This window comes from Mesorhizobium sp. M8A.F.Ca.ET.202.01.1.1, assembly GCF_004791595.1.
In the GTDB taxonomy this organism is placed as follows: Bacteria; Pseudomonadota; Alphaproteobacteria; order Rhizobiales; family Rhizobiaceae; genus Mesorhizobium.
The window spans coordinates 113810-168807 of the sequence record NZ_SRUN01000012.1 but is presented as its reverse complement, the minus strand read 5'-3'; the positions used below and the strand labels follow the sequence as shown (position 1 = coordinate 168807).

The window sequence follows — 54998 nt, the reverse complement described above, 5'->3', positions numbered from 1 at the left end:
GTCGAACAGGCCATCCTTCAGGAAGGCATCGTCGATATGCACGCCGATCACTTCACCGGCGACGACGACGGCGCTCGTTGGCGATCCGTCGAGCGCCTTTGGGCGAAACACTTCCGTCACCCGGCATTCGAGCGCCGCGGGTGCCGCCGCCACGCGCGGCGGCCTGACGAGACGCGACGGCGCCATGGCGAGATCGGCATAGACGAACTCGTTGACCCCGCGCGGCGCGGCGACGGACGTGTAGTTCATCTTCTCCGCAAGGTCGCGGCTGACCAGATTGGCGACGAACTCGCCGGTTTCCTGCGCGAACGAGGCGCTGTCCTTCTCGCCCTCGGAGGAAAACCAGACGATGAAAGGCCGGGTCGAGACGGCGTTGAAGAAGGAGTATGGCGCGAGATTGACCTCGCCGGCCTTGTTCAGCGTCGATATCCAGCCAATCGGACGCGGCGCCACGATCGCCTTCGACGGATCATGCGGCAGGCCATGCCCCTTGGACGGCTCGTAGAACATTCAGCCCGCCCAAGGTCCGGTATAGTCCGCATAGAGTTTTGCCGGATCGGGCCGTGGCCGCTCCGGCGCCTGGCCCGCATAAGAGCCGATATGGATGAAACCAACGACGCGCTCCTGCGGCGCCAGTCCGAGGATCGCCCTGCCCTCCGGCACGTCGGAATACCAGTTGCTGATCATGTTGGTGCCGTAGCCAAGCGCATTGGCAGATATCATCAGATTCAGCGCCGCCATGCCTCCGGACAGGAACATCTCCCATTGCGGGATTTTCGGGTTCTCCCTGGGAATTGATACGACACCGATCACCAGCGGCGCGCGCGAGAACCGCGCCAGTTCCTGGTTGCGGCGGCCTTCTGTCAACGGTCCTTCACGTTGTTCAGCCAGCGCCGCCAGTTGTCTGCCGATCTCGATGCGGGCCTCGCCGCGATAGAGGATGAAGCGCCAGGGTTCGAGCCGTCCATGGTCGGGCACGCGTGTGGCGGCGGCAATCATCGTGGCGATATCGGCGTCGCTGGGCGCAGGCTCCTTGAGATCGGGAATCGGCGCTGAATTTCGGGTCAGCAGGAAGTCGATGATCGGCGACGCCATGGGCGCAAGTCTCCTGGACATTCTGTTTTGAGCTGAAGCGCACCATCGGGAATTCGGGCGGCTCGGGCAAAGGCGCGCTAGCGCCGGGCTGAAGAGTCACGGATCGGACTCTTAAGCCTTGAAATTGCCACCGCCATGGGCTTCAACGCAAGGCATGTTTGAGGGGCGACTGCGTCTTTTCCTGGTCCGGCTCTGCGCCGCGCTGTTCCTGCTGCCGGTCTCCATGGCTGTCGCGCAGGAAAAGGATGGCGTTGGCGACCTGAAACTTCCCGGAATTTCGAGCTATGCGACGCCGAAGAGCGGGACCCCGCTGGCGCTTGGCGGCGGTGGCGCCATCACCCTGTCGGCCCAGTTGACCGACAAGGGCACCGACATCACCCGCGGTCTCGTCTGGCGCGTCTTCAAGCCTGAAGCCGTCAACGGCAAATTGCCGATGGTCGCCTCCGCGCATGGCGGCAGCGCCGTCTTCCAGCTCGAACCCGGCAGCTATCTGGTCCACGCCTCTTATGGCCGCGCCGGCGCCACCAAGCGCATCACCGTCGGCAAGGAAGCCAAGCGAGAAAGCCTGGTGCTCGATGCCGGCGGCCTGAAGCTCGACGCGGTCCTGTCCGGAGGCGTGCGCATTCCGCCGAAAAAACTGCGCTTCTCGATCTATGAGGGCACCGCCGAGGCCAATGGCGACCGCGCACTGATCATCCCCGATGTCGAACCCAACAGCGTCGTGCGACTCAATGCCGGCATCTACCACGTCGTCTCGACCTACGGCGCGGTCAATGCCGTCATCCGCTCCGACATCCGCGTCGAGGCCGGCAAGCTGACCGAAGCCACCGTCGAGCATCACGCCGCCGAAATCACGATGAAGCTGGTGCGCGAAGCGGGTGGCGAAGCGATCGCCGACACATCCTGGTCACTGCTCAACGAATCCGGCGATCCGATCAAGGAAACCGTCGGCGCTTTCGCCTCGATGGTGCTCGCCGAAGGCGACTACACCATCATCGCCAAGAACCGCGACCGGATCTATCAGAAGGATTTCACGGTCGTGGGCGGGCAGAACCAGGAAATCGAGGTTCTCGCCACCGAAGCAGCGGCCATGGATCCGGAAGAAGGCGCGGACTGAAGCAATTCCAGCAAAGGTGCGAAGCGGTTTGGCGTCCGGAATTGCGTAAAAGCAAAGAGACGGCGCATTGGAGGCGATCTCGTTTTCGCCGGAGATACTCCTTTAGGCCGCCAGTTTCGTTCGAGCCGGCAGGAAAGGAATGCGCCGACGCGGCAGCTCTGGCGCCAAGTCGAACACGCCGCGATAAAGGCGATCGAGCAACGCTTTGCGGTCGCGCAACGGCTCCAGTTCGCTCCAGCTGAGCACATTGCCGACGCGCACCTCGATCGCCTTGCCGGACAACCGCGCGAATTCACGGATGAGCAGCGAGGTGCGCAAGGTCAGCGAGGCCTTGCCGACGAATTTGGCCACGCGCCCGTCGCGCTCGGCCATGTTCATCGGCCCGCTGACCAGATGGAAAAGCCTGCCGTTCTGCCCGGAGAAATGCATGGGGATGACCGATGCCTTGGCTTCCTGGACGAGACGGGCCGGAAACATCTTCCATGGCAGGTCGCGCGCCCGGCCAAAACCCTTTGGCGCGGTGGCGACGCCGCCGGCCGGAAACACCACGATGGTGACGCCTTCCTTGAGCAGCCGCACCGCTTCATGGCGCACCGCCATGTTGTTCTTCACCGCGTCCTTGGTCTCGGAAAAGTCGATTGGCAGCGAATAGGGCCCCATCTCGCGAATCCTGAGCAGATCCTTGTGGATCATCACTCGAAAAGGTCGCCCGAGTTGCTCTGCCAGTGACAGCACGGCGATGCCGTCGCCAATGCCGAAGGGATGGTTGGCAATGATCACCAGCGGCGTGTCGGGCAATTGCGCGGGCGGCCATTGGTCGGGCGTTCGCACGCCTACATCGATGAGGTCCAGCATGCGGCTGAACACACGCTCACCGGTCGGCACAACCTGATGGCGCCAGAATTCATAGAGCGCTGCGAACCGGTCGCGCCCCGAAAGGCCTTCCACCGAATGAATGAACCAGCGCGCCAGAGCCGGCTGGTGCGGGTTGGCATAGGAAAGCTCGGGAAATGGTCGTTCGCGCGATTTCAGCTTGAGCATAGCGTTCCGGTACAACATCGCCGTGACAGGGATATGAAAATGGCGGTGGATCGCTCCACCGCCATTCGATCGAAAACAGTCCGAATCAAGCAGCGCGCTTGCGTCGGCGATCAGGTGTGACCGCTTCTTCGGTCAGCCGTTCGATCGCTTTGGCAAGGCCAAGCGATTCCTGGTCGCGCGAACCGAGCCGGCGGATATTGACGGTCTGCTCCTCCGCCTCGCGCTTGCCGCAGACGAGGATGACCGGCACCTTGGCCAGGCTGTGCTCACGGACCTTGTAGTTGATCTTCTCGTTGCGCAGATCGGCTTCCGCCAACAGCCCGGCGGCTTTCAGCTTCGCCACGACCTCGTTCGCATAGCTGTCGGCGTCCGACGTGATGGTCGCCACCACCACCTGCAGCGGTGCGAACCACAGCGGGAAATGGCCGGAATAGTTCTCGATCAGGATGCCGAGGAACCGCTCCATCGAGCCGCAGATGGCGCGATGCACCATGACAGGCTGCTTCTTCTCGGAATCCGAGCCGATGTAGAAGGCGCCAAAACGCTCCGGCAGGTTGAAGTCGACCTGCGTCGTGCCGCATTGCCATTCGCGGCCGATCGCATCCTTCAGCACATATTCGAACTTCGGCCCGTAGAAGGCGCCCTCGCCCGGATTGATCGAGGTCTTGATCCGATTGCCGGAGCGCGTCCTGATCGTTTCCAGCACGCTGCCCATGATCGCCTCGGCATGATCCCATGCCTCGTCGGTGCCGACGCGCTTGTCCGGCCGCGTCGACAGCTTGACGCTGATTTCGTCGAAACCGAAATCGGCGTAGGTCGACAGGATCAGGTCGTTGATGCGCAAGCACTCGGAAGCCAGCTGTTCCTCGGTGCAGAAGATATGCGCATCGTCCTGCGTGAAGCCGCGCACGCGCATCAGCCCGTGCAGCGCGCCCGATGGCTCGTAGCGATGCACATTGCCGAATTCCGCAAGCTTTACGGGTAGATCTCGGTATGACTTCAACCCATGCTTGAAAATCTGCACGTGACCCGGGCAGTTCATCGGCTTCAGCGCGAAGACGCGGTCATCGTCGGTTTCATCGCCCGCGACCGTCACCTTGAACATGGCGTCGCGGTACCAGCCCCAGTGGCCCGACGTCTCCCACAGGCTCTTGTCGAGTACCTGCGGCGCATTGACCTCCTGATAGCCCTGCTCGTCGAGGCGTCGACGCATGTAGTTGACCAGGTTCTGGAACATCTTCCAGCCCTTGGCGTGCCAGAAAACCACGCCCGGCCCCTCTTCCTGAAAATGGAACAGGTCCATTTCGCGGCCAAGCTTGCGGTGGTCGCGCTTCTCGGCCTCCTCCAGCATCGTCTGGTAGCCTTCGAGCTGCGCCTGGTCGGCCCAGGCCGTGCCATAGATGCGTGTCAGCATCGGGTTGTTCGAATCGCCGCGCCAATAGGCGCCGGCCACCTTCATCAGCTTGAAGGCGTTGCCGATCTGGCCGGTCGAGGCCATGTGCGGACCACGGCAAAGGTCGAACCAGTCGCCCTGCGCATAGATCTTGAGATCCTGATCCTCGGGAATGGCGTCGATCAGTTCGAGCTTGTAGCGCTCGCCCTTGTCGGCAAAGACCTTTTTTGCCCTGTCGCGCGACCAGACCTCTTTGGTGAACGGCTTGTTGCGCGCGATGATCTCGCGCATCTTCTTCTCGATCACCGGGAAATCGTCCGGGGTGAACGGCTCGTTGCGGGCAAAGTCGTAATAGAATCCGTTCTCGATCACCGGCCCGATGGTCACCTGCGTGCCCGGCCACAATTCCTGCACGGCTTCTGCCAGCACATGCGCGGTGTCATGGCGGATGAGTTCCAGCGCACGCGGGTCTTCGCGGGTGATGATCTCGACCTTGCCGGATTTGCCCACGGGATCACTGAGGTCGCGCACGGTGCCGTCGATGGCATAGGCCACGGCCTTCTTGGCCAGCGACTTGGAGATCGACTCGGCCAAGCCCGCACCGGTCATCGCCGCGTCGTAGTCGCGGACGGAACCATCGGGAAATGTCAGGGAAACGGAATTCAGCATATGGTTCTCCTATCCAGTCCCGCAAACGAGCGCGGGTGGTTGAAATGCATGTCGCCCAAAAATGTATGGCGGTCCTGGATTACGACATGCACAAGATAAAGCCGGAAGCGCCAATCACATGGACAAACGGCAGCGCGCGGGTTTTAGAGGCAGTGCCGGGCCAGGTAAAGAGTGCTGACTGGCCCGGCCGTCAGGAAATGTCGGCAGAGATGTCGCAGACACGTCGCCCAGGCTTGCTCACATCCCCGCAATCGTCTGGAATTGTGGATATGGAAAACGCAACACCCAGCCGAACCGCCCTTGGCGTCGCCCGCATGAGGGCTCTGCATCAATTTTCACCGCAGGCAGGGTTGTTTCGCGATGCCTACGCGATCGCGATTCTGGGTGAAGCCGCTCCCGCGGCGCAGGAGCTTAAGCAGGAAGACGAGCGCCGCCTGCGCATGCGCCTGTTCGTAGCAGCGCGCGCCCGCTTCGCCGAGGACTGGCTGGCGGCGGCAGTGCGTCGCGGTGTCCGCCAACTCGTCGTACTTGGCGCCGGCCTCGATACGTTTTCGCTGCGCAATCCGTATCCGGACCTCAGCATGTTCGAAGTCGATCACCCGGCCACGCAAGCCTGGAAACGCAAATGCATTGCCGATAGCGGTCTTGCCGAGCCAGCCGCCACCAGATTCGTGCCGGTCGATTTCGAGCGGCAAAGCCTGTCTGCGGAACTGGCCGAGGCCGGTTTGCAGTCGACCGCGCCGGCCTTCTTCATCTGGCTGGGGGTCGTACCCTACCTGACGAAGGAAGCGATCTTCAACACATTGTCCTGGATCGCCGGTATCCCCGGCTCGGAGGTCGTGTTCGACTACAGCGAGCCGACCGAGAACCGCGATGCGGCGGGACAGGCGGCCCAGGCCTTCCATGCGGCGCGCGTCGCGTCTGTCGGGGAGCCTTGGATCAGCTTCTTTGTTCCGGCAGAGCTGGCGAAATCCCTGACTGAACTCGGCTTCGACGAGATCGAAGATCTCAAGAGCGGCGATATCGCCGCTCGCTTTTCCGGAGCACCGAAGGCAACGACGAGCAATTCCGGCGGCCACATCATCCGCGCCCGCCGAAGCGCTTAAGCAAATCCAGGAAAAGCGTGCAGCGGTTTTCCCGGGAGAAGCGCGTAGCGCTTCCCCTTGGGATTGCGTGGAAATCAAACTCATTTCATCAGCTGCGGCAGGTCCTTCAGGAACGCGGCCCGTGTCGCCAACCCCTTCGGCATGTCGGTCCGCTTCGCATCGACGACGAGCCGGGCGAACACGATCTGGCGGCCATCTTTCCGCGCCCAGCCGACAAACCAGCCGAGCGAGCGCTTGTCCTTGCCGCCCTCGCCGAGCCTGGTGCTGCCGGTCTTACCCTGAACGGCCCAATCGCCGGCCTTGAAGCTCGGTATGATGGCCCGTGTCATTTCATGCGCCTTGGCCGACACTGGCATCGTGCCGGCGAGCAGTTGCCGCAGGAAGGCGACCTGTTCGACCGGCGTGATCTCGAGCGAGGAGTTCACCCAGGAATGGGTCAGTCCGTCATCCTTGCCGGGTTTGCCGGAAACGTCGCCGTTGCCGTAGTTGAGCTTCGATACGTAGCCGGCAAATTTGTCGGCTCCAAGCCTGCGGGTGATCTCGCGTGAGAACCAGATGATGGAATCACGTTCCCAGATCGTCGGATCGACGGTTTTCTGGTCGCGCTTCACCGCCTTGAACTCAGGCTTGTAGTCCCATGCCGGAGTGTGTTGATCGGTGAGGATGCCTGCGTCGTAGCCGATCAGCGAAAGCGGCACCTTGAACGTCGATGCCGGGCTGAAGCGCTGGTCGCAGGTACCGTCCTGGTAAAGCGTCTTGCCGCTCTGGGCGTCGGCGATGAGCGTACAATGCACATCCGCGAGCGGCGCCGATTGAGCACGCATCGGAAATCCCAACAGCCAGGCAAGCAGGAACAGGATTCCGGCAAAGATGAAGGGAAGACGGTCGATGTTGCGCATGGGATGCTCGCTCCAGGAGGGGTTCGCGAGCGGGCTTAGCGAGGGCTCTTGTCTCGATTTTGTCTCAAATGCGCAGTTGTTGTGCAGGCGAGCGTTAACCCTACCGGATCGTAAACCGGCGCGGCAGGTGCCGCGTGAGCAGCGTCCTCATCCCTGCGCTTCGCCGCGCTTACGGCCGATCCCCCAGTACCGCCATGGCATGAACCAGGCGTAACGGGGCGCCAGGACCTCCGGCACGAGGTCGATGCCGTGCGTGCCGAATGGACCGCAGCGCAGCACGCGGAACAACCCCATCCAGCCACCGGCCCAAAGACCATGGCGGGCGATTGCCTCATGCGCATATTCCGAACAGGTCGGCAGATGCCGGCAGGAATTGCCGACAAAGCCGGACAGCGTCAGTTGGTAAAGCCGCACGAGCGAGGTGCCGAGCACGCGGCCGGGCGTCTTGCGCCAAGGGCCGGGCCAATTGCGGCCGCGCCTCGACGCTCCGGCTGTATGCGCATGCCCGTGCTGGTCGCCCACTGCGATCTCCGCGTTTCCAGCTGATAGATGTGCGCTTGCGCCGGAGAACGCAATCCCGCTCGCCCCGCCGTCACGGGCGGTAACGGCGAAATGGCTGCCGGTCGACCGGAGGTGCCCACCGGCCAGGGTGGGGCCACTCGTCGTGATGCCCTGCATCGCGTCTTTCGTCACGCCATTGAAACGTCGCGATCCGCATGACATCGCCAAGGATGTTCAGAAACTGGACCATGGCCGTGTCTCCTTTGACCGGATTAGACCGCTGCTGGCCTTCGCCTTCAAACGAGTATAATTTCCGCTTCGGATAATCCTGGGTTATGCGAAAATGAAGCGTGGACGCCTGCCCCTGACGGCATTGAGGAGCTTCGAGGCGGCCGGGCGGCATGTGAGCTTCAGCAAGGCCGCCGAGGAGCTTTTCGTCTCGCAGGCGGCGATCAGCCGGCAGATCCGCGAACTCGAAACCTTCCTGCGCCAACCGCTTTTCGAACGGCACCATCGCCGCGTCGAACTGACGGATGCGGGCCGCCGGCTGCTTGCTCAACTGGTCAGGAGTTTCGATGCGATTGACCGCCTGGTCGGCGATCTGGCCGCCAGCCCGGCCCAGTTCGTGGTTCGCGTCAGCGTCGAACCTTCGCTCGCAGCGGTGTGGCTGGTGCCGAGGCTCAACCGGTTCCGGCAGTTGCGGCCCGACATCGACGTTTCCCTCGAAGTCGACCCAAGGCTGATCGAGTTCCGCAGCGACCAGCCCGAACTTGCCTTGCGTTTCAGCTCACGCTCGACGTCATGGCCCCGTAGCGAGGCCGAACGGCTGGCTTCAACAGTCGATTCGCCGGTTCTGTCGCCGGCGCTGCTTTCATCGGGCCCAACCCTCGAGAAGCCGGCCGATCTTGCTCGCTTCACGCTTTTGCACGAGGAAAACCGCCAGGGTTGGGCGCGCTGGTTCGAGGCGGCGGGCGTGCCTGCCGATGCGGTGCCCGCGCGCGGGCCGATGCTTGCGGACGCCTCGCTCTCGAAGCAGGCCGCGCTGCTTGGACATGGGGTGGCGCTGGGCGATATCCTGCAGATTGGCGAAGAATTGGCGACCGGGGCACTGGTCAAGCCGTTCGACATCGATGTCGCGTCCGGCGCTTATTGGCTGGTGGCCAGGAGTTTGCACGATCTCTCCGAACCGGCCGCGGCCTTCGCCGAATGGCTGAGGGGCGAGTTTGCCGACAGCAGGAAGGCGGTGAAAGCGCCGGACTGAGACGCTGCCTGGCAAGAATCCGCTACTTTGCTTTGTATTTTTCGAGACGTTTATCGAGGTCGTTGACGTTCACGGGAGGATGTAACGCCGCTGGGTCGTCTGCCGGGTTGAACGTGACGACGATGTCGCGCCACAAATCATAGTGGGCCGCGTAGGATGCCAACCCGGAAAACGGCGCGCAACGCGTGATTGCCCGAATGGCGGCTTCGGCTACCTTATCCCGTGGCGGTGTCACGGGGCCGACGATTTTTGGCGGGCCGGCGAGCGATCCGTCCTTGTTCAAGCTGATCCGAACGCGTGCAATGCTTGTGGTATTGGCAGGCATGCTCCAACAGGCTTGGATAGCCTTCTGAAGATAGTCGCCGATATCGCGCTGGAGCGCTGGTTCCGCCCCGCACGAGCCGCCGCTCGACACAAGTGAAGCCGCAAGAATGCCGGCGAACATGAGGTTATTGCATGAATAACCGGCTGTGCCCTGGCTGGATCTGCCCGCCGCCGTAAGGCCAAAGCCCACGCTCAGGCCGCTTCGTCGGCGCGCTTCTTTTCGATCTGGCCGATGGCGTCGACCACGGCGTCGAAGGTTAGCATGGTGGACGCATGGCGCGCCTTGTAGTCGCGCACCGGCTCCAAATAGCCGAGGTCGGCGAAGCGGCCTTCCGGCGGCGCGCCGTTCTCCTTCAGCATCTTCAGCATGGTTTCGCGCACCGCCCGCAATTCCTCGGCGCTGGCGCCGACGACATGTTGCGCCATGATCGAGGACGATGCCTGGCCGAGCGCGCAGGCCTTCACGTCGTGGGCGAAGTCGGTAACCACGCCGTCCTCCATCTTGAGGTCGACGGTAACGGTCGAACCGCACAGCTTGGAATGCGCCTTCGCGGTCGCGTCTGGATGATCGAGCCGGCCGATGCGGGCGATGTTTCCGGCAAAACCGAGAATTTTCGCGTTGTAGACGTCGTTGATCATTATTTTCCAATCCGTCGCCGCCAAGCGAACAGCGATTGCCGTTGTTGCGTCTTTCATTCGCTCGGCACGACCATATATAATGCTGGCAGTCCGGTATCGACAAGGCGGCGAACGCCACCGTCCTTGCCGGGAAGTTCACGCCGCTTACGGGGCTGGAAACGGGGCGAGTTTCCGACACCGAAAGGTCGTGGTCCGTTCAACTCGTTCCTCCTGAGAGAGGAACTACGGGAGACGCCTTTTATGGATGCCGTCATCAAGAAGCTCATGCCCCAGTCCGCCTACATGGAAAAGCCGGTCACCGACCGCCCGAGCGAAGCCGAAGTCGAGGCTGCCGTGCACACCTTGCTACGTTGGACCGGCGACAATCCGGATCGCGAGGGTTTGATCGACACCCCCAAGCGCGTGGCCAAGGCCTACCGTGAAATGTTCGGCGGCTACGACATGTGCCCGGCGGACGAGCTCGGCCGCACCTTCGAGGAGGTCGCCGGCTACGATGACCTGGTCATCGTCAAGGACATCCAGTTCCATTCGCATTGCGAGCATCACATGGTGCCGATCATCGGCAAGGCGCATGTCGGCTATCTGCCCGACGGCAAGGTGGTCGGCCTGTCGAAGATCGCCCGCGTCGTCGATATCTTCGCCCATCGCCTGCAGACGCAGGAAGCGTTGACCGCGCAGATTGCCGGTGTCATCCAGGACGTACTCAACCCGCGCGGCGTCGCCGTCATGATCGAGGCCGAGCACATGTGCATGGCCATGCGCGGCATCCGCAAGCAGGGCTCAACCACGCTGACCTCAACCTTCACCGGCGTCTTCAAGGATACGCCTGAAGAGCAGGTTCGTTTTGTCACCATGGTGCGCGGCGGCGGGGCGTGAGCCCCTTGCCGACGTCACGGTCAACAGGAAAATAGACCTGATATGTCGGCACTGGAATTCCCGAAAGCTCCGTCAGACAAGAAGACCCTGGAAGAAGGCGCGGTGTTCTCGCCGCGCTTCGACGCCAACGGCCTGGTCACCGTCGTCGTCAGCGATGCCGCCGACGGCATGCTGCTGATGGTCGCGCATATGAATGCGCAAGCGCTGGCACTGACGCTGGAGACAGGCATCGCCCACTACTGGTCGCGCTCGCGCAACACGCTCTGGAAGAAGGGCGAAACCTCTGGCAATTTCCAGCATGTCGTCGAGATGCTCACGGATTGTGACCAGGATGCGTTGTGGTTGCGCGTGAAAGTGTTGGGCCACGACGCAACTTGTCACACTGGCCGACGTTCATGCTTTTATCGGACGGTGGGGCTGATCGACGGCAAGGGGACGCTTGCCGACGACGGCAGCAAGCCGCTGTTCGATGCGGAAAACACGTATCGGAAGCCATTAGCTTGAACCTTCTGCCTCACATCAACCACACAGATTCATCATTTCGATACGGCCCATCCGTATATTAGCTTTGGGACAAGGGAGATCATGATGCTCGAATGGGCGTCATTGCGTAGCAGACCAGACGTCAGGGAGGCCAACGGCCTGTCCTCGACCGGCGGCGCATCCGAAACAAAATCCCCCAAGAAAACAGGTATTTCGCTGGCGCTCGGCGGCGGTTGCGCCAGAGGCTGGGCGCATATCGGCGTGCTGCGCGCGCTCGATGAAGCCGGCATCGAAGTTTCGATGATTGCCGGTACCTCGATCGGTGCTCTGGTCGGCGGCTGTTATCTTGCCGGCAAACTGGATGAGCTGGAAGAGTTCGCCCGCAGCCTCACCAGAAGGCGCATCTTCGGCCTGCTCGATCTCAACCTGCGCGGCAGCGGCCTCTTCGGCGGTATGAAACTGGACGCGCGCCTGCGCGAGCACGTGGCCGGTATCCGCTTCGACGATCTGCCAAAGCCGTTTGTCTGCGTCGCATCGGAAATCCGCACCGGCCACGAGATCTGGCTGTCGAGCGGTTCGCTGATCACGGCCATGCGCGCATCCTACGCACTGCCCGGCGTGTTCGAGCCGGTCGATTGCAACGGTCGTGTGCTGGTCGACGGCGCGCTGGTCAATCCGGTGCCCGTTTCGGTCTGCCGCGCCTACGAGCAGCCGCTCGTCGTGGCGGTCAACCTGCACTACGACCTGTTCGGCCGCGCCGCCGTGATCAAGCACAGTGCCGGCGAACTGGTTATCGAAAAGGACGCCCCAAGGCCCGGCCAGGTCAACGCCCAGCACCAATCGCACCAGACGCGTCTGGGCATCACCGGCGTGATGGTCGAAGCCTTCAACATCATCCAGGACCGCATTTCGCGCGCCAGGCTTGCCGGGGATCCGCCCGACATGTCGCTGCAGCCCAAGCTCAGCCATATCGGCCTGACCGAATTCCACCGGGCCGACGAAGCGATCCAGCTCGGTTACCAGGCGACGATGGCGCAGATCGGCGAACTGACGCGGCTGCAGACGGTTCTCGCCTAGATCATCTAACTCTATTCGCTTGCGCACAAACTGATTGCAAAATGCAATTGGTCATGGTGATCTGCGCCAATTGAAGCGGAGGTGCCGATGGCCAGGATTGTCTATTCCATGCTGACGTCGTTGGACGGCTACATCGCCCGATCGGACGAGGACATCGGCTTGCCGGTACCCGAAGCGGAGCTGCACCAGCATTTCAACGACATGATGAGACAGGCCTCCACAGTACTCGCGGGACGGCACATGTACGAGATCATGCGCTTCTGGGACAGCCCTGAGCGTGAGACCGGCGCCACCGAGGTCGAGCGGGATTTTGCCCGCGCATGGCGGGAGACGCCGAAGATCGTATTCTCGACCACGCTTCAGCAAGTGGGGCTCAATGCCCGGCTGGTGGATGGCGATGCCGAGAACACGGTAAAGTCTCTCAAGGCACGGGCCGATGGCCTCGTCATCCTCGGCGGCGCCGATCTTGCGGCCTCTCTGGCACGAGCCGGTCTCATAGATGAATACCGGCTCTACATGCATCCTGTGGTGCTGGGTGGCGGCAAGCCATACTTCCAATCCGGCCTGTCGCTGACGCTGAAACCGCTCGGCACGGAAAGTCTTACCCAGGGCGTGACGTTGCTGCGTTATGCACCGGCCAGCTGAACTGCCCGGTTTCCGCCGCGCGGCTACGCCCGCGCAGCATCGATGATGCGAAACTGCACCGTACGATTGCCGTTCCAGTGATTGCCCGACAGCGAGCCGGCGACATGCACGGTCTTGCCTCGGTTCTTGAACAGGAATTCGCCAAGCACGGTGTCGACGGCGCGAAAGGCGATCGCCTGGATGCGGCCGCCGCTCTCCGACTGCAAATCAGCCCGAATATGGTTGGTGCCGACCGGCCTGATATCGACCAGCCGATGGCGCGGCAGCACGAAAACCGGCGCGACATGCCCGGCGCCGAAGGGGCCTGCCTTTTCCAGCGCGTCGAGCAGGCCGAGCGTCGCGCCTTCCGCGGCAAGCGCGCCGTCGATCGCCAGGCTTTCCTCATCCTGCAACCGGAAAACGTCGGCAGCCGCGCGCTCCTCGAAGAAGGCCCTGAGTTCGCCCAGCCTTGCGCGCTCGACGGTGATGCCGGCGGCCATGCCATGGCCGCCGCCCTTGACGATGAGCCCGGCAATGGCCGCCTCGCGTACCAGCCGGCCAAGATCGAAACCCGACACCGAACGGCCCGAACCGGTACCGATGCCCACAGCGTTGAAGGCGATGGCGAAAGCCGGCCGCCGCGCATGATCCTTCAATCGCGAGGCCAGCAGGCCGACAATGCCGGGATGCCAGTTGTTGCTGGCGGTGACGACGATCGCCGGGCCGCTGCCGCCCGCCAGCTCGGCATCGGCCTCGGCGCGCGCGGCGGCAAGCATCTCCTGCTCCATCAGCTGCCGCTCCTGGTTCAGCCGGTCGAGCGTCTCGGCGATGGTCTGCGCCTCGACCGGATCGTCCGTTGCAAGCAGCCGGCTGCCGAGCGCCGCATCGCCGATGCGTCCGCCCGCATTGATGCGCGGGCCGATCAGATAGGCGAGATGGAAGGTGCTGATCGGCTCGCCGATGCGCGACACCCGCGCAAGGGCAGCCATCCCTTCATTCTTCTGCTGCCGCGCCATTTGCAGGCCCTTGACGACGAAGGCGCGATTGACGCCGGTGAGCGGCACCACGTCGCAGACGGTCGCAAGCGCCACGAGATCGAGCAGGGAAAGCAGGTCCGGCGGCGCGGCGTCGGTCATCGCGCGCAGCACCTTCGCAGTCTGCACCAGAGCGAGAAAGACCACGCCGGCGGCACAGAGATGGCCCTGCCCGGAAAGGTCGTCGTCGCGATTGGGATTGACGACGGCATGCGCCGCCGGTAGCGCGCCGCCAACCTGGTGGTGGTCCAGCACCACGACATCGGCGCCCGCCTCCTTGGCTGCCTCGACGGAAGCGGCGCTGTTGGTGCCGCAATCGACGGTGACGATCAGCGTCGCGCCGCGCGAGACCAGTTCGCGCATGGCATCGGGATTGGGACCGTAGCCTTCGAAAATACGATCCGGGATATAGATTTCCGACGGCACCGAGAAATGCGCGAGAAACCGCTTCAGCAAGGCCGACGAGGCCGCGCCATCGACGTCGTAGTCACCGAAGATCGCTATTTTTTCCCGGGCCACGACGGCGGCGGCGATGCGGATGGCGGCCTTGTCCATGTCGGTCAATGAGGCCGGGTTCGGCAACAGGTCGCGGATCGTAGGGTCGAGAAACCGCTCGGTCTCATCGGCGGTCACGCCGCGTCCGGCAAGAACGCGCGCGACGATGTCCGGCACGCCATGGCCTTGCGCGATGGCGAGCGCGATCATGTCCTGCCGTTCGGACAGCCGGTGCTCCCAGGAGAGACCCGTAGCCGACTGCCTGACATCGAGGAAGAGGCGCCTTTCGCCTGTCATGCGCTTTGCCAACTCATGGTTGGCCGCAGGATAATGCATGTCGCCAAAAAGTGTGCAGCGGTTTTGGGATAACCACATGCACAAACAACACCCGAAAGCGCGTCGCGTTAACGCGACGCGCTTTAGGGCCAAAGGCCGGCAAAGCCAAGCGGTTCGCGGCAGTAGGCGTCGCAGAAGAATTCAAGAACAACTACGCTTTCCGCTTTTCAGCCTGTCGTCGGCTGCATCTCCCTTCGTCTTTTCCCGACCGTCCTTGAGCCAGGCCATGAAGGGTCGATCGAACCTGAACGTGACGCCGCATTCACGGGTGAGAAAGCGGCGCGCGTTCTGGGTGTTGCGATAGGATTTTGTGATGGGAGTGGCACGCAAGATCGGATCCGCGTGCCAGTCAAACGCCTTCATCGTCAATCCTTGCGCGGCCAGGTTCAGATGCCGCCAATGGCTAACAACTGCGACCTGGCTCCGCAAGCAGGTCTAGAACTTATCCAGATCCTGGTGCCGGGCCTTGATCTCCCGCACGGTGCGCGACGAGGAGCGCAGCACGATCGTATGCGTGGTGATGTAGGTGCGGCCGAACTTGACGCCGGCCAGCATGTTGCCGTCGGTGACCCCGGTGGCCGCGAACAGCACGTCGCCGCGCGCCATGTCCTCGGCCCGATAAACCCGCTTCGGATCGGCAATGCCCATCTTTGCCGCACGGGCGATCTTCTCCGGCGTATCGAGGAGCAGCCGGCCTTGCATCTGGCCGCCGGTGCAGCGCAGCGCGGCCGCGGCCAGAACGCCTTCCGGCGCGCCTCCGGTACCGAGATAGATGTCGATGCCGGTTTCTTCCGGGTCGGTGGTGTGAATGACGCCGGCGACGTCGCCGTCGCCGATCAGGCGGATCGCGGCGCCGGTGGCACGCACGGCGTCGATCAGCTTGGCGTGGCGCGGCCGGTCGAGGATGCAGGCCGTGATGTCGGATACGGCGGCGCCCTTCGCCCGGGCGACACTGGCGATGTTGTCGGCCGGCGAGGCATCGATGTCGATGACGCCTTCTGCATAACCAGGGCCGATCGCGATCTTGTCCATGTAGACGTCGGGTGCGAACAGCAGGCTGCCCTTCTCGGCGATCGCGATCACGGCGAGGGCGTTCGGCAGGTTCTTGGCGCAAATCGTCGTGCCTTCGAGCGGATCAAGCGCGATATCGACCGCCGGGCCTTTGCCGGTACCGACCTCTTCGCCGATATAGAGCATCGGCGCCTCGTCCCGCTCGCCCTCGCCGATCACCACCGTGCCCTTGATGGCAAGGCGGTTGAGCTCCTCGCGCATGGCGTCGACTGCGACCTGGTCGGCAGCCTTTTCGTCGCCGCGGCCGCGCAGCCTGGCGGCCGCGACGGCGGCTCGTTCGGTGACGCGCACCAGTTCCATGGTGAGTATCCGGTCAAGGCCGGCGACGATATTCTGGGCCACATTCATTCGGCAAATCCTCGTTTGACGGCGCCTCCCGCCGGAGGCGCGCCTGTTTTGTCAAACGAGCATGACAACGGCAAGACCTGCCGGGAGTTTTATCGAAAGGATAGCAATATCAATCGATTGAACCTTATTCTTGAAACAATGCCGGCCCGGTTCGAGACGAAACGGGCCGGCAGGAAACAGGAAGTTGCCGCCCTTGGTTGCCTAGAAAACCGCGAGGTATTTGAGCAGCGAAATAATGCCGATGATGATGACGATGATCTGCACGATCTGCCTCATTCTGGCGTCGAGCGGCAGCCGCTGCACCAGATAGAGAACGAGAATGATGACGAGAAACGTGATCAGGATGCCGATCAACACGGACGAAGCCATGGTGCCCTCCTTCAATGATGTCCTGAAAAGAAACGAGCCGGCATAGCCGGCTCAATGCCGGCGCGCTCAGTACCAGCGGCGCGACGTGTCGTTCATCGACTGGCCGACGGCTATCCCGGCCAGAAAGCCGAGCAGGCCGATAAGGCCAACCACGGCGGTCGTCGTGCCCGGATTTTCGCGCGCGACGTCCGAAACCGCCTGGGCCTGGCTGCGCAACTGCTGTGCCGTCCGCGAGGCACGCGAAGCGGCTGTCTCGTAGAAATCCGATGCCTGTTCGCTGGCATCATCGAGCATTTCCGCGCTACGCGCCGAAATGCTCTTGTTGATCTTGGTGATCTCCTTGCGCAGGTCTGCGATCTGCTTTTCCAACGTCTTCTGGATGTCGCCGATGTCAGGGCTGTCGGATTTGTTGGTATCGGCCATGAAGCGGCTCCCTTGGTTGCTGACCAAGAGAACGGCGCCGACGCCAATTCGTTCCGGGATATCCCCATCGAACCGAAATGTGCCGGCAGTGGTTATGCCCAGAGATTCCGGGGGCCTGCTACCCTGCCCGCTCGATGCGGATGACCTGCGGCTTGTCGGTCAGATGGCCGTCCTTGGTGATGCCGTCGACGGCCTTGCGCACGGCGGCCTCGGTGGTCTCGTGGGTGACGAGGATCACCGTCTTCTGCGCCGCCGCCTCGCCGCTGACCGCATGCTGGACGATCGATTCCAGCGAAATATCATTGTCGGCCATACGCTTTGCGATCGCCGCGAACACGCCGATGCGGTCATGCACGGTCAGCCGGATGAAGTAGCCGCCGGCATGGCTGCGCATCTGCGCCTTCCTGTAGGGTTTCAGCTCCTTCGCCGGCCGGCCGAAGACAGGACCATGCTGGAAGCCGGGCCGGCTCTTGGCGATGTCGGCGACGTCGCCGATGACCGCCGAGGCGGTGGCATTGCCGCCGGCGCCGGGGCCGGAGAGCAGCAATTCGCCCAGAATATCGGTCTCGATGGCCACCGCATTGGTGACGCCGTGCACCTGCGCGATGACGGAAGCCGTCGGCACCATGGTCGGATGGACGCGCTGCTCGATGCCGCTCTCCGTGCGCTGGGCGACGCCGAGCAGCTTGATCCGGTAGCCGAGATCGCCTGCCGCACGGATGTCGGCCTGGGTAATGTTGGAAATGCCTTCCATGTAGATGTCGTTCGCCGCGATCCTGGTGCCGAAGGCTAGGCTGGTCAGAATCGACAGCTTGTGCGCGGTGTCATGGCCCTCGATGTCGAAGGTCGGATCGGCTTCGGCATAGCCCAGCCGCTGCGCGTCCTTCAGCACGACGTCGAAGGAGACGCCCTCGGCCTCCATGCGGGTCAGGATATAGTTGCAGGTGCCGTTGAGAATGCCGAACACACGGTTGACCGAGTTGCCGGCCATCGCTTCACGCATCGTCTTGATGACGGGAATGCCACCGGCTACAGCGGCCTCGTAGTTGAGCAGCACGCCCTTCTTCTCGGCGATTTCGGCAAGCGCCACGCCATGCTTGGCAAGCAGCGCCTTGTTGGCGGTGACGACATGACGGCCGGCTTCGAGCGCGGCTTTCACCGAGGCCCGCGCCGGCCCCTCATCGCCGCCGATCAGCTCGACGAAAACGTCGAGCTCGGCGGTCTGCGCCATCTTAACCGGATCGTCGAACCAGTTCGCGGCGCTTAGATCGATGCCACGGTCGCGTTTCCGGTCGCGCGCCGAAACCGCCGACACGATGATGTCGCGCCCGCATTGGCGGGTCAGTTCCGTCGCCTTGTCGCGCAACACGCGCGCCACCGATGCGCCGACCGTGCCGAGTCCGGCAATTCCAACACGCAGTGCTTCAGCCATGGAAGGCGACGCCCCTCAAATCAGATCGAATTTGTATTTACCGGTGGGCGGAAAGCGGCACCACATTGTTGGGCTGCTTGGCGCTGGTCGACAGGAAGCGCTTGATGTTGCGCGCCGCCTGGCGGATCCGGTGCTCGTTCTCGACCAGCGCCACGCGCACGAAATCATCGCCATGCTCGCCGAAACCGACACCAGGCGCCACCGCCACATCGGCGTGTTCGATGAGCAGCTTGGAGAATTCGAGCGAGCCGAGATGACGGAACGGCTCCGGGATCGGCGCCCAGGCGAACATCGAGGCCGCTGGTGCGGGAACGGTCCATCCGGCGCGGCCGAAGGCATCGACCATCACGTCGCGGCGCTTGTGATAGATGTCACGCACCTCGGCGATATCGGCGCCGTCGCCATTGAGCGCGTGCGCGGCCGCCACCTGGATCGGCGTGAAGGCACCGTAATCGAGATAGGATTTGACCCGGGTCAGCGCCGAGATCAGCCGCTCATTGCCGACGGCGAAGCCCATGCGCCAACCGGGCATGGAGAAGGTCTTCGACATCGAGGTGAACTCGACGCAGACGTCCATGGCGCCCGGCACCTGCAGCACGGAAGGCGGCGGATTGCCGTCGAAGTAGATTTCCGAATAGGCAAGGTCGGACAGGATGATGATGTCGTTCTTCTTGGCGAAGGCCACCACGTCCTTGTAGAAATCGAGCGAGGCCACCAGCGCCGTCGGGTTCGACGGATAGTTGAGGATCAGCGCCAGCGGCTTCGGGATCGAATGGCGGACGCCGCGCTCGAGCGCTGGGATGAAGCCGTCATCGGGCTCGACCTGCAGCGAACGGATGACGCCGCCCGACATGATGAAGCCGAAGGCGTGGATCGGATAGGTCGGATTGGGGCACAGGATCACGTCGCCGGGCGCGGTGATCGCCTGCGCCATGTTGGCGAAGCCTTCCTTCGAGCCAAGCGTGGCCACCACCTGGGTGTCGGGGTTGAGCTTCACGCCGAAGCGGCGGGCATAGTAGTTTGCCTGGGCGCGGCGCAGGCCGGGAATGCCGCGCGATGAGGAATAGCGGTGCGTGCGCGGATCGCGCACGACCTCGCATAATTTGTCGACGATGGCCTTGGGCGTCGGCAGGTCCGGATTGCCCATGCCGAGGTCGACGATGTCGGCGCCGCGCGAACGGGCGCTGGCCTTGAGCCGGTTGACCTGCTCGAACACATAAGGCGGAAGCCGGCGGACCTTGTGAAATTCTTCCATGGCAGTTCCAGACAGCAAAGGGAGCCCCGGATATGTTAGGGCATTGGGCGCGCGCTATATACTCATTTGCAGGTAGGGTCGAGGGCGGGGTCGCATTTGCCTTCGATCTGCGTCAGCGTCTGCGGACCATGTTTCTTCGCGAGATCGGTTAGCGCCGCCTGGTTGGTGACGGCAGCGCCGCCTCTTTTGGCACGCTGCGCGTTCTCGTCGGCCTTCAACTGGGCCAGCTTGGCGTTCTTCTCGGCCTCGGTGAACTGTTTCGCCGCCACTTGCGGCGGGATGTTGAGGTTCGGAAAGGTGCCGGTATCCTTCGGCCCCGCGTCGGTGGCCATCGGCACCGGACCGCCGGTATTCGTGCTCGAGCATCCGGCGATGGCCACGAACATGATCGCAGCGCCGATGCGGAAAAAATGGCCCGCACCGAAAAAAACAGTCTCGCCAAACTTAATCGTCATATTGTTTCCTTGGCAGCCGGGGTAGAGCGAGATTGGACCCTGTCGGATGTCCCATGTTAATATGTCAAGAAAACGCTTCCGGAGGAACCCCGCGAACCATGTCCAAAACACCCGATTCGGGCAAAGCGGAAGATGGCGGACCTTCGACGGTCGAGCAATATCTGGTGAAGGACCCGGAACGCTTCGCGCTGAACATGGCGCGGATGATCGAACAGGCCGGCAAGGCGGCGTCCGCCTGGGCTGAACCGCGCGAAAAGGGTGAGGTGCGCGACCACGTCGCCGAGCCTGTCGTCGACATGGTCAAGACTTTCTCCAAGCTCAGTGAATACTGGCTTGCCGATCCGCAGCGCGCGCTCGAAGCGCAGACGCGGCTGTTCGCCGGCTATATGACGGTTTGGGCGAACGCCATCCAGCGCGTCAGCCCCAACGCCGAGGGTGCCGACGATGCCGTCAAGCCGGAGCGCGGCGACAAGCGCTTCCAGGATCCGGAATGGGGCCGCAACGCCTTCTTCGATTTCCTCAAGCAGGCCTATCTCGTCACCTCGCGCTGGGCGTCCGAACTGGTCGACCACGCCGAAGGCCTGGACGAGCATACCCGCCACAAGGCGAGCTTCTACGTCAAGCAGGTATCCAACGCCATCTCGCCGTCCAATTTCATCCTGACCAATCCCGAATTGTTTCGCGAAACCGTCGCCTCCAACGGCGAGAACCTGGTGCGCGGCATGAAGATGCTGGCCGAGGACATCGCCGCAGGCAAGGGCGACCTGAAATTGCGCCAGGCCGACTATTCGCCCTTCGAGATCGGCAGGAACATCGCCACCACGCCCGGCAAGGTGGTCGGGCGCAGCGATGTCGCCGAGATCATCCAGTATGATGCGGCGACCGAGACGGTGCTGAAGCGCCCACTGCTGATCTGCCCGCCCTGGATCAACAAGTTCTACATCCTCGATCTCAACCCGCAGAAATCCTTCATCCGCTGGGCGATCGAGCAAGGCCACACCGTTTTCGTCATCTCCTGGATCAATCCGGACGAACGTCACGGCGCCAAGAACTGGGAAGCCTATATCCGGGAGGGCCTGCAATACGGCCTCGACACGATCGAGAAGGCGACCGGCGAACGCGACGTCAACGCGATCGGCTACTGCGTCGGCGGCACGCTGCTGGCGGCGGCACTGGCGCTGATGGCTGGGGAAGGCGACGACCGCATCAAGTCGGCGACCTTTTTCACCACGCAGGTCGACTTCACCCATGCCGGCGATTTGAAAGTGTTCGTCGACGAGGAACAGGTCGCGGCGGTGGAAAAGTCGATGAACGAAAAAGGCTATCTCGACGGCACCAAGATGGCCACCGCCTTCAACATGCTGCGCTCGGGTGACCTGATCTGGCCCTATGTCGTCAACAACTACATGCGCGGCAAGGATCCCCTGCCCTTCGACCTGCTCTACTGGAACGCCGATTCGACCCGCATGGCGGCGGCCAACCATTCCTTCTACCTGCGCAACTGCTATCTCGAGAACAACCTCTCGCGCGGCACGATGGAACTGGCGGGCCACACGGTCTCGCTCGGCGATGTCACCATTCCCGTCTACAATCTCGCCTCCCGGGAAGATCACATCGCGCCGGCGCTGTCCGTCTTCCTCGGCTCGAAATATTTCGGCGGCCCCGTAGAGTACGTGATGGCGGGATCGGGGCATATAGCGGGCGTCGTCAATCCGCCCGCATCCAACAAGTACCAGTACTGGACCGGCGGTCCGCCGGAAGGCGACTTCGACCAGTGGATAGAAAGGGCCACGGACCATCCCGGGTCCTGGTGGCCGCATTGGCAAAGCTGGATAGAGGCCAAGGACAACACCCGCGTACCTGCCCGCAAACCTGGCAAGCATATGAAAACCTTGGGCGATGCTCCCGGCACCTATGTCAAGGTGCGTGTGTAACGGACTGTAATGTGTGGTGAGTTGACGGCCCCCTAAAAGCGGGCGAAATGGTGTCGTCAACCATCAAGCAGCCGCAATTCGGCAATCGCTGCAAAAATACTTACAGGCTTGCTGATTTGACACAGGTCTCGTTTCCGGATCGGAGACAAAGGTCGCCCTGACGCGGACATGCCAGTCAGCGACACGGATGTACCGACCGGACATCGAGGGGGAATTTGACTTTGAAATCAGCAGGATGGAGCCTCGCAAAGGGAGAACGCCGCGCCATTGTGGCAGCGCTCTGCTCCGTGCTTCTAGCCTCCTGCACATCGGCTGGCGACCCGACGATGTCGGTTGGAATGCCGGGCTATAATGCTTCCGCATCGGACATCCACGCCGCCTCCACGAGCAAGCCCCTCGCCGCCACAGATTCGTCGTCGCAGGTGGCGACGGAGCAGACGACCGTGATGAGCGAAAGCGACGCGGCGCTCCCCGAGACAGTTGCCTACGTACCGATGGCCAAGCCGCAGGCCGCCTTTCCGCTCACCACGCCGGCCGGCGTGGAAACGATCGCGGGGCAGACGCCGCAGGCCTTGCAGCAGCCGGTACAGACGGCGCAGCAGACCGACGCGGTCGCCCAGAAGATCGCCGCCGCCGATGCCGCCGCGACGACGCCGAAGCCGGCCGCGGCACCGGTGATGAACAATCCGGTCTATGTGACCGCCGGCGAGGCGCCACAAGCCGAGGCGCCGAAGAAGAAAAGCTTCCTGGCCTCGATGTTCGGCGCCACCCCCGCTTCGGCAACGCCCGCCCCGCTGGTCAACACACGATCGGGCGAACAGCCGGCCGTGCAGGCCAAGTCCGCTCCGGCAGCGGCAAAGCCGATCATCACTTTGGCCTCGGCCGATTCCACGGCAAAGCCGATACAGTTGGCTTCGACCGGTGACGAAGCCGGTCACATCACCGGGAGCGATGCCTTGCCCGGCGTGCGCCAGACGGCCCTGTTCGAGATCAAGCGCAAATCCGGCCTCGACGACGAAAGCGACGTCGACCTCAACGAGGACGAAGGCTCGGGTGGCAGCTATCAGGTTGCGTCGGCCGCCGGCATGGCCCGCCTGGCGCCCAACGGTCTCCTGAAGCAGAATGAGAGCGTGGACGTCGCCTGCCTGAAGCCGTCCCTCGTGCGCGTGCTGAAGACGATCGAAGGCCACTACGGCCGCAAGATGATGGTGACCTCCGGCTATCGCGACCCGGCCCGCAACCGCCGAGCCAACGGCGCCAAGAATTCGCTGCACATGTATTGCGCCGCCGCCGACATCCAGGTGCCCGGCGTCTCCAAATGGGAGCTGGCGAACTACATCAGGACCATGCCAGGCCGCGGCGGCGTCGGCACCTATTGCCACACCGAATCGGTCCATGTCGACGTCGGCCCCGAGCGCGACTGGAACTGGCGCTGCCGCCGGCGCAGTGGCGGTGGCGACGGCTGACAGCGTCAATGGACCTGAGCCTGTTGGGCTCCGCCAATAGCGTTCCCGTGAACCTTCAAGATTGGCCGAAGCCGACTCGACTTCGTCACTCCTGTGCGAAGCAGACGCGAAGCCTTGTCGCGACGGCCCGAGGACGACGAAGCGACTGACGTCACCGCAAATTACCAGGCCCTGCCAACCCGGGCGAAATCGCCGATTTGGCGGGCCGGAAAAAAGTTGTCCAAGGCGGCACCTAACGGGTTGCCGGTTGCGCGCAACGTCAGTATAAGCCGCTTCGTCTGAGCGCGCCCATCGTCTAGCGGTTAGGACACCGCCCTTTCACGGCGGTAACAGGGGTTCGATTCCCCTTGGGCGTACCAGATCTTTCAAGCACTGAGCTCCGTTTTGAGACGATGCGTCGAATATCCGACGAATAACGCCAGTGAATTTGCCTGAACAGTTCGGCTGCGGACGGAGGAATACCGGCGCCGGCTTTCCATGGTGTCCAGCCCTTGGTCGGCGGTCCTTCAGTCCGCGGTCGCGCACGCAGTGCCTCCAATTCGAACGTCTGGTGATCGCGCTGATTATCCATGAAAGCCGTGCAAAGAGAGGTTGACGTTTGCGAGGGACCGTTCAGCGGACCGCTCGTTCATGCTTTGTTGGGACTATTTGCTCATCATCCCTGGCGGCAGAGGGGACCGGTGCCGATGGAACGACTATCTTTTGGACGAGTCTGCGGTGTAACGACCGTCGTGCTGATCGCCATTTGGGGCGTGCAGAAAGCCGGCGATCATATATGGCCGAGGCATCCAGCCGCCGTCGTAAACTCGGCATTGGTGCCGGAATACGAACTGAGGCGTCAAAGAGACGAGGCATGGATAAAGCGTTACGCGCTTTGGCTGACCTAGCGCCGAACAGGAATTAACCTCCTATACACCTTCCGCCTTGCACGGCGGTGATCGCGGTGCTTTGGATATCCTCTCTGTCCGTTGGGAAGGGTTGGGGGCGTGGATGCGATACAGCAGATCGCCGACCTGTTCGGCCTGAAGGCGGTCGCGATCGGCCTGCTGATCTTCATTCCGCTGGAACGGCTGTTTCCGTTGCGGCGGCTGCAACGGATTTTTCGCAAGGGCTTTTTCAACGACCTGTCCTACGCGGCCTTCAACGGCTTCGTCGTCAACTTCGTCGGCGGCCTGATCTTCGTGCCGATCTTCAGCGCGCTCGCCTTGCTGGTGCCGGACGGGGTGACGACGGGGGTGGCGGGCCAGCAGACCTGGATGCAGGTACTGGAAATCATCGTGCTGACCGACCTTGGCGTCTACGCCGCGCACCGCACCTTTCATGCCGTCCCGATCCTCTGGCGCTTCCATGCCATCCATCACAGCGTCGAGGAAATGGACTGCCTCGCCGCCTTCCACGTCCACCCCGTCGACCAGATCGTCACCAAGGCAACGGCGCTGCTGCCGGTGTTCCTGCTCGGCTTCAGCGGCGAGGCCATCGCGCTCTATTCGGTGATTTATATGGGGCACACGATGCTGGTCCATTCCAACACCAAGATCGGCTTCGGCCGCTGACCTGGCTGATCGCCGGTCCGCAGTTCCATCACTGGCACCATGCCGGCGAGCGAGCCGCCTATGACCGCAACTTCGCCGGCCAACTGGCGCTCATCGACCTGGTGTTTGGCACCTATCGCGTGCCTACAGCCTCAATGCCGGCCAAGTACGGCGTCGACGATCCGATCCCCTCAAACATCTTTGGCCAGATCGGTTATCCCCTGGTGCCGCGCAAGGCGGTCACGACCGGGGATAGACCGCGGTCGGAACCGTGAAGCTTGCGCTACGGTTAGATGATTGCGCACTCCTAATTTAGACGATGCTTGCATTCCTGCCGTGACTACGCGATGCTCAGTTGGGGCAATAATGGGGGCGGGTTTTGCGTAGATACCGACATTTCGTGTACGTCGCGCACCGCGGCGGCGCATGATCACAGACCTATTTCTCACTGGCGTCGCCGCTTTTTCTATCCTGATTCCACTCTACGTCATCCTCAAATGACAACCCTGGTCTTGGCTCTTCCGCTCGTGGCGGGAACTTCGAGCGGCAAAACCGAGCTTGCGAGGCCGTTACAGCGCGTTCCTCCCGGTCACCAATGCCAGTCTATCAGACCTCGGTCTCTCTCCCGATCCTACGCGGCCAATGGCTGGCCGATGCGATTTGGCAGGGGGCGGCACCGCGTCGACAATATCGCCGGCTACGACGTCGGCTGCAGCCATGCCTTCGCGCTGACCGCTCGGCTCCTCTATCTTGTCGAGCGGACGGGCCGGTGATTAAATGGATGCGAAAGGAGCGCTCATATGATGGTTCACCTTTCGGCCGATGTACGCGCTCCCGCGGCAACGCCCCCAAAATATCTCTTTGGTCCGCTCGCGGATTTTCTGATGCTTGGCGGCAGCGCATTCCTGATATTGCCGGCGCTGTACTTCGTGCCACTGAGGTACGAAAGTCTGGTGGCGGCGACGATGCTCTTCCTGGCTTATGTGATCAACTATCCGCACTTCGCCCACTCATACCAACTCTTCTACCGCAATTTCGGACGGAAGCTGCGCGGCGACGGCTACGACAGGAACCTCCAGCTCCGCTACATCTTCGCCGGCATCGTCGTTCCCCTGCTCATGGGCGCATTTTTTGCCTACGGCTCGATCACGGCGAACGCCCGGCTGCTGGGAAACGCAACCAACGCGATGTTCTTTTTCGTCGGCTGGCACTACGTCAAGCAAGGCTACGGCATGTTGATGGTGGATGCCGTCCTGAAGCGCAGGTTCTTCACCGATCCGGACAAGAAAATCCTACTGATCAACAGCTATGCCGTCTGGCTGTTCGCATGGCTTCAGACCAACACGGCGGTCAGCCGGGGAAAGTACCTGGGACTGGAGTATTATACGTTTGCCACCCCTGCATGGCTCAATGCGATTGGGCTGTCGGCCGCGGCCGCGTCAACGGCCGCCACTGCCGTGATGCTGATCAATCGTTGGGGCAGGAATGGCGGCAGCCTGCCATATAACGGCGTCATCGCCTACGTCGCGTCGCTCTATCTCTGGATTCTGATTGTAAGGACAAATCCGCTCTGGCTGCTCGTGGTGCCGGCGCTCCATTCCTTGCAGTACCTGGCGGTGGTCTGGCGCTACCAGAGCAATGTCGAGCGTGACGGGCGCGATGTCGAGAAAGTTCCGCCGTCCGGAATCCTGTCCATTCTTGGTCCGGCCTACAGGGTGCGGCTTGTGGAGTTCATCAGTGCTGGCCTCCTCCTCGGCGGTCTGGGTTTCTGGCTGATTCCGACCGCGCTGACGGCCCTTATCCCCTATGACCAGGAGGTGCTGGGATCGTCGCTGTTCTTCTTCATCGTGTTGATTTTCATCAACGTGCACCACTATTTCCTGGACAATGTGATGTGGCGCCGCGGCAATCCCGAGGTCTCGAAATATCTGTTCCGATAGAGCATTTTTGCGGCCACGCGGAATCGCTCGGCGTGACGCGGAAATGAACCGGGAATGGGATTTACTTCCGCCCGAGCCAGTCCATTGCTTCGGAATTTTGGAGGCCTCGCCTCGGAATCGAACCGAGGCTTCCGAGATTTGCAGTCTCTAGCGTAGCCGCTCCGCCACGAGGCCATGCGTGCTTTGGTAACGTGCAGAAGTTTAAAGATTCTTCATGTCTTGGGTAAAAATTTCGGCAACACCCCATTGCGGAAAAGAGCCTGACCACGGGGCTCGAGGCCAGCAGCTTCGTGGTCAGACTGCGTGTCTAACTGCCGACCAGCGGCACGGTCACCGTCGTCGCGTAATTGATCGGGAAGCCGTCGAAGTATGGGAAGTCTATGACGAAGGCATAGGTGGCGGTCAGATGCGCCATGCGAAAGCCGCCGCTCGCCGGATCGATGGCGATCGTGACGTTGACATCGTGCAGGCCCAGGGCCTGCAATTTCTGCGTCGCGATCGACTGGAGGGCAGTTTGGGACAACGTGTTGTTAAGTTGCAGGGACCGTGCGGACGCCTCCAGCGTGTAGCGAACGCTGGAGGCCGAATTCATCGACCAGCCGAAGGCGAAGATTCCGAATAGCAGCATGATAAGGAACGGTGCGATGAGCGCGAATTCGAGCGCGGCTCCGCCCGATCGATCGGCCTTGAAGCCTCCCGCATTACCGAACACGGATCAGCTCCTGCTGGCCGATCGTGCTGGGGGCGGAAAAGACGCCGAAGGTGAAGGGAGGTGTCCATGTCGCCGATGCGTCGATCTGGACAAAGACCGACGGTGCCTTCGGCCCGCTGCACAAGGTCGAAGCGTCGACCACGGTCGTTCCGCATTTGTAGATCCGGCTCAGCGTGACCTGACCGTCGTCCGGCATCCTCTCCCAGTTCGCCAGTGCTGCGGCCTGCGTCGCGCTGTCGTCGGCCGAGCCCGCCAAGAGCATGTTCGCTGCCGTCTTCACGCTGGCGCGCATCGACAGCGAACTCGTGACGTATGACCAGCCGTCGGCTATGCCGAGCAGTACCAGACACAGGATGGGCAAGACCATCGCGAACTCAACCGCGGCAGTGCCCGCGTCTTCGCGAATGGCTGGAATCAATCGATAGGCCCCGGGCTTCATTCGACAATCGCGACTGACGCCGCCGCCGGGAGGTCCTTCATTCCCAGACTCGAGCAGTCCTGGTTGATCGTGGAATTGCCGGACCACTGGATAGTGTCGGCGACAACCTGCGTGCAGCCATTCTTGCCTGAGAAGTTGCCCAGGTAGTTGACTTGCTGCTTGGAGAAATAGATGGCGCCTGTCAGCAAGGAATCTGCAGTACCGTTGAAGGTGCTCTGCGCCGCCATGCCTGTCCTGTCACCGTAGAACAGCATACCGGAATAGGTGCCCGACTGAGGCGCGCTGAGCGTCACGGTCGCATTCCCGTTCATGCTGACGGTGCTGCTGCCCGCCATGAAGATGGTGACGCCGCTGCCCGTGACGACTGCCCCCGCGTTGATCTTCAAATTCCCCTGAACGACATAGACGCCGGGCGAAAGCGTGACATTTCCGGAGAGGTCCATGCCACTGCAATAAGTCCCGGGCTGGATTGTTTGCGTCGTCTTATTATTTTTGAGAGTCTGGCATGGGTTGCTGGCGGCAGGCGCTGGCACGCTGGCGAACGGATCGGGTATGGGCAAGGCCTGGGTGATCGGCGCCTTGCAGATCGTGGTCACCGGATTGTTCAGCACGACGCCGCCCGCCGAGATCAGGCAGTCGGCCTGGAGAGCCGCCGATCCCTGCACCTTAATGGCGTCTTGGGCGATCGAATTCGTCATGATGACGCAGCCGGTGAGCTTCATGCTGGCGCTGCCGGAGACGAGCACCGACTGCGAGGCCGAGGGATCGAGCGCCCGGAGGCAGGCCTTGGATGCGTCAGTGATGAGCGCCACCGCCCTCGCCTGTTCTGGAACCTGACTCTGGGTGAAGATCAGGGTGAACATACGATTGAGCTTTTGGCCGACGATAACTTCAACCGCTTTCTTGGCCGTGTTCGGCCCGGATGCCGGCGGTGTATTGACGACGATCGTGCCGGCGCCAAGACCATTCGTTGCAGCAGACTGGGTCGCGGCAGCGACGATCGTCGGCGTATCCGAACCCGAGATCTGCTCCAGTGCGCCGGCATAGGCTGCGGCATCCGCCGTGGCCTGCAGTCTCAAGCTGTTATAGTACCAATAGGAGGTTTCCACGCCAAAACCCGCCGCACCGACAACGATCGGCAAGGTGAGGGCAAAGATGGTGGCGACATTCGCCGATCTGCTGCGGCGCATGCTGGCCGCCATGAGCCGGATTCGGGTGAAGCAGTTGAACACCATAATCCATTAGAAAACACGCATGTATGAATGAACGCCTAAAAACTTTGGCTCATTTTTGATGAAGGCCGCCATTCTTAATGGGTGCACGCGGCCATCTGGACGAACAGGGGGCCAACGGACGGGGCGCCGGCTGTTTACCGTTCCCTGACGAAACGACCACGCCGCGCTGCATGGGGGAGCCGGTATGGGGACAGGATCAAGCGGCCCGGCTTAGGACCTATCACCGCGAACTGGGATCAGCGCCGTCTGGCCCCAACAACATGCGACGGCACCGGCAGTGGCCGACTCGAAGGATGAGCCAAGAAAACTCGAACCAGTAGCGCGATCTTTGGGATGATATCTGCTTCAGGCGGAAAGAACTGGAGCTGGCTCAGCAACCGACCCAGCCAACAGTTCTCTTTGTACGGCAAGGAAAAACCTGCGTACTTCGTCACTGGCCGCCGTTCTGTCCCTGCCCGTCCCGACAACGAGATCGAGCAACTCCGCCGCTTTTGCCTTCCAGAACGAGGTGGCGGTCTCGCCATGCAGATTGCCGAGCCTGGCGGCAACTTCCCTGACCAAGAATAACTGACGATCGATCGGGAACGCACGGACTTTTTCTGGGGACATCTTCCGAACCATGAAACTGACGCAACGAATCAACCATTGCCGAACAAGCAATGGCTAACCGCGAAAGTGGAAACGGAAGCTTAACGGCGCCGGCCAATGCATTCCCCGCACGCGAATTGTCATACGCACTCGAAGCTGAGCTGGTTTACGCCATTCGGCGCGGCTCTCAAGCCTGCAGTGCTCGCGCCTCACCGCCGCGCTTGCGTGGCGCCATCATGTCGCCCGCCATAAGTCCGGTGACGCGGCAGAACGCCATGAACGCCCGGCAGGCGTCTTCGGTCTTGACCACATCGACGGTCGCGCCAAAACAGGCATTGAAGGCTTTCTGATACACGGGCCCCTGCCGGCGTGCCGGCCAGTCCTGCAGAAAATCGAGCGCCTGCTCGACGCCGTAGATTTCCTCGACGGGCAAGCCGGGACCTGGTGCAATGCGCACCGGCACCTCGAATTGCAATCTGTCCATCCGACATCTCCCGAACCGGCATAGTCCCAAGCAACGCCGCTCGTCGTAAAAAGTTGCTCGCCATCTTATGTCGTGAGAATGTGTCGCCACTGCGGAAGCGGACGATTTGCCGCAGTCAACCGCGACCGTTTGCTGCGGCAAGGACCAGCAGACGCCCGTGAACTTTCGAACACGGACGTCTTGAACCCTCGGTCACTGGTTGGCCGGATCGGTCTCCGCGTCGAAGGCCATCCGCGCCACCGTCAGCAGAACGTAGGCTGACGGCAAGGCGAACAGGGCGCCGAGGACGAGCGCTCCGGTTCTCGACAAATAGAGCGTCTCGGCGATCGCCCAATAAACGGTTCCGATACCGATGAGCGCCTGGACGGAAAGAAATGAAGCAGCCGAGGCCGCGCGTGACAGGCTTTTGAATGTCTTGATACGCTGTTGCATTGCAATGATCCGAAAATGACGCGCCGCGCCACCAATGCGCGGCTCTCGGCCGCCGCACGGGTTGCGACGCGAATGGCTTGGAATGGAGGTGAACGTGCGGTCCCGGACCGCTCAGGCTCGCGTGGAGGGAGGCGCACGCGGCTGGTTGGTGCTGACACGGGGCGCGCAGACCGGCCCATGGCCGGCGACAAACATCTCCGGCGACGTCGGGGCGGGGCGACGGAAGACAGCCTGCGGAACCGGGAGGGCCGGATGGCCGCCGGCGAACTTCGCAAGCACCGGCCGGGCGCCGCGAACCTCCAGCGCCTGGGCCTTGTTGGCGACACGCAGCAGCGCTGCGACCTCACCCGACCGTTCGAGGCCAACGCTGGCACCGCCTTGCGCGGCATCCCAGGAAATGGGCGTGTCCGGCCGGCCGAGACACAGCATCGCCAGCAGCACCAAGCCCATCAGACATGAGCAGGCTGCCGTCAGTGGCGATTCAAGGGACTTGATGCGCCGGACCGCCGGGAACGGATGCGACCTCCAAAACATCACCCCGCCTAACGCACGATGGCCACAATGGAAAGCGAACGCCATGCAAAACCGGGAAAAGGATCGCCTCGGCATGCGAATATCCCGGCGCTGGAGCTGCATCAGGCAGTTCTTCCTTGAACCTTTCGCCCCCAAGTGCCAAATCTGGTGACATCTTAGCGCCAGCACTCCTGCGGCGCGCCACCTTCTATACGGACAAAATGGTCACCTATCTCGACGCCGCCACGGCACCGCTCAGAAACACCGGCCAGATCCGCCTTTATGGCGAGGAAGGCTTTGCCGGCATGCGCAAGGCATGCGACCTCACCGCGCGCTGCCTTGACGAACTGGTGCCGATGGTCGGCCCCGGCGTCACCACCGACACGATCGACCGTTTCGTCTTCGAGTTCGGCATGGACCACGGCGCACTGCCGGCCACGCTCAACTATCGCGGCTATACGAAATCGTCCTGCACCTCGATCAACCACGTCGTCTGTCACGGCATTCCCGACAACAAGCCGCTGAAGGATGGCGATATCGTCAACATCGACGTCACCTACATCCTCGATGGCTGGCACGGCGATTCCTCGCGCATGTATCCGGTCGGCACGATCAAGCGGGCGGCCGAACGCCTTCTCGAGGTCACCCACGAATGCCTGATGCACGGCATCGCCGCCGTCAGGCCAGGCGCGCGCACCGGCGCCATCGGCGCCGCCATCCAGACTTATGCCGAAGCCGAGCGCTGCTCGGTGGTGCGCGATTTCTGCGGCCACGGAGTCGGCCAGCTGTTCCACGACGCCCCCAACATCCTGCACTACGGCAATGCCAATGAAGGCGTGGAAATGCGCCCCGGCATGATCTTCACCATCGAGCCGATGATCAACCTCGGCCGACCGCATGTGAAGGTGCTGTCGGATGGCTGGACAGCGGTGACACGCGACCGCTCGCTGTCGGCGCAATACGAGCACACTGTCGGCGTAACCGACACCGGCTGCGAGATCTTTACGCTGTCGCCCAAAAAGCTCGACCGCCCCGGCTTGCCCGCCTAGGAGGCCGTCCTCTCTATCGTCTGGTTGTTTTCGCGCCTATTTCCAGTGTTTGCGTGGCCGCCGGTCTTCGTCCTCGTCCTGGTCTCGGAACCAGCGCATTATTTCGCGGCAACTGCGCGGACGGCCATCGCTGACCCTGCCATCGGTGCATGGATCGAAGCGTTCGCGCGGGTATTAGTCGTGCCTTTCCCGATAACGCTCGCGGCGATCCAGCATGCGCAGGATCTCCCGGCTTGGGCGCCCCCCATTGCCGCAACATTGCGCGAAAGTTGGAAACTACTCATTCCTTGCCGCCGACTGGGGAGCAATTCCGGCTGCTCGACGGCTGTGGGCTGATTGACAGCGTTGAAAAGACAAAAGACCTCGACCGCCCCTGTCCGCCGTCCTAGTATTTCGTGGGGATCAGCGATCATTGCTCAGCTGCGGGCTGGATATGGGCGGCGCATGGCGACACAAGGCGACGACGATGAGCGGAGTTTCTTCTCCGAGGTGCCGGTGCGGTCGGCGGCGAGAGCCAAGGCGGCAGCCGATGAAAAGCCGCATTATCTCGGCCATCGCGATCGCCTGCGCGAGCGCTTTGCGTCGGCCGGCCCGGATGCCTTGCCCGACTATGAGCTTCTGGAACTCCTGCTCTTCCGCCTGATCCCGCGCGCCGACACCAAGCCGGTGGCCAAGGCGCTGCTCGCCCGCTTCGGCACCTTGGCCGAGGTGCTCGGCGCGCCCGTCGGCCTGTTGCAGGAGGTCAAGGGCATCGGCCCGGCCGTGGCGCTCGAACTGAAGGTCGTCGCGGCGACCGCCCAGCGCATGGCGCGCGGCGAGATCCACGGCCGCGAAGTCCTGGCCTCATGGCAGCAGCTTCTCGACTATTGCCGCTCGGCCATGGCGTTCGAGGCGCGCGAGCAATTCCGCATCCTGTTCCTCGACAAGAAGAACGCGCTGATATCAGACGAAGTGCAGCAGACCGGCACGGTCGACCACACGCCCGTCTATCCCAGGGAAGTGGTCAAGCGCGCGCTCGAACTGTCCGCCACGGCCATCATCCTGGTCCACAACCACCCTTCCGGCGATCCGACGCCGTCACGCGCCGATATCGAGATGACGAAAGAGATCATCGAAGCGGCCAAGCGGCTGGGCATCTCAGTCCACGACCACATCATCATCGGGCGAAAAGGCTATTCCAGCATGAAGGGCCTGCTGCTGATCTAGACGGCGGGACTGGCGCCAGGCCAAGGGCAAGAGCCGGGATTTTTCAATCAACATAGTCGGCTCTAGAATTGCGACCCCAAAATAAGCTATAATGGGCCAGGTATTTCCCTGGACGGCTTCGCGCCTCTTGGAATGCCTGGAGGAACGGGACATGGCCGTAGCGCTTGTACTCGTTTTGATCGTCGTGGGCTCAGTGTTGTTTCACCTGCTGAGCCCATGGTGGTGGACGCCGATTGCCTCGAACTGGGCCTATATCGACAATACCATCATCATCACCTTCTGGATCACCGGCATCGTGTTCGCCGCAGTGGTTCTATTCATGGCCTATTGCGTCTTCCGTTTCCGTCATCGGGAAGCCAACCGGGCTGCCTACGAACCTGAAAACAAGCGGCTCGAATCGTGGCTGACGATCGTCACCGCGGTCGGGGTCACGGCGTTGCTGGTTCCCGGCCTGTTCGTCTGGAGCCGGTTTGTCAACGTCCCAAGCGACGCAACCGACGTCGAAGTCGTCGGCCAGCAGTGGCAGTGGAGTTTCCGTCTGCCCGGCAAGGACGGCAAGCTTGGCACATCCGACACCCGCGACGTCTCCGCCGACAATCCACTGGGCGTGATCGGCGGCGATCCCAATGGTCAGGACGATGTCGTGGTCGAAGCGGCCGATCTGCATCTGCCGGTCGGCAAGCCGGTCAAGATGCTGCTCCGCTCCATCGACGTGCTTCATGATTTCTATATCCCGGAATTCCGCGCCAAGATGGACATGATCCCGGGCTCGGTCACCTATTTCTGGTTCACTCCGACCAGGACCGGGACCTTTCAGGTCTTGTGCGCCGAACTCTGCGGCCAAGGGCATCCCTTGATGCATGGCGTGGTCGTGGTCGACACGCAGCAGGACTACGTGGCCTGGCTTGGCCAGCAGCAGACTTTCGCGCAGTTGTCGGCGCCGCAGCAAACCGGTTCGGTAGAGCAGGCGCCGGGCAAGACGACGGGTTTGAAAATTGCAGCAAAGCTCGAAACGGCCGGAGCTCGCTGAGAAGGACCGGAGGTGTTCCTATGGTCGACATCACCCCTGCGGACGGCATCCCGCCCGCCGAAGTCGCGGAAGTGGAACTCTATCATCCGCGCAGCTGGTGGACGAAATACGTTTTCTCGCAGGACGCCAAGGTCATCGCGATCCAGTATTCGGCGACAGCAACGGGCATCGGTCTGGTCGCCCTGGTGCTGTCCTGGCTGATGCGGCTGCAGCTCGGCTTCCCCGGCACGTTCGACTTCATCACTCCGGAGGCCTACTACCAGTTCATCACCATGCACGGCATGATCATGGTGATCTACCTGCTTACCGCCCTCTTCCTCGGCGGCTTTGGCAACTACCTGATCCCGTTGATGGTCGGCGCCCGCGACATGGTCTTTCCCTATGTCAACATGCTGAGCTACTGGATCTACCTGCTCGCCGTGCTGGTTCTGGTGTCGGGCTTCTTTGCGCCCGGCGGACCGACGGGGGCCGGCTGGACGCTGTACCCGCCACAAGCCATTTTGAGCGGCACACCGGGTGGCCAGGGCTGGGGCATCATCCTGATGCTCTCGTCGCTGATCCTGTTCATCATCGGCTTCACGATGGGCGGCCTGAACTATGTGGTGACGGTGCTGCAGGGCCGCACGCGCGGAATGACGATGATGCGCCTGCCGCTGACCGTCTGGGGCATCTTCACCGCGACCGTCATGGCGCTGCTTGCCTTTCCGGCGCTGTTCGTCGCCAGCGTGATGATGCTACTCGACCGCGCGCTCGGCACAAGCTTCTTCATGCCGGCGATCTCCGAGATGGGCGAGCAATTGCCGCACAATGGCGGCAGCCCGATCCTGTTCCAGCATCTGTTCTGGTTCTTCGGCCATCCCGAGGTCTACATCGTGGCGCTGCCGGCCTTCGGCATCGTATCCGACCTGATCAGCACCCATGCCCGCAAGAACATCTTCGGCTACCGGATGATGGTCTGGGCCATCGTCGGCATCGGCGCGCTGAGCTTCGTGGTCTGGGCACACCACATGTATGTCAGCGGCATGCACCCCTATTTTGGGTTCTTCTTCGCCACCACGACACTGATCATCGCCATTCCGACGGCCATCAAGGTCTACAATTGGGTGCTGACACTGTGGCGCGGTGACATCCATCTCACCATACCGATGCTGTTTGCCCTGGCCTTCATCGTCACCTTCGTCAACGGCGGGCTGACCGGGCTGTTTCTCGGCAATGTCGTCGTCGATGTCCCACTGTCCGACACCATGTTCGTCGTTGCCCACTTCCATATGGTCATGGGTGTCGCCCCGATCCTCGTGGTTTTTGGCGCGATCTACCATTGGTACCCGAAGGTCACCGGCCGGATGCTCAACGAGATGCTGGGCCGGTTCCATTTCTGGGTCACCTTCCTCGGCGCCTATCTGATCTTCTTTCCCATGCACTATCTCGGCCTGATGGGCGTGCCGCGGCGCTATGCCGAACTGACCGACATGACGATCATGACGGAGTCGGCCCACCACCTGAACTCGTTCATCAGCATCATGGCGTTCATCGTCGGCTTTGCCCAAATGGTGTTCCTGTTCAATCTGATCTGGAGCATCCGCCATGGCCGCGAGGCCGGCGGCAATCCGTGGCGGGCCACGACCCTCGAATGGCAGACGCCGCATACACCGCCGGCCCACGGCAATTTCGGCAAGGATCTGCCGATCGTCTACCGCTGGGCCTATGACTACAGCGTGCCGGGCGCCAAGGAGGACTTCATTCCGCAGAACATGCCGGGCTCCTTCGGCCCCTCGAGGGAACCGGCATGAGCGTCATCCTGGTCTTCCTGCTCGTCATTGCCGGTTTTGCCGGATGGTGGCTTTCACACCAGAGGCTGATGGGCAAGCCATGGCTCGAGCAAGGCCTGGCCAGCGATTTTGTCGCCTTCGACAGGTCGGCGCTGCCCACCGCCAAGATCGGCCTCGGCGTCTTCCTCGCCGTTGTCGGCTGCCTGTTCGCGCTCTTCACCAGCGCCTATTTCATGCGGATGACGGTGTCGGACTGGCAGCCGCTGCCGCTGCCGCGGCTGCTCTGGTTCAACACCGGCGTGCTGATCCTGAGCAGCGTAGCCCTGCAATGCGCCTCGGTGGCGGCGCGCAGGGGCCAAGTCGACATGGTCAGGCTCGGTCTTGTCACCGCCGGGCTCACGGCGCTCGCCTTCCTGATCGGACAGCTCATGGCATGGCGGCAACTGACCGACGACGGCTATCTCCTGAGCTCCAATCCGGCCAACAGCTTTTTCTACCTGATCACCGGCATGCATGGCCTGCACATATTGGGCGGGCTTGTGGGCCTCGGCAGAACCACCGCCGGCGCCTGGAATGGAGCGCGGCCGGAGCGGCTTCGCCTCAGCGTCGAACTGTGCGCCATGTACTGGCATTTCCTGCTCTTCGTCTGGCTCGCCATCTTCGCGCTGCTGGCCGGCTGGGCCGCGACATTCGTCGACATTTGCCAACGATTGCTGACCTGAGAGGATCAAGCGGATGGCAGAGACACTGACACATATCGGCCAGACGGAACCACGGCCCACGGGCTGGCAAGGCATTGCCGCCGACTGGTCCTCAGATCAGCGTGCGTTCAAGAACGTGTCCTGGGGCAAGGCCATGATGTGGATCTTCCTGCTCAGCGACACCTTCATCTTCGGCTGCTTCCTGCTCTCCTACATGACCGCGCGCATTTCGACGCGTGTGCCGTGGCCCAATCCGAGTGAGGTTTTTGCGCTTCGCATCGGTGGCTCCGATATCCCGCTGATCCTTATTGCCATCATGACCTTCGTGCTGATCTCAAGCAGCGGAACGATGGCCATGGCGGTCAATTTCGGCTATCGCCGCGACCGCCGCAAGACGGCGATCCTCATGCTTGTAACCGCGGCACTCGGCGCGACCTTCGTCGGCATGCAAGCCTTCGAATGGACCAAGCTTATCACCGAAGGGGTGCGGCCCTGGGGCAATCCCTGGGGCGCCGCGCAATTCGGCTCATGCTTCTTCATGATCACCGGTTTCCACGGCACCCATGTGACGATCGGGGTGATCTTCCTGATCATCGTGGCCCGCAAGGTCTGGCGTGGAGACTACGACACCGGCCGGCGCGGATTCTTCACCAGCCGCACGGGCCGCTACGAGAATGTCGAGATCATGGGGCTGTACTGGCACTTCGTCGATCTGGTCTGGGTGTTCATCTTCGCATTCTTCTATCTTTGGTGAGAGGCAGATATGGCTGAAGCAACCGCAAACGGCCTGGGGCAACACGCACTTCACACTGGCCATGCACATGAAGCGCCGGCGGCCATCGTACATGCCGACTTGCATCAGGAACATCCGATCAAGCTCTATCTGGTGGTCTGGGCATGGCTGTTCATCCTCAGCACCTGCTCCTACCTGGTCGATTATTTCGGCCTTCACGGCTATCTCAGATGGTCGCTGATCCTGATCTTCATGATCCTCAAGGCAGGGCTGATCGTCGCTGTCTTCATGCACATGGCCTGGGAACGGCTGGCGCTGGCCTATGCGATCATTCTGCCGCCGATACTGGTGCTGGTGTTCGTGACCATGATGGTCTTTGAGGCCGACTACACGCTTTTCACCCGGCTGTCGTTTTTCGGAGCCGGCCCCTGACGCGCACACCGGATTTGCCCTTGGCATTTCCGGGCAGAACCCACGGATCTCGCATGCGTGCAGCCCTCTTGCCGGCGCCTTGAAACTATCGGCCGCTGGTCCAGTTTTCCTAAAAATGGACCCGGGTTTGCCGTGCTGATCTTCGGTTCGGAAAAGAACATGCTCAAACAAGGGAGGCCAGGATGACGATCGCAAACAAATTGAAGGACTTCATCGACGGCAAGGGAATTTCCTACGACACCGTCGCTCACCATCGCACGTCGACAAGCCGGCAGGCGGCACTAGCCGCGCATGTGCCCGGCAGCATCATGGCGAAATCCGTGGTCGTTCACCACGAGCTTGGCTATACGCTGGCCGTGGTTCCGAGCACCCACAGGATCGAACTTGGCAGGTTGCAAGACGTCATGGACAAGCGTCTTGGCCTTGCTTCCGAAGACGAGGTGATTTTGCTCTTCGATGATTGCGACACTGGCGCCATCCCGCCGATCGGCGCCGCCTACGATGTGCCGGTGATCGTCGATGAAAGCCTTGGCGACGCCGCCGACGTCTACTTCGAAGGCGGCGACCATCGAACGCTGGTGCATGTCAGCGGCAAGGATTTCCGCAATCTGACCATGGGCGCATACCAGGGCCGCTTCAGTCACCCGGCTTCCTGACGGCTTCGATCCGCCCTGCACCGGCACCTCGCCGATGCAGGGAGGCGCAAGGTCCTCAACTCGCCGACCCGGCTGGCGGCTCCACGACCTTGCGGTAGACATGCCAGGTGGCGTGACCGAGGATCGGCAACACGACGGCCAGCCCGACGAACACCGGCAGCGACCCGATGATCAGGGCGACGGCGACAATCAGTCCCCAGACAGCCATGGTGATCGGGTTCGCCAGCACCGCACGCACCGAGGTGTGAATGGCTTCGTAGGCGCCGACGTCGCGATCGAGCAGCAATGGGAAGGCGACAACCGTTGTGCACAAAACCACCACTGCGAAGACGAAGCCTATGGCATGCCCCAGGACAATCAGCGACCAGCCGCGTCCGGTGGCGAATATCTCATTGATGAAGCTGGATATCGATTCCGGCGGAGCCGGACCGAAGAGATATTCGTAGAAGAGTTTCGCCGTCAAAAGCCAGGTGATGAAGATTGCCAGAAGCATGATCCCGACCGCCGCGATGGCGGGGAGCGCCGGAGAATTTCTGACTTCGAATGCGTGCCGCCAGGAAGTGTCGAGCCCGGCTTCCCGTCTGCGGCTAATTTCATAGAGGCCTATCGCCGCGAACGGGCCAACCAGCGCGAAACCCGAGACCAGTGGAAACAACAACGGCAAAGCATTGGCGCCGGAAGTCCAGGCGGCGAGCACGACTCCCACCAGCGGATAGATCAGGCAGAGAAAAACGATGTGCGATGGTTTGACCATGAAATCGTCGACGCCCCGCTTGAGCGCGTCGAAAAGGTCGGAAACACCGATTTTTCGAATTCCGATATGTTCCAGCGTCTCGCTGGAACCTGCAATCACGTGAAAGCTTGCCATGACCGTTCCTCCAGACCTGGTCCGGTAAGGTCGCGGTTTCGTGGTGCTGCCGTTCTGTGTGACTGGCCACGCAAAACCGCGACCTGCACCGCAAACAACATACTCTCTTGCCGGAGACTTGTCGCGCTTTGTCAGAGGGAGACCCGCCGGTCTGGCTAGCTCCGGCGGGGTTTTTTCGATATTCTGGTACAGCGCCGCGCGCCCTTTTTAGACACGCGAAGGGCGCCGTACCACGTTGATTGACGCATGGTTCCTGCTGAAGATCGATTTCGATTTTCAGGCTCATGCGCCGGGTCAAAGGTGAAGGTCATGGACGGAAGGACGCTTCTCATACTCGGCCTTGGCATAGTCGCTTTGCTGATCCTGGGATTTTGGGCAATACCATCTTGATCTCGGAGCCGATCCTGGTCTGCTCGCAGGGTCTTCAACGCAACAATTGCGGACTGGCGGTGTCGAGCCGGCGGGTGTGGCGACAACGGCGTCAACCTCCGGCTGACATGAACGCCCGTGTTGCGACGGTGTCGGCAAGCAGTGTGGCAAAGATCGCGAAAAGATAGAAAATCGAGAAGGCAAACAACGCTTTCGCAGGCTTCGTGTCCTTGTCTGCAACGACCAGAACCTTCCAGGCGTGCCAGATGAAACCCGTGCCCAATGCAGCCGACGCAATCCCATACAACGCGCTCGCGAATCCGAGCATCCAGGGCAGCACGCCGATCGGCGCCAAGAGCAGCGAATAGGCGAATATCTGTCTTCTGGTCGAGGCCTGGCCGGCCACGTTCGGCATCATCGGAATGCCGGCAGCCGCGTAGTCGCCGACCTTGAACAGCGCCAGTGCCCAGAAATGCGGCGGCGTCCACAGGAAGATGATCAGAAACAGGATCAAGCTCTCAATGCCGATGGCGCCAGTCGCGGCCGCCCAGCCAATGACCGGAGGAAGGGCACCCGACGCGCCGCCGATGACGATGTTCTGCGGCGTCGAGCGCTTCAGCCACATCGTATAGATGACGATGTAGAAGAAGATGGTGAAGGCCAGCAGCAGCGCGGCAAGCCACCCCACCAGCACGCCGAGCGTCATGACCGAAAGCGCCGAAAGCACCAGGCCGAAGCCGAGAGCTTCGCCTGGCGTGACGCGGCCCGACGGAACGGGCCGCTTTGATGTGCGAGACATCAGCGCGTCGATGTCGGCGTCGTACCACATGTTGAGGGCCCCGGCCGCCCCTGCCCCGACTGCAATCGCACCGATTGCAATCACGGCAATGACCGGATTCATCGCGCCGGGCGCCACCATCAGGCCGACGAAAGCGGTGAATACGGCCAGCGCCATCACTCGCGGCTTCAAGAGCGCGAAGAAGTCGCCCGCTGTCGCTTCCGAGAGGCGGATGCCGGTATCCTTGAGGCGGCCTTCCTGGGTCGACATATCAGCCGGTGAAAGAACAGGGTTACGGAGAGAATTGTTTCAGATAGGCAATGACGTTGGCCACGTCCGCATCGGTCTTGAGGCCGGGAAACGTCATCTTGGTCCCCTTGACCATGGCCTTGGGGTCATGAAGGTAGGTCGTCAATGTCGGTTCGTCCCATTTGACGCCGGATTTGCCAGCGGCGATCATGGCATCGGAATATTTGAAATCCGGATGCGTACCGGCGGTGCGGCCGATGACGCCATGCAGCGATGGACCGATCTTGTTCTTGTCCTCGTCCGCGATGTGGCAAACCTTGCATTTGGTGAAGACCTTCTCACCAGCCGCAGCGTCCTGAGCTTGCGATGGATTGGCGATGAAGGTTGCAAGAGAGGCGACGGCGAAAAACGCGATCAAGCGCATGGCATTTCCTCCTGATCGTCAAATGTCCCTGAGACGATCTGCGCGCATGTCGGTACCATGCGCCTTGCACGGGAGAACAGATTATCCGCTTCTCCCCATATGGAATTGCGGCATCTATATACCACAGAATCTGGCTGGCAGGTAGAAGAGGTCGACCGTACGAAGGTTTGATGCATGTCGCCCAAAATTGATTACGGTTTCGGGAACAACGACATGCATGGAAGCAAAGGCCAAAAGCGCGTCAAACCGTTGCGACGCGACGCGCTTTAGGCGGTCTGCGGTGGCTCAGGGCACTTCCGTCTGACAAGTCGCGGCAATCTGGCTGACCGCCTCACCGAAGCCGGCCAGGTCGAAATCGGCCTGACCGCGCCCGGACAGAAGCCCGAAACGCCACGACAGCAGCAGGCGATTTGCCGGAACGAGGCGCTTTATGCCGTCGGCGCCATCGCGCATCAGCATCCTGGCGCGTGTGCCGACCGACCAGCTCTCGTCGAATTTGCTGTCCCTGTCGATCGTGACCGACATGGTGATTTTCCGGCTGGCGGAGACCGCGTCGTTCAACTGCAGCCATTCGGTCCAGGCGGGCTCGCCGTCCGCCCGGCAGGCAATTGTCAGCACCGGGCTGTAGCTCAGCGCGCCGCCCCCGGTGATCAACTTGTTAGTGGCATAGAGAGAGGCGGTGACGAGGCCGTCATTGCCGGTATCGAAACGCCAATTGTCCGTGCCGGCCCCGGCAGCGCCGCAGGCCAAGGCCAGGAAAAACACGGTGGCGGCGGCGCGCCTCAGTTCCACGAACACCCGCAACGACATTGCCAACTACCTCTGGTCTTCCAACCAACCAGATAATGATCAAGGCTTCGCACCGCCACCGGTGCCCACCAGGAACGAATCCGATGTTGCAATTTCGCAACGAAAAAGGCCGCCCGGAGGCGGCCTTTCGGAATTCGTTGGAATGTCCGGTCTATTCGGCGTCCTTGGCCGCCTTTTTCTTCGGTGCGGCCTTCTTCTTCGGCTCTTCCGCGTCGTCGGCTTTCTTGTCGTCAGCCTTCTTCGCGGCGGCCTTCTTGGCCGGCTTCGCCTTGGTCGCGGTTTCGGCCTCCTCGTCGTCGGCCATCAGCTCTTCCTTGCTGACCTTGACGTCGGTGACCGAGATCTGCTCGAGCAGGTGGTCGACAACCTTCTCCTCGAACATCGGCGCCCTGAGCGCGTTGAGCGCCTCGGGGTTGCTGCGATAGAACTCGAAAGCTTCCTGCTGCTGGTTGGCCGGGAAGCGACGAACCTGCTCGAACAGGCCGCGCTGCAGTTCCTCATCCGACACGGTGACGCCGGCCTTCTCGCCGATCTCGGCCAGCACCAGGCCAAGGCGCACGCGGCGCTCGGCCAGACGCATGTACTCGGCGCGCGCCTCTTCCTCGGTCGTCTCTTCGTCGGCGAAGGTGCGGCCTGCGGCCTCCAGGTCGCGGTTGACCTGTGCCCAGATGTTGTTGAACTCCGCCTCGACGAGCTTCGACGGTGCTTCGAACGAATAGGCCGCATCGAGCTGGTCGAGTAGCTGGCGCTTGACCTTCTGGCGCGTCATCGAGCCGAACTGGTTCTCGATCTGGCCGCGCACGATGTCACGCAGGCGCTCAAGCGACTCCAGGCCAAGGTTCTTGGCGGTCTCGTCATTGATTTCCAGTTCGCCCGGCTTCGACACTTCCTTGACGGTGACGTCGAAGGTCGCCTCCTTGCCGGCCAGATGCGCCGCCTGGTAGTTTTCCGGGAAGGTTACGGTGACCTGCTTCTCGTCGCCGGCCTTGGTGCCGATCAGCTGTTCCTCGAAGCCCGGAATGAACTCCTTGGAGCCCAGCACCAGCGGCTGGTCGTTGCCGGCGCCGCCGGCGAAAGCCTCGCCGTCGATCTTGCCGACATAGTCGATGCTGACCCGGTCGCCCTCGGCGGCCTTGCCGGCCTTCGGCTCGTAGCTGCGTGCCGATTCGGCGACGCGCTTGACCTGGTCGTCGATTTCCGAATCGGGAACGTCGAACACCTGCCGCGTCACCTTGATGTCGGAGAAATCCTTGATCTCTATCGCCGGGATGACCTCATAGTTGAGGCGGAATTCGAAGTCGGCGCCGCCGGCCAGGATCTTCTCGGCTTCCTTCTCGTCCTCGGTCATGATCACCTCGGGCTGCATGGCGGCTTTTTCGCCGCGCCCGGTGATGATGGAACGGGTCGAGTCGTTGAGGATCTCGTTGACCACTTCGGCCATGAACGACTTGCCATAGACCTTGCGCAGGTGCTGCACCGGCACCTTGCCCGGACGGAAGCCGTTGATGCGGACCTTGTCGCGGGCATCCGACAGCCGGGCCATCAGCTTGGCTTCCATATCACCGGCCGGCACGGTGATCTTGATCTCGCGCTTGAGACCGGAATTGAGTGTTTCGGTGACCTGCATCGTAAAACCTTTGTTTTCACCAATGAGACTGCCAAACGGCTCCCTGCCGTTCACAGCCTGCCGGTAATTCTTGCCGGGAATGGCTTTTGGTACGGAACCTGGCGATTTGACCGGAAATGCGGCTCAAACTCTCCCAAACTGCGTTCCAAAATGTGAATAAGTTCTTGTTTTTCCTACTTCTTATCACATTCTGCAGAAGCGGATCGTCGCGTCCCGTCACATTTGACACGCCTTTTGTCACAGGCGAGCCCAATTTTCAACAGTCTTCGCGTTTAGGCGAATAACCACATTTCGGTCCTGACCCGACATGTTGTCTCCGACATTGACAGAATGATGGCTACATGGGATTGCCGGGCCACGCGGGTATGGCGGAACTGGTAGACGCACCAGATTTAGGTTCTGGCGAGAGATCGTGGGGGTTCGAGTCCCTCTACCCGCACCACCCTTCGCTCTTCGAACTTTGGGTGGCAGGCCACACGAAGCTCGTTAGACGAAGGAGTGTCCTCCGAAGCCTTGGCGAACGAGGACCGGCGTTATCGTGCCTCCCACGACCTAGTAAAGCGGCTCCTCGAACAGCGTCTTGTCGCCATCCACCAGCGCCTTGATCTGCGCCGTGCCATCGGCGGCGAGCGCCAGCTTGATCCCGAATGGCCGCACCCGCATGTCGGTCTGGATCGCCAGTCCCTCGCCTTCGGGCAGATAGAAGCGTTCGATGCCGTAATCCGGCGCGATTGTCATGCCTTCGCCACGCAGGTCCCAACCGGCGGCGACATGGCCCGAAATGTCGGCCTCCTCCGCGGCGGCCGGCGTCGGCGCCTTGCCGAACCAGGCGATGGTCGGTGTCCAGTAGCCATCGGCGCCCTTTTTCAGCCGGACCACGATCGAGGTATCGTCGCTGGAGAATTTGTCGGCCGGAATGTTGGCGATCATCTTCACCGGTATGCGCGAGATGTCGTAGCCGAGGATGATATAGTCGCCGCGCAGCAGATCGCGTGGGTCGACGGGCTCGATCTTCAGCAGCACTTCCTTGCCATTGCGCAGGATCGCCGCCCGTCCAGCGATGATCCAGCTCAGGAATCCGATCTGGACGAGCGCCAGCACCAGCGCCGAGATGACAAGCCTCTTTCCGGTCATCATGCCGTGGCTCCCCCGCTGACTGGACCCTTCATGCGTTTTTCGACGCGGATGATGACGATCGCAAGCACGCCGAGCAGTACCGCGGCGGCAAGGAAGAAGCCGGCCGTATCGAGCATCGACTGCAAGGTCACGACGTAGATGATGGCGAGTTCGAAGGCGAAACCGAGATAGGCAAGCCAGCGCAGGCCCCGGCTCTCGCGCCCTGCGAGCACGATAGCCGCGACGATGCCGGCCAGCGCGACGACCGAAGCGATGGCGAAGCCGCTGTTGTACGTACTTTCGTCGGCCAGTTCGAACTGGATGATGGCCAGGCCGATGAGGAAGCCGAGCAATGCGTGCAGCGGCAAGCGGCCGCCGAGCTGCACGATCCTGTCGACAGGTTCCGGCGCAAAGACCGAACCCGCGAAAAGCAGCGCCGAAACGATGACCAGCGGGATCGCTACCGGCAGCGTCGCATGATCCATCGCCAGCAATATGAGATAGAAGAGCAGCGACACGATGATCAGGTGCCGCGCCGGCTGGCTGCGGGTCCAGAACGAGATGGCAAACAGCACGATTGCCATGACGACGAAGGCATGCGGAAAGCCGCTGCGGCTGTAATAATCGAACCCTTTCAGGAACAGCCAGGCGTCGGCGATGCCAACTGCTGCCACGGTCAGCGGGTTTGAGCGCAGCGCCACCGCCGCCAACGCCGTGCCGGCGCCCCAGGTGACCAGAGCCGAAGCCTCGTCGCCAGACAAATGGTACATCTGGCCGATCAGCGCGATCGAGCCGCCGAACGCGGCCGCCGCCACGATCCACAGCGCTTCGCCGATTGCCGCGTGGTCGCGCGTCTTCAGCACCGCGCCGCCGACATAGCCGCCGAGGATAATGGCAAATAGCGCCGCCACCCGCGCCAGGCGCGGAATCGCATCCCAGTTGGCGGCGACGAAGATCAGGATGGCGGCTCCAAAGAGAAGGGCCGCCATCATTGCGAGGATCGAGCCGAAGCTGAGCGACTGGCGGGCGTTGACCTCGACGTCGCGCCTCAGCACGTCTGCCGTCGAGGCGTCGATCAGTCCTGCCTGCCGCCACCGCTCGATGTCGGCCCTGATCCGTGTCGAGTACCCCGCCATGTCCTCTCTCCCCACCCGGTCGTCATTTTAACCGACGCACCCAAACCGTTGACGTCACGGCACTTTCTGATTCTGGCTTCTTTGTGTCAGGTCCGTGAAGGCGCGTTAATGTTGCATTGCACAATTTGCATTGCAGCCATGCAGCCATAGCGCTTTTAAATCGATATGGGTCCCCCTACTTATGGTTCGTACGCAAACGGAATGATCCGCAAGAAAGACGAAACGAGAACTACCATGAACTTGATCCGCAACTACCGCAACTGGCGCCGCTACCGGGACACCGTTTCCGAGCTGAGCCGCCTGAGCAACCGTGAACTGACCGACCTCGGCATCAGCCGCAGCGACATTCCTTACGTCGCTCGCAAGGCGGTCTAATTCTTCGGACCGCGAATGGTCCGAACCAGTTTTGAAAAAGAGAACGACAATGAACCTGATCCGCAACTATCGTAACTGGCGCGTTTATCGCGAGACGGTTACCGAGCTGGGTCGCCTTTCGAACCGCCAGCTGCATGATCTCGGTATCGTCCGCGACGAAATCAAGATCGTCGCCCGCAGGGCGATCTAACAGAATTTCGCTTGGGTCGACCTCCTCCCCGACCTCAAGCGAATACGGTCAGCCCTTACCTCCTCCCAAGGGTTGACCACCAAAACGGCGCCCGCCGCACCTCCTCCCGCGGCGGGCGTTGTTTCCCAGGGGCAAACGAATTTGCCCAAGAGGCTTCGCCCTCTTTAAAAATGCGAAAAGAATTTCGTCAAAGCCGACCTCCTCCCCGGCGATGACGAATAGGCCCAACCTTCACCTCCTCCCGAGGGTTTGGCCACTCAAACGGCGCCCGCCGCACCTCCTCCCGCGGCGGGCGTTGTTTCCCTAGGGCAAAATGAAATTGCCCCAGAGGCTTCGCCCTCTTTAATAATGCGAAAGGAATTTCGTCTGAGCCGACCTCCTCCCCGGCGATGACGAATACGGTCGATCTTCACCTCCTCCCGAGGGTCGCCCCAAAAAACGACACCCGCCGGACCTCCTCCCCCGGCGGGTGTTGTTGTTTTCAGGCGGAGGCTTTCCCGACCAGCGTTCGCGTTACCGCCGCGCGACAATTGCAATCGCGACGGCAAGCGATTATTCCGGCGGCCATGAGCAAAAATCCAATCCACATCATCGGCGGCGGCCTCGCCGGTTCCGAAGCGGCATGGCAGGCGGCGCAAGCCGGCGTTCCCGTCATCCTGCATGAAATGCGCCCGGTTCGCGGCACCGACGCCCACAAGACAGACGGCCTGGCCGAACTGGTCTGTTCCAATTCCTTCCGCTCCGACGATGCCGAAAACAACGCCGTTGGCCTTCTGCACGCCGAAATGCGGCTGGCGGGCTCCTTGATCATGAGTGCCGGCGACGCCAACCAGGTGCCGGCCGGGGGCGCGCTGGCCGTCGACCGCGACGGTTTCTCCGAGGCGGTGACCAAAAAGCTCGAGGCGCATCCGCTGATCACGATACAGCGTGAGGAAGTGCCAGGGCTGCCGCCGGCGGAGTGGGACCAGGCGATCATCGCCACCGGGCCGCTGACCGCACCGTCGCTTGCCCAATCAATCGCCGAGGCGACCGGCGCCGATGCGCTGGCCTTCTTCGACGCCATCGCGCCGATCATCCATTTCGACACGATCGATATGGATACCTGCTGGTTCCAGTCGCGCTACGACAAGGTCGGGCCTGGCGGCACCGGCAAGGACTACATCAACTGTCCGATGGACAAGGACCAATATCTCGCCTTCGTACAGGCGCTGATCGACGGCCAGAAGACCGAATTCAAGCAGTGGGAAGGCACGCCCTATTTCGACGGCTGCCTGCCGATCGAGATCATGGCCGAGCGCGGCGTCGAAACGCTGCGCTACGGACCGATGAAGCCGATGGGCTTGACCAACGCGCACAATCCGACCGTGAAGGCCTATGCCGTGGTGCAGTTGCGCCAGGACAATGCGCTGGGCACGCTCTACAACATGGTCGGCTTCCAGACCAAGCTGAAGCACGCCGAGCAGGTGCGTATTTTCCGCACTATTCCGGGCCTGGAAAACGCCGACTTCGCCCGCCTCGGCGGCCTGCACCGCAACACCTACATCAACTCGCCGACCTTGCTCGACGCCTCGCTGCAGCTGAAGTCGCGGCCCGGCCTGCGTTTTGCCGGCCAGATCACCGGCTGCGAAGGCTATGTCGAAAGTGCGGCCATCGGCCTGCTCGCCGGGCGCTTTGCCGCAGCCGAGCGGCTTGGCCACGCACCGTCCCTGCCGCCGCTCACCACGGCCTTCGGCGCGCTGCTCAACCACATCACCGGCGGCCATATCGTTTCCGACGACGAACCGGGCAAACGCTCCTTCCAGCCGATGAACGTCAATTTCGGCCTGTTCCCGCCCGTCGAAGCGCCGAAGACCGAAGGCAAGCGCATGCGCGGCAAGGACAAAACCGTGGCCAAACGGCATGCGATCACGTCGCGAGCGCGGAGTGACTGTCGACAGTGGCTGGGTTTGCCGGCGGAGACGGCTCAGGCGGCGGAGTAGCGGACAGCGCGATCAGTCCTCAGGCGATATTATTCCGCGGCCTCGAGGCCTGCCGCCGGCAGTCCCGGCTTGCCCGCCTCCCCCGGATTCCTCCGAACATAAGCCGCCTTCCGGCTCTCCGACGTGTCGCGCGACCGTCATGGCTCCATCCTGGCGGCTTGATGAGGTAGTTCAGGCGCTCTCGAAGCGTCAGCCCAGGCGCGAACGCAACCCGGAACATGCCGATCCATTCATGAAACGCCACCTTCAGCGGGTTGAAGGTGCCCAGGTTCTTGACGATCCCGTAGCGCGGCCGGTCTTCTTCCAGCTCCTCGACGAAGGTGCTGAACATGCGGTCCCACGGCGGCAACCGACAGCGCAATGCCGAGCACGACGATCGCAACCAGCACGGACAAGCTCATCGATTTCCTCCCGGCCGGCCTGTCGTCTTCGGCGACAGTTCTCGGCAGGCGGACTCCTTAACACGATTGACGTTTACGTCAAAGTGCCGGCCAGCCCTTGCCTGCACGACGCAGCAGCAACCAATGCCGGCGCAACGCCGACAGCCGTGCCACGCCGCCGAGCGGTGAGTGGCGCGAGCCTTCCATCTTGGCGAGATAGGCGCGTGACAGCGCCAGCGGCAGGAATGCCGAACGCAACGACCCCGGCAGCGCCGCAGCGCCTTGCTCGAAGGCCGACAGGTGTTCGCGCGCCAGCGCGATCATCGCCGCCACCGCGCGCCGGGCACCAGGCCCGCCGTCGCCGGCAACAAATTCTTCCGGCGACGAGCCCGCCGCCGCCAGGATGTCGGCCGGGATAAAACACTGTCCACGCCTGCGGTGCAGCGGCAACAGAAGCAAAAGCCCCGTAATCGCCTGCGCACAACCCGCCCTGCCCGCCAGTTCGGCAAACCCTGGCGCCTCGGCGGGATCAAGCACCATCGCCGCGAGCTGGATGAGGGCGGCCGCCGTCTCGCCGCAATAGCCCTCCAGATCGGTGCGAGATGGCATCGGGTCGTCGTAGAGATCGAAGATGCGCGCCTCGAGCATGTTCTCGAAGGCCAGTTTTGGCAGTTTGAACGCTGTAATGGTGAGGTTCAAGGCGTCGGCAACGGGATGGCCCGCGCCCGCCTCACCGCCGGCGGCAATGACATCGCGCCACCATTGCAGCCGCACCTCGCCGGGTAACGGCTCATGGATGCGATCACGGATGCCGGCGATCTCGGCATTGAAGGCGTAGAGCGAAAACAGCGCGTCGCGCTTGTCGGCAGGCGCGTAGAGCGCGGTGAGATACCTGTCATGGTCGGCGGCGCGCACCGCGTCCATGACGATTTTGGCGTTCTGCAACATATCAATCGACGGCGATGAGCGCCGCGGCCACGGCGCGGTCTTCCGCCAGAAGGACATTGTAGGTCCGGACCGCGGCCCCGGTCGACATCGGGTCGGACGTTATGCCGGCCTCTTTCAGCGCCGCCCGCAGCGCCGCCGGCAAGGGCCGCAAATCCCTGCCCATGCCGACCAGCAGGATCTCGACCTTGTCGGCTTCCGCCAGAAGCTTGTCGAAATCCGCGACGGTCAGCGCCAGGGGATTTGCCGGCTCCCAGCCATGGATGCCCGTGGGCAAGCAGAGCAGCGAGCCGCGATGCGACATGTCGGCAAAGCGAAACCCGCCATTGCCATAGGCCTCGATCGGCGCGCGGCCGGGGAAATGCGCCTCGCGGATGACGATGCCTTTGCCGGTCACCACTCTGTCACCCTTCGGGCCGCGCGTCAGGTCGCGACGGCCTTGCCGCCGTTCACCGGCTTTTCCTCATCGGCCGAAGCCTGCGGCCGCAGCTTGAACAGGATCAGCAACGGCGCCGCGATGAAGATCGACGAATAGGTACCGAACACGACGCCGAACAGCATCGCCAAGGTAAAGGAGCGGATCACTTCGCCGCCAAACAACACCAGCGCCAGCAGCGCCAAGCTGGTCGTCACCGACGTCAGCGTCGTTCTCGACAACGTCTCGTTGATGGCGTTGTTCAGCAGCTGCGGTAGAGGCATTCGCTTGTATTTTCGCAGATCCTCACGGACGCGGTCATAGACGACGATCGTGTCGTTCAGCGAATAGCCGATGATGGTCAGGATCGCCGCCAACGACGACTGGTTGAATTCGAGCCCGGTGATGACGAAGAAGCCGAGCGTCATGACCACATCGTGCACCGTCGCGACAATGGCGCCGACCGCGAACTGCCATTCGAAGCGGAACCAGACATAGACCAGGATGCCGACCAGCGCGACGATCATGGCTATCGTGCCTTGCTTGGCCAGTTCGCCGGAAACCGTCGGGCCCACCACTTCGACACGGCGGAAATTATACTGGTCCTGCAGCTCGCCGCGCACCTTGTCGATCACGGTCTGCTCGGCATTTTCACCCGCGTCTTGTGTGCCGACGCGGATCAACACGTCGTTGGGTGCACCGAACTGCTGCACCTGGACTTCGCCGATGTTCAGTTCCGTCAATCTGCCGCGGATGTCGGCGAGATCGGCATTGCCCGACTTGGATTGTACCTCGATCAGCGAACCGCCCTTGAAATCGATGCCGTAATTGATGCCGGCGCTCATAAACAGCACCACGGACAGTATCGACAAGGTGCTCGACAGCGCGAACGTCCACCGCCGGATACCCATGAACGGAATTTTCGTGCCGGGTGGAATGAAGGTCACCGGTGCCTTCGGCAATTCCTTCGGACGGGCGCGGCGCAGCCAGATCGACACCAGCAGGCGGGTGAAGGTGAAAGCGGTGAAGACCGTGGTCAGGATGCCGATGGCATAGGTGATGGCAAAGCCCTTCACCGGTCCGGTACCGAGATAGAACAGCACCACTGTCGCAATCAGCGACGTGACGTTGGAATCGACGATGGTCGCCAGCGCCTTCGAGAAGCCGGTGTCGATCGCCTGGATCACCGAGCGGCCGGCTCGTCGCTCCTCGCGGATACGCTCGTAGATCAGCACGTTGGAATCGACCGCCATGCCGATGGTCAGCACGATACCGGCGATACCGGGCAAAGTCAGCGTCGCGCCAAGCAGCGACAGCAGCCCGACGATCATCGCCACGTGCACCGCCAGCGCGATGTTGGCGAGGAAGCCAAGGAAGCCGTAGGCGACGAACATGAACGCCACGACGAGGATCGAACCGATGATGCCGGCGACCTTGCCGGCATGGATCGAATCCTGGCCCAGGCCCGGACCGACGGTGCGTTCCTCGATGACGGTCAATGTCGCGGGCAGCGCGCCGGCGCGCAGCAGCACGGCGAGGTCGTTGGCGCTCTGGGCAGTGAAATTACCGGAGATCTGGCCGGTACCGCCAAGGATCGGCTCGCGAATCTGCGGCGCCGAGATCACCTGGTTGTCGAGGATGATGGCGAACAGCTTGCCGACATTCTGCGCGGTGGCCTGGCCGAAGCGGGCAGCGCCCTTCGAATCGAAGCGGAACGAAACCACCGGCTCGTTGTTCTGCGAATTGTATGTCGCCTGTGCGTCGACGAGGTTTTCACCCGATACGATGACGCGGTTCTCGATCAGGTATGGAACCGGCGGATCGTCCTGCGAATAGAGCACCGAAGAACCGGCCGGCGGGCGTCCCCTGAGCGCATCCTGCACCGGCATCGACTGGTCGACCATCTGGAAGGTCAGCTTCGCGGTCTGGCCGAGGATTTCCTTCAGCCGCTGCGGATCCTGCAGGCCGGGCACCTGGACAAGGATGCGGTCGTCGCCCTGCCGCTGCACGATGGGCTCGGTCGTGCCGAGTTCGTTGACGCGGCGCTCGACCACTTCGATCGACTGCGCCAATGCGGTCGATGTGCGGTACTTGATACCGGCGTCGGTGACGGTGAACTTGAGCAGCCCCGGCTCGGAATCGTCGAGCGACATTTCCTGGATGGAGCCGCCTGTGAACAAGCCGGCTGCGACAGGATCGGTCAAGCTCTTCAACGCTTTCTTGGCGGCATCGAGCTGAGCGGGATCGGTGATGCGGACCTGCAGGGTCTTGCCGGTACCGGCAAGACCCGTATAGCCGATCTTGGCATCGCGCAGCAGTGTGCGGATTTCATCGCGCGTCGTCTCGAGCCGATCCTTGATCAGATCGTTCTGGTTCATCTCCAGCAGGATGTGCGAGCCGCCCTGGAGATCGAGGCCGAGTGTCATCTGCCGCTTCGGCACCCAGCTGGGGAGCTGGGCGAGCGTGCTGGCGGGGAACAGATTCGGCGCGGCGAGGACCACTGTGGCGGCCACGGCCAGCCAGATCAGGATCATCTTGAAGCGCGAGAAATAAAGCATATGGCGTCGTCCGTCAGAGCGTGTCCGCGGATCGCTCCGCCTGGAATTTGGTTATTTCTTGGCGTTCTGGTTGGCGACCGGTTCGCCCTTGACGCGCACGTCGGCAATCGTCGAGCGCAGCGCCGTCACCTTGGTGCCGCCACCAAGGTCGATCTCGAGTTCGTTGTCGTCGATCACTTTCGTCACCTTGCCGACGAAACCGCCGCCGGTGACGACCGTGTCGCCGCGGCGAACCGCCGCCAGCATCTCGCCGCGCTTCTTCAGCTGCGTGCGCTGCGGGCGGATGATCAGAAAATACATGATCACGAAAATCAGGACAAACGGCAAAATGCTGATGAACATATCGGGAGAGGCGCCGCCGATGCCTTGGGCGTATGCCGGTGTCACGAACATCGAGGTACTCCTGAATTTTGAAAACAGCCGCCAAACCGTCTTGTGGAATTTGGCGGCCCCTAGAAATTTGGCCGGAATATAGTCGGTAAAGTTGTCAATGCAACTGCGCGACCGGGCAAATCCGCCGCTTTTCCGGCCTGTTTAGCCGTGTTAGAGCAGGATCGCGAAAAGCGCGAGCCGGTTTTCGGAAAAGATCACGTTCGAACAAATGGTTGCAACCGGTTTCGAAACCGCCGGAATCGAACCGGGTCCGCCTGCCACTGCAAAAACCAAAGCAAAAAGACCTGATATGACCGATACCAGCATCGATGCCTTGAACCAGAAACTCGACCGCCTGATCGAAGCGGTCGGCCGCCTCGCTCCGCCGCCGGTCCCTGAAACCGACCTCGACGTGGCCGACTGCTTCGTCTGGCAGGCCGATCCCGGCTATCTGGAGCCGGTGCGCAAGGTCAATCGCGTCGACATCGGCCTGATCCGCGGCGTCGACCGCGTCCGCGACATCCTCGTCGACAACACCGAGCGCTTCGCCGCCGGCTTCGCCGCCAATAACGTCCTGTTGTGGGGCGCGCGCGGCATGGGCAAATCGTCGCTGGTCAAGGCCGTGCATGCCGAGATCAATGCCAAGGCCAAATCACAAAAGCCCAAGTCCGACCTGCCGCTCAAGCTGATCGAAATCCACCGCGAGGACATCGACACGCTGCCGAAGCTGATGAGCTTGCTGAAGGCGGCCCCTTTCCGCGTCATCCTGTTTTGCGACGACCTGTCCTTCGATCATGATGATACGTCCTACAAGTCGCTGAAGGCGGCGCTTGAAGGTGGCGTCGAGGGACGCCCGGCCAACGTCATCTTCTACGCCACATCGAACCGCCGTCACCTGTTGCCGCGCGACATGATCGACAATGAGCGCTCGACCGCCATCAACCCGTCCGAAGCGGTCGAGGAAAAGGTCTCGCTATCCGACCGTTTCGGCCTCTGGCTCGGCTTCCACAAATGTTCGCAGGACGAATATCTCGACATGGTCAACGGCTATGCCAGCCATCATGGCCTCGACATCGATCCCGAGCAGCTGCGCGCCGAAGCGCTGGAATGGGCAACGACGCGCGGCAGCCGCTCCGGCCGCGTCGCCTGGCAGTTCACGCAGGATTTGGCCGGCCGGCTTGGCAAGCCGTTGAAGGATTGATGCGTTTGATCGCGTCGCGGGCGCAACGTCAT

58 protein-coding genes, 3 tRNA genes and 1 pseudogene (2 of these 62 running past the window's edge) are annotated in these 54998 nt (G+C 62.1%); 25 read left to right on the top strand and 37 right to left on the bottom strand.

Annotated elements, in window-relative coordinates; all coding sequences use genetic code 11:
• Both EN845_RS24745 and EN845_RS24740 read right to left on the bottom strand, forming a co-directional pair.
• A protein-coding gene (locus tag EN845_RS24745) for a flavin reductase family protein (RefSeq protein WP_127277448.1) crosses the window boundary here: on the bottom strand, positions 1-510 show its 5' portion. Its footprint begins 99 nt before the window's first position; only the first 510 of its 609 coding nucleotides appear in the window; it begins with the start codon at positions 508-510; the stop codon falls past the left edge of the window.
• Positions 511-1095, bottom strand: coding sequence for a nitroreductase (locus tag EN845_RS24740; RefSeq protein WP_127872623.1), 585 nt, complete (start codon positions 1093-1095; stop codon positions 511-513). It abuts the gene before it with no gap.
• A 154-nt stretch (positions 1096-1249) separates the two neighbouring features.
• Here EN845_RS24740 and EN845_RS24735 point away from each other — a divergent pair, with 154 nt between their 5' ends.
• Positions 1250-2212 carry a hypothetical protein gene (locus EN845_RS24735; protein ID WP_127277443.1) on the top strand — a complete coding sequence of 321 codons (963 nt, stop codon included), beginning with the start codon at positions 1250-1252 and terminating at the stop codon, positions 2210-2212.
• 102 nt (positions 2213-2314) lie between these two features.
• On the opposite strand, the gene EN845_RS24730 is transcribed toward EN845_RS24735, so the two are convergent.
• A complete protein-coding gene (locus tag EN845_RS24730) occupies positions 2315-3253 on the bottom strand; it encodes a GNAT family N-acetyltransferase (protein ID WP_127872624.1) in 939 nt (312 codons plus the stop codon).
• 85 nt (positions 3254-3338) lie between these two features.
• The gene (gene thrS / locus EN845_RS24725; protein WP_135907124.1) at positions 3339-5315 is read right to left on the bottom strand and encodes a threonine--tRNA ligase; all 1977 of its coding nucleotides are present in this window, start codon (positions 5313-5315) and stop codon (positions 3339-3341) included.
• Positions 5316-5401: 86 nt separating this feature from the next.
• Between thrS and EN845_RS24720 the strand changes: the two genes are divergently transcribed.
• Positions 5402-6421, top strand: a complete 1020-nt coding sequence (locus EN845_RS24720; protein WP_245511794.1) for an SAM-dependent methyltransferase — start codon at positions 5402-5404, stop codon at positions 6419-6421.
• Positions 6422-6501: 80 nt separating this feature from the next.
• Here EN845_RS24720 and blaOXA read toward each other — a convergent pair whose 3' ends face one another.
• Positions 6502-7320, bottom strand: a complete 819-nt coding sequence (gene blaOXA, locus EN845_RS24715) for a class D beta-lactamase (RefSeq protein ID WP_127872626.1) — start codon at positions 7318-7320, stop codon at positions 6502-6504.
• Positions 7321-7467: 147 nt separating this feature from the next.
• Positions 7468-7842, bottom strand: a complete 375-nt coding sequence (gene yidD / locus EN845_RS24710; protein ID WP_127872627.1) for a membrane protein insertion efficiency factor YidD — start codon at positions 7840-7842, stop codon at positions 7468-7470.
• A gap of 322 nt (positions 7843-8164) precedes the next feature.
• Here yidD and EN845_RS24705 point away from each other — a divergent pair, with 322 nt between their 5' ends.
• Entirely contained in the window at positions 8165-9082 is a 918-nt protein-coding gene (locus tag EN845_RS24705) for a LysR substrate-binding domain-containing protein (RefSeq protein ID WP_127872628.1), read from the top strand.
• Between the two features lie 22 nt (positions 9083-9104).
• Here the strand turns inward: EN845_RS24705 and EN845_RS24700 are convergent, their stop codons facing one another.
• Both EN845_RS24700 and EN845_RS24695 read right to left on the bottom strand, forming a co-directional pair.
• Positions 9105-9527: a cell envelope integrity protein TolA gene (locus EN845_RS24700; RefSeq protein WP_127277430.1), complete on the bottom strand. Its 423-nt coding sequence runs from the start codon at positions 9525-9527 to the stop codon at positions 9105-9107.
• Between the two features lie 71 nt (positions 9528-9598).
• The gene (locus tag EN845_RS24695) at positions 9599-10045 is read right to left on the bottom strand and encodes an iron-sulfur cluster assembly scaffold protein (protein ID WP_015317578.1); all 447 of its coding nucleotides are present in this window, start codon (positions 10043-10045) and stop codon (positions 9599-9601) included.
• Positions 10046-10285: 240 nt separating this feature from the next.
• Between EN845_RS24695 and folE the strand changes: the two genes are divergently transcribed.
• From folE to EN845_RS24675, 4 genes are all read left to right on the top strand, one after another.
• The gene (gene folE / locus EN845_RS24690) at positions 10286-10921 is read left to right on the top strand and encodes a GTP cyclohydrolase I FolE (RefSeq protein WP_127277424.1); all 636 of its coding nucleotides are present in this window, start codon (positions 10286-10288) and stop codon (positions 10919-10921) included.
• Positions 10922-10963: 42 nt separating this feature from the next.
• The gene (gene hisI / locus EN845_RS24685; protein WP_127872629.1) at positions 10964-11425 is read left to right on the top strand and encodes a phosphoribosyl-AMP cyclohydrolase; all 462 of its coding nucleotides are present in this window, start codon (positions 10964-10966) and stop codon (positions 11423-11425) included.
• An 84-nt stretch (positions 11426-11509) separates the two neighbouring features.
• Entirely contained in the window at positions 11510-12481 is a 972-nt protein-coding gene (locus EN845_RS24680; protein ID WP_127872630.1) for a patatin family protein, read from the top strand.
• Between the two features lie 87 nt (positions 12482-12568).
• Complete coding sequence (locus tag EN845_RS24675) at positions 12569-13126, top strand: dihydrofolate reductase family protein (RefSeq protein ID WP_127872631.1); 558 nt, start codon at positions 12569-12571, stop codon at positions 13124-13126.
• Positions 13127-13149: 23 nt separating this feature from the next.
• Here EN845_RS24675 and recJ read toward each other — a convergent pair whose 3' ends face one another.
• From recJ to EN845_RS24635, 8 genes are all read right to left on the bottom strand, one after another.
• Positions 13150-14931, bottom strand: coding sequence for a single-stranded-DNA-specific exonuclease RecJ (gene recJ / locus EN845_RS24670; protein ID WP_127872632.1), 1782 nt, complete (start codon positions 14929-14931; stop codon positions 13150-13152).
• Between the two features lie 180 nt (positions 14932-15111).
• The gene (locus EN845_RS24665) at positions 15112-15333 is read right to left on the bottom strand and encodes a DUF6434 domain-containing protein (RefSeq protein ID WP_127872633.1); all 222 of its coding nucleotides are present in this window, start codon (positions 15331-15333) and stop codon (positions 15112-15114) included.
• 72 nt (positions 15334-15405) lie between these two features.
• Positions 15406-16389, bottom strand: coding sequence for a class II fructose-bisphosphatase (glpX, locus tag EN845_RS24660; protein ID WP_127872634.1), 984 nt, complete (start codon positions 16387-16389; stop codon positions 15406-15408).
• 201 nt (positions 16390-16590) lie between these two features.
• A complete protein-coding gene (locus EN845_RS24655) occupies positions 16591-16758 on the bottom strand; it encodes a Thivi_2564 family membrane protein (RefSeq protein WP_081295122.1) in 168 nt (55 codons plus the stop codon).
• Positions 16759-16824: 66 nt separating this feature from the next.
• Positions 16825-17181 carry a hypothetical protein gene (locus EN845_RS24650; protein ID WP_127280821.1) on the bottom strand — a complete coding sequence of 119 codons (357 nt, stop codon included), beginning with the start codon at positions 17179-17181 and terminating at the stop codon, positions 16825-16827.
• A 118-nt stretch (positions 17182-17299) separates the two neighbouring features.
• Positions 17300-18613, bottom strand: a complete 1314-nt coding sequence (locus tag EN845_RS24645; RefSeq protein WP_127280820.1) for a homoserine dehydrogenase — start codon at positions 18611-18613, stop codon at positions 17300-17302.
• Between the two features lie 37 nt (positions 18614-18650).
• Positions 18651-19868: an LL-diaminopimelate aminotransferase gene (locus EN845_RS24640; protein WP_127872635.1), complete on the bottom strand. Its 1218-nt coding sequence runs from the start codon at positions 19866-19868 to the stop codon at positions 18651-18653.
• A gap of 62 nt (positions 19869-19930) precedes the next feature.
• Positions 19931-20323: a hypothetical protein gene (locus EN845_RS24635; protein ID WP_127279869.1), complete on the bottom strand. Its 393-nt coding sequence runs from the start codon at positions 20321-20323 to the stop codon at positions 19931-19933.
• Between the two features lie 98 nt (positions 20324-20421).
• Here EN845_RS24635 and phaC point away from each other — a divergent pair, with 98 nt between their 5' ends.
• The 5 genes from phaC (at position 20422) to EN845_RS24610 (ending at position 27195) form a co-directional block, all read left to right on the top strand.
• On the top strand, positions 20422-22257 hold the full coding sequence (gene phaC / locus EN845_RS24630; protein ID WP_127872636.1) for a class I poly(R)-hydroxyalkanoic acid synthase: 1836 nt from the start codon (positions 20422-20424) through the stop codon (positions 22255-22257).
• Positions 22258-22472: 215 nt separating this feature from the next.
• Entirely contained in the window at positions 22473-23723 is a 1251-nt protein-coding gene (locus tag EN845_RS24625) for a YcbK family protein (RefSeq protein ID WP_127872637.1), read from the top strand.
• Between the two features lie 284 nt (positions 23724-24007).
• A tRNA-Glu gene (locus EN845_RS24620) sits at positions 24008-24082 on the top strand.
• A 627-nt stretch (positions 24083-24709) separates the two neighbouring features.
• Complete coding sequence (locus EN845_RS24615) at positions 24710-25276, top strand: sterol desaturase family protein (RefSeq protein ID WP_167531456.1); 567 nt, start codon at positions 24710-24712, stop codon at positions 25274-25276.
• A gap of 779 nt (positions 25277-26055) precedes the next feature.
• Positions 26056-27195 (top strand): hypothetical protein, encoded by a 1140-nt coding sequence (locus tag EN845_RS24610; RefSeq protein WP_127872638.1) that lies wholly within the window; start codon positions 26056-26058, stop codon positions 27193-27195.
• Between the two features lie 98 nt (positions 27196-27293).
• On the opposite strand, the gene EN845_RS24605 is transcribed toward EN845_RS24610, so the two are convergent.
• From EN845_RS24605 to EN845_RS24570, 8 genes are all read right to left on the bottom strand, one after another.
• Positions 27294-27369: transfer RNA gene (locus EN845_RS24605), tRNA-Cys, on the bottom strand.
• 133 nt (positions 27370-27502) lie between these two features.
• Positions 27503-27907, bottom strand: coding sequence for a TadE/TadG family type IV pilus assembly protein (locus EN845_RS24600; protein ID WP_127276694.1), 405 nt, complete (start codon positions 27905-27907; stop codon positions 27503-27505).
• Positions 27897-28346, bottom strand: a complete 450-nt coding sequence (locus tag EN845_RS24595) for a TadE/TadG family type IV pilus assembly protein (RefSeq protein ID WP_127276692.1) — start codon at positions 28344-28346, stop codon at positions 27897-27899. The genes EN845_RS24600 and EN845_RS24595 overlap by 11 nt, the downstream gene beginning before the upstream one ends.
• Positions 28343-29581 carry a pilus assembly protein TadG-related protein gene (locus tag EN845_RS24590; RefSeq protein WP_167531455.1) on the bottom strand — a complete coding sequence of 413 codons (1239 nt, stop codon included), beginning with the start codon at positions 29579-29581 and terminating at the stop codon, positions 28343-28345. The genes EN845_RS24595 and EN845_RS24590 overlap by 4 nt, the downstream gene beginning before the upstream one ends.
• A gap of 345 nt (positions 29582-29926) precedes the next feature.
• Positions 29927-30190 carry a DUF6074 family protein gene (locus EN845_RS24585; protein ID WP_127872639.1) on the bottom strand — a complete coding sequence of 88 codons (264 nt, stop codon included), beginning with the start codon at positions 30188-30190 and terminating at the stop codon, positions 29927-29929.
• A gap of 166 nt (positions 30191-30356) precedes the next feature.
• Positions 30357-30653, bottom strand: a complete 297-nt coding sequence (locus EN845_RS24580) for a DUF982 domain-containing protein (RefSeq protein WP_127276690.1) — start codon at positions 30651-30653, stop codon at positions 30357-30359.
• A 192-nt stretch (positions 30654-30845) separates the two neighbouring features.
• Positions 30846-31085: a hypothetical protein gene (locus EN845_RS24575; RefSeq protein ID WP_127872640.1), complete on the bottom strand. Its 240-nt coding sequence runs from the start codon at positions 31083-31085 to the stop codon at positions 30846-30848.
• 111 nt (positions 31086-31196) lie between these two features.
• Positions 31197-31619 carry a hypothetical protein gene (locus EN845_RS24570; protein WP_127872641.1) on the bottom strand — a complete coding sequence of 141 codons (423 nt, stop codon included), beginning with the start codon at positions 31617-31619 and terminating at the stop codon, positions 31197-31199.
• Between the two features lie 200 nt (positions 31620-31819).
• On the opposite strand from EN845_RS24570, the gene map reads away from it, so the two are divergent.
• The 8 genes from map (at position 31820) to EN845_RS24530 (ending at position 39174) form a co-directional block, all read left to right on the top strand.
• On the top strand, positions 31820-32647 hold the full coding sequence (gene map, locus EN845_RS24565) for a type I methionyl aminopeptidase (protein ID WP_127872642.1): 828 nt from the start codon (positions 31820-31822) through the stop codon (positions 32645-32647).
• A gap of 444 nt (positions 32648-33091) precedes the next feature.
• A complete protein-coding gene (radC, locus tag EN845_RS24560) occupies positions 33092-33853 on the top strand; it encodes a DNA repair protein RadC (protein WP_127276682.1) in 762 nt (253 codons plus the stop codon).
• Positions 33854-34004: 151 nt separating this feature from the next.
• On the top strand, positions 34005-34883 hold the full coding sequence (locus EN845_RS24555) for a cytochrome c oxidase subunit II (RefSeq protein ID WP_127872643.1): 879 nt from the start codon (positions 34005-34007) through the stop codon (positions 34881-34883).
• 20 nt (positions 34884-34903) lie between these two features.
• Positions 34904-36673 carry a cytochrome c oxidase subunit I gene (gene ctaD / locus EN845_RS24550; protein WP_127872644.1) on the top strand — a complete coding sequence of 590 codons (1770 nt, stop codon included), beginning with the start codon at positions 34904-34906 and terminating at the stop codon, positions 36671-36673.
• Positions 36670-37374, top strand: coding sequence for a cytochrome c oxidase subunit 3 (locus tag EN845_RS24545; RefSeq protein WP_127872645.1), 705 nt, complete (start codon positions 36670-36672; stop codon positions 37372-37374). The genes ctaD and EN845_RS24545 overlap by 4 nt, the downstream gene beginning before the upstream one ends.
• A 13-nt stretch (positions 37375-37387) precedes the next feature.
• Positions 37388-38107, top strand: a complete 720-nt coding sequence (locus tag EN845_RS24540) for a heme-copper oxidase subunit III family protein (protein ID WP_127872646.1) — start codon at positions 37388-37390, stop codon at positions 38105-38107.
• A gap of 9 nt (positions 38108-38116) precedes the next feature.
• On the top strand, positions 38117-38518 hold the full coding sequence (locus EN845_RS24535; protein WP_127276671.1) for a cytochrome C oxidase subunit IV family protein: 402 nt from the start codon (positions 38117-38119) through the stop codon (positions 38516-38518).
• 182 nt (positions 38519-38700) lie between these two features.
• Positions 38701-39174, top strand: coding sequence for an aminoacyl-tRNA deacylase (locus EN845_RS24530; protein WP_127276669.1), 474 nt, complete (start codon positions 38701-38703; stop codon positions 39172-39174).
• Between the two features lie 55 nt (positions 39175-39229).
• Here the strand turns inward: EN845_RS24530 and EN845_RS24525 are convergent, their stop codons facing one another.
• The 5 genes from EN845_RS24525 to tig form a co-directional block, all read right to left on the bottom strand.
• Positions 39230-40042, bottom strand: coding sequence for a DUF2189 domain-containing protein (locus tag EN845_RS24525; protein WP_127276667.1), 813 nt, complete (start codon positions 40040-40042; stop codon positions 39230-39232).
• Positions 40043-40523: 481 nt separating this feature from the next.
• Entirely contained in the window at positions 40524-41459 is a 936-nt protein-coding gene (locus tag EN845_RS24520) for a heme o synthase (RefSeq protein WP_127276665.1), read from the bottom strand.
• Positions 41460-41481: 22 nt separating this feature from the next.
• Positions 41482-41862 carry a cytochrome c family protein gene (locus EN845_RS24515; RefSeq protein WP_127276663.1) on the bottom strand — a complete coding sequence of 127 codons (381 nt, stop codon included), beginning with the start codon at positions 41860-41862 and terminating at the stop codon, positions 41482-41484.
• A gap of 285 nt (positions 41863-42147) precedes the next feature.
• Positions 42148-42672, bottom strand: coding sequence for a hypothetical protein (locus tag EN845_RS24510; protein WP_167531454.1), 525 nt, complete (start codon positions 42670-42672; stop codon positions 42148-42150).
• A gap of 151 nt (positions 42673-42823) precedes the next feature.
• Complete coding sequence (gene tig / locus EN845_RS24505; protein WP_127872647.1) at positions 42824-44299, bottom strand: trigger factor; 1476 nt, start codon at positions 44297-44299, stop codon at positions 42824-42826.
• Positions 44300-44658: 359 nt separating this feature from the next.
• On the opposite strand from tig, the gene EN845_RS24500 reads away from it, so the two are divergent.
• Positions 44659-44741: transfer RNA gene (locus EN845_RS24500), tRNA-Leu, on the top strand.
• Between the two features lie 110 nt (positions 44742-44851).
• Here the strand turns inward: EN845_RS24500 and EN845_RS24495 are convergent.
• Positions 44852-45436: a GDYXXLXY domain-containing protein gene (locus EN845_RS24495; protein ID WP_127872648.1), complete on the bottom strand. Its 585-nt coding sequence runs from the start codon at positions 45434-45436 to the stop codon at positions 44852-44854.
• Positions 45433-46551 carry a DUF2157 domain-containing protein gene (locus tag EN845_RS24490; RefSeq protein ID WP_127872649.1) on the bottom strand — a complete coding sequence of 373 codons (1119 nt, stop codon included), beginning with the start codon at positions 46549-46551 and terminating at the stop codon, positions 45433-45435. Before EN845_RS24490 ends, EN845_RS24495 begins: the two co-directional genes overlap by 4 nt.
• 234 nt (positions 46552-46785) lie before the next feature.
• Here EN845_RS24490 and EN845_RS24485 point away from each other — a divergent pair, with 234 nt between their 5' ends.
• From EN845_RS24485 to trmFO, 3 genes are all read left to right on the top strand, one after another.
• Positions 46786-46926, top strand: coding sequence for a DUF1127 domain-containing protein (locus EN845_RS24485; protein WP_013531315.1), 141 nt, complete (start codon positions 46786-46788; stop codon positions 46924-46926).
• Between the two features lie 49 nt (positions 46927-46975).
• Positions 46976-47116, top strand: a complete 141-nt coding sequence (locus tag EN845_RS24480; protein ID WP_013895120.1) for a DUF1127 domain-containing protein — start codon at positions 46976-46978, stop codon at positions 47114-47116.
• Positions 47117-47682: 566 nt separating this feature from the next.
• Positions 47683-49095 (top strand): methylenetetrahydrofolate--tRNA-(uracil(54)-C(5))-methyltransferase (FADH(2)-oxidizing) TrmFO, encoded by a 1413-nt coding sequence (trmFO, locus tag EN845_RS24475; protein ID WP_127279882.1) that lies wholly within the window; start codon positions 47683-47685, stop codon positions 49093-49095.
• A 29-nt stretch (positions 49096-49124) separates the two neighbouring features.
• On the opposite strand, the pseudogene EN845_RS24470 reads toward trmFO, so the two are convergent.
• From EN845_RS24470 to yajC, 5 genes and pseudogenes are all read right to left on the bottom strand, one after another.
• A pseudogene (locus EN845_RS24470) lies at positions 49125-49435 on the bottom strand (sterol desaturase family protein); the annotation flags it as partial.
• Positions 49436-49574: 139 nt separating this feature from the next.
• Positions 49575-50423: a phytoene/squalene synthase family protein gene (locus EN845_RS24465; RefSeq protein WP_167531453.1), complete on the bottom strand. Its 849-nt coding sequence runs from the start codon at positions 50421-50423 to the stop codon at positions 49575-49577.
• Position 50424: 1 nt separating this feature from the next.
• Positions 50425-50817, bottom strand: a complete 393-nt coding sequence (locus EN845_RS24460) for an Mth938-like domain-containing protein (RefSeq protein WP_127872650.1) — start codon at positions 50815-50817, stop codon at positions 50425-50427.
• Positions 50818-50843: 26 nt separating this feature from the next.
• A complete protein-coding gene (gene secDF, locus EN845_RS24455) occupies positions 50844-53393 on the bottom strand; it encodes a protein translocase subunit SecDF (protein WP_127872651.1) in 2550 nt (849 codons plus the stop codon).
• A 51-nt stretch (positions 53394-53444) separates the two neighbouring features.
• Positions 53445-53786 carry a preprotein translocase subunit YajC gene (gene yajC / locus EN845_RS24450; protein WP_010909882.1) on the bottom strand — a complete coding sequence of 114 codons (342 nt, stop codon included), beginning with the start codon at positions 53784-53786 and terminating at the stop codon, positions 53445-53447.
• A 289-nt stretch (positions 53787-54075) separates the two neighbouring features.
• Between yajC and EN845_RS24445 the strand changes: the two genes are divergently transcribed.
• Positions 54076-54966 (top strand): ATP-binding protein, encoded by an 891-nt coding sequence (locus tag EN845_RS24445; RefSeq protein ID WP_127872652.1) that lies wholly within the window; start codon positions 54076-54078, stop codon positions 54964-54966.
• A gap of 28 nt (positions 54967-54994) precedes the next feature.
• On the opposite strand, the gene EN845_RS24440 is transcribed toward EN845_RS24445, so the two are convergent.
• On the bottom strand, positions 54995-54998 hold the 3' portion of the coding sequence (locus tag EN845_RS24440) for an AraC family transcriptional regulator (protein WP_127872653.1). Its footprint extends 818 nt past the window's final position; 4 of the gene's 822 nt are visible here — the last part of the coding sequence; the start codon falls outside the window, past its right edge; the stop codon is at positions 54995-54997.

What these genes read in the sequence shown, in the direction of transcription:
- EN845_RS24585 (WP_127872639.1), bottom strand. Translation starts at nt 30,190, where the DNA reads ATGTCCCCAGAAAAAGTCCGTGCGTTCCCGATCGATCGTCAGTTATTC.
- EN845_RS24465 (WP_167531453.1), bottom strand. Translation starts at nt 50,423, where the DNA reads ATGTTGCAGAACGCCAAAATCGTCATGGACGCGGTGCGCGCCGCCGAC.
- EN845_RS24720 (WP_245511794.1), top strand. Translation starts at nt 5,402, where the DNA reads ATGCACAAGATAAAGCCGGAAGCGCCAATCACATGGACAAACGGCAGC.
- folE (WP_127277424.1), top strand. Translation starts at nt 10,286, where the DNA reads ATGGATGCCGTCATCAAGAAGCTCATGCCCCAGTCCGCCTACATGGAA.
- EN845_RS24640 (WP_127872635.1), bottom strand. Translation starts at nt 19,868, where the DNA reads ATGGAAGAATTTCACAAGGTCCGCCGGCTTCCGCCTTATGTGTTCGAG.
- trmFO (WP_127279882.1), top strand. Translation starts at nt 47,683, where the DNA reads ATGAGCAAAAATCCAATCCACATCATCGGCGGCGGCCTCGCCGGTTCC.
- EN845_RS24595 (WP_127276692.1), bottom strand. Translation starts at nt 28,346, where the DNA reads ATGAAGCCCGGGGCCTATCGATTGATTCCAGCCATTCGCGAAGACGCG.
- EN845_RS24535 (WP_127276671.1), top strand. Translation starts at nt 38,117, where the DNA reads ATGGCTGAAGCAACCGCAAACGGCCTGGGGCAACACGCACTTCACACT.
- EN845_RS24540 (WP_127872646.1), top strand. Translation starts at nt 37,388, where the DNA reads ATGGCAGAGACACTGACACATATCGGCCAGACGGAACCACGGCCCACG.
- radC (WP_127276682.1), top strand. Translation starts at nt 33,092, where the DNA reads ATGGCGACACAAGGCGACGACGATGAGCGGAGTTTCTTCTCCGAGGTG.
- EN845_RS24610 (WP_127872638.1), top strand. Translation starts at nt 26,056, where the DNA reads ATGATGGTTCACCTTTCGGCCGATGTACGCGCTCCCGCGGCAACGCCC.
- recJ (WP_127872632.1), bottom strand. Translation starts at nt 14,931, where the DNA reads ATGACAGGCGAAAGGCGCCTCTTCCTCGATGTCAGGCAGTCGGCTACG.
- tig (WP_127872647.1), bottom strand. Translation starts at nt 44,299, where the DNA reads ATGCAGGTCACCGAAACACTCAATTCCGGTCTCAAGCGCGAGATCAAG.
- EN845_RS24675 (WP_127872631.1), top strand. Translation starts at nt 12,569, where the DNA reads ATGGCCAGGATTGTCTATTCCATGCTGACGTCGTTGGACGGCTACATC.
- glpX (WP_127872634.1), bottom strand. Translation starts at nt 16,389, where the DNA reads ATGAATGTGGCCCAGAATATCGTCGCCGGCCTTGACCGGATACTCACC.
- EN845_RS24485 (WP_013531315.1), top strand. Translation starts at nt 46,786, where the DNA reads ATGAACTTGATCCGCAACTACCGCAACTGGCGCCGCTACCGGGACACC.
- EN845_RS24700 (WP_127277430.1), bottom strand. Translation starts at nt 9,527, where the DNA reads ATGTTCGCCGGCATTCTTGCGGCTTCACTTGTGTCGAGCGGCGGCTCG.
- EN845_RS24580 (WP_127276690.1), bottom strand. Translation starts at nt 30,653, where the DNA reads ATGGACAGATTGCAATTCGAGGTGCCGGTGCGCATTGCACCAGGTCCC.
- EN845_RS24680 (WP_127872630.1), top strand. Translation starts at nt 11,510, where the DNA reads ATGCTCGAATGGGCGTCATTGCGTAGCAGACCAGACGTCAGGGAGGCC.
- EN845_RS24520 (WP_127276665.1), bottom strand. Translation starts at nt 41,459, where the DNA reads ATGTCGACCCAGGAAGGCCGCCTCAAGGATACCGGCATCCGCCTCTCG.
- EN845_RS24650 (WP_127280821.1), bottom strand. Translation starts at nt 17,181, where the DNA reads ATGGCCGATACCAACAAATCCGACAGCCCTGACATCGGCGACATCCAG.
- ctaD (WP_127872644.1), top strand. Translation starts at nt 34,904, where the DNA reads ATGGTCGACATCACCCCTGCGGACGGCATCCCGCCCGCCGAAGTCGCG.
- phaC (WP_127872636.1), top strand. Translation starts at nt 20,422, where the DNA reads ATGTCCAAAACACCCGATTCGGGCAAAGCGGAAGATGGCGGACCTTCG.
- yajC (WP_010909882.1), bottom strand. Translation starts at nt 53,786, where the DNA reads ATGTTCGTGACACCGGCATACGCCCAAGGCATCGGCGGCGCCTCTCCC.
- EN845_RS24570 (WP_127872641.1), bottom strand. Translation starts at nt 31,619, where the DNA reads ATGTTTTGGAGGTCGCATCCGTTCCCGGCGGTCCGGCGCATCAAGTCC.
- EN845_RS24510 (WP_167531454.1), bottom strand. Translation starts at nt 42,672, where the DNA reads ATGTCGTTGCGGGTGTTCGTGGAACTGAGGCGCGCCGCCGCCACCGTG.
- EN845_RS24655 (WP_081295122.1), bottom strand. Translation starts at nt 16,758, where the DNA reads ATGGCTTCGTCCGTGTTGATCGGCATCCTGATCACGTTTCTCGTCATC.
- EN845_RS24735 (WP_127277443.1), top strand. Translation starts at nt 1,250, where the DNA reads ATGTTTGAGGGGCGACTGCGTCTTTTCCTGGTCCGGCTCTGCGCCGCG.
- thrS (WP_135907124.1), bottom strand. Translation starts at nt 5,315, where the DNA reads ATGCTGAATTCCGTTTCCCTGACATTTCCCGATGGTTCCGTCCGCGAC.
- EN845_RS24695 (WP_015317578.1), bottom strand. Translation starts at nt 10,045, where the DNA reads ATGATCAACGACGTCTACAACGCGAAAATTCTCGGTTTTGCCGGAAAC.
- EN845_RS24525 (WP_127276667.1), bottom strand. Translation starts at nt 40,042, where the DNA reads ATGGCAAGCTTTCACGTGATTGCAGGTTCCAGCGAGACGCTGGAACAT.
- map (WP_127872642.1), top strand. Translation starts at nt 31,820, where the DNA reads ATGGTCACCTATCTCGACGCCGCCACGGCACCGCTCAGAAACACCGGC.
- blaOXA (WP_127872626.1), bottom strand. Translation starts at nt 7,320, where the DNA reads ATGCGCAACATCGACCGTCTTCCCTTCATCTTTGCCGGAATCCTGTTC.
- EN845_RS24445 (WP_127872652.1), top strand. Translation starts at nt 54,076, where the DNA reads ATGACCGATACCAGCATCGATGCCTTGAACCAGAAACTCGACCGCCTG.
- secDF (WP_127872651.1), bottom strand. Translation starts at nt 53,393, where the DNA reads ATGCTTTATTTCTCGCGCTTCAAGATGATCCTGATCTGGCTGGCCGTG.
- EN845_RS24645 (WP_127280820.1), bottom strand. Translation starts at nt 18,613, where the DNA reads ATGGCTGAAGCACTGCGTGTTGGAATTGCCGGACTCGGCACGGTCGGC.
- EN845_RS24545 (WP_127872645.1), top strand. Translation starts at nt 36,670, where the DNA reads ATGAGCGTCATCCTGGTCTTCCTGCTCGTCATTGCCGGTTTTGCCGGA.
- EN845_RS24665 (WP_127872633.1), bottom strand. Translation starts at nt 15,333, where the DNA reads ATGAAGGCGTTTGACTGGCACGCGGATCCGATCTTGCGTGCCACTCCC.
- EN845_RS24480 (WP_013895120.1), top strand. Translation starts at nt 46,976, where the DNA reads ATGAACCTGATCCGCAACTATCGTAACTGGCGCGTTTATCGCGAGACG.
- EN845_RS24635 (WP_127279869.1), bottom strand. Translation starts at nt 20,323, where the DNA reads ATGACGATTAAGTTTGGCGAGACTGTTTTTTTCGGTGCGGGCCATTTT.
- EN845_RS24530 (WP_127276669.1), top strand. Translation starts at nt 38,701, where the DNA reads ATGACGATCGCAAACAAATTGAAGGACTTCATCGACGGCAAGGGAATT.
- EN845_RS24730 (WP_127872624.1), bottom strand. Translation starts at nt 3,253, where the DNA reads ATGCTCAAGCTGAAATCGCGCGAACGACCATTTCCCGAGCTTTCCTAT.
- EN845_RS24705 (WP_127872628.1), top strand. Translation starts at nt 8,165, where the DNA reads ATGAAGCGTGGACGCCTGCCCCTGACGGCATTGAGGAGCTTCGAGGCG.
- EN845_RS24490 (WP_127872649.1), bottom strand. Translation starts at nt 46,551, where the DNA reads ATGGCGGGGTACTCGACACGGATCAGGGCCGACATCGAGCGGTGGCGG.
- EN845_RS24515 (WP_127276663.1), bottom strand. Translation starts at nt 41,862, where the DNA reads ATGCGCTTGATCGCGTTTTTCGCCGTCGCCTCTCTTGCAACCTTCATC.
- EN845_RS24740 (WP_127872623.1), bottom strand. Translation starts at nt 1,095, where the DNA reads ATGGCGTCGCCGATCATCGACTTCCTGCTGACCCGAAATTCAGCGCCG.
- EN845_RS24495 (WP_127872648.1), bottom strand. Translation starts at nt 45,436, where the DNA reads ATGATGACCGGAAAGAGGCTTGTCATCTCGGCGCTGGTGCTGGCGCTC.
- hisI (WP_127872629.1), top strand. Translation starts at nt 10,964, where the DNA reads ATGTCGGCACTGGAATTCCCGAAAGCTCCGTCAGACAAGAAGACCCTG.
- EN845_RS24555 (WP_127872643.1), top strand. Translation starts at nt 34,005, where the DNA reads ATGGCCGTAGCGCTTGTACTCGTTTTGATCGTCGTGGGCTCAGTGTTG.
- EN845_RS24590 (WP_167531455.1), bottom strand. Translation starts at nt 29,581, where the DNA reads ATGGTGTTCAACTGCTTCACCCGAATCCGGCTCATGGCGGCCAGCATG.
- EN845_RS24575 (WP_127872640.1), bottom strand. Translation starts at nt 31,085, where the DNA reads ATGCAACAGCGTATCAAGACATTCAAAAGCCTGTCACGCGCGGCCTCG.